The 57,671-nt window shown below is 55.8% G+C and carries 51 protein-coding genes (1 of these 51 running past the window's edge); 20 read left to right on the top strand and 31 right to left on the bottom strand.

Annotated features, from left to right (window positions below):
- The 11 genes from LEP6406_RS0209845 to LEP6406_RS0209795 all read right to left on the bottom strand — a co-directional run.
- Positions 1 to 785, bottom strand: partial view of a dihydrolipoyl dehydrogenase family protein gene (locus LEP6406_RS0209845; protein ID WP_008310050.1) — the 5' portion only. 649 nt of this gene lie to the left of the window's left edge; the window shows 785 of its 1,434 coding nt (coding positions 1–785); the start codon lies at positions 783 to 785; its stop codon lies off the left edge, out of view.
- A gap of 107 nt (positions 786 to 892) precedes the next feature.
- A complete protein-coding gene (locus tag LEP6406_RS0209840) occupies positions 893 to 1,624 on the bottom strand; it encodes a 2-phosphosulfolactate phosphatase family protein (protein WP_008310047.1) in 732 nt (243 codons plus the stop codon).
- Positions 1,625 to 1,698: 74 nt separating this feature from the next.
- Entirely contained in the window at positions 1,699 to 2,274 is a 576-nt protein-coding gene (locus LEP6406_RS0209835) for a hypothetical protein (protein ID WP_008310045.1), read from the bottom strand.
- A 513-nt stretch (positions 2,275 to 2,787) separates the two neighbouring features.
- Positions 2,788 to 3,495: a phycobilisome rod-core linker polypeptide gene (locus tag LEP6406_RS0209830; protein ID WP_317133830.1), complete on the bottom strand. Its 708-nt coding sequence runs from the start codon at positions 3,493 to 3,495 to the stop codon at positions 2,788 to 2,790.
- 294 nt (positions 3,496 to 3,789) lie between these two features.
- A complete protein-coding gene (locus tag LEP6406_RS0209825) occupies positions 3,790 to 4,386 on the bottom strand; it encodes a phycobiliprotein lyase (RefSeq protein WP_008310040.1) in 597 nt (198 codons plus the stop codon).
- 290 nt (positions 4,387 to 4,676) lie between these two features.
- Positions 4,677 to 5,474, bottom strand: coding sequence for a YdcF family protein (locus tag LEP6406_RS0209820; protein ID WP_008310037.1), 798 nt, complete (start codon positions 5,472 to 5,474; stop codon positions 4,677 to 4,679).
- Positions 5,475 to 5,485: 11 nt separating this feature from the next.
- Positions 5,486 to 6,004: a GNAT family N-acetyltransferase gene (locus LEP6406_RS27355; protein WP_008310035.1), complete on the bottom strand. Its 519-nt coding sequence runs from the start codon at positions 6,002 to 6,004 to the stop codon at positions 5,486 to 5,488.
- A gap of 25 nt (positions 6,005 to 6,029) precedes the next feature.
- Complete coding sequence (locus LEP6406_RS0209810) at positions 6,030 to 6,344, bottom strand: hypothetical protein (protein WP_008310033.1); 315 nt, start codon at positions 6,342 to 6,344, stop codon at positions 6,030 to 6,032.
- A 177-nt stretch (positions 6,345 to 6,521) separates the two neighbouring features.
- Positions 6,522 to 8,063 (bottom strand): bifunctional aminoglycoside phosphotransferase/ATP-binding protein, encoded by a 1,542-nt coding sequence (locus LEP6406_RS0209805; protein ID WP_008310030.1) that lies wholly within the window; start codon positions 8,061 to 8,063, stop codon positions 6,522 to 6,524.
- Positions 8,064 to 8,191: 128 nt separating this feature from the next.
- Positions 8,192 to 8,806 carry a 50S ribosomal protein L25/general stress protein Ctc gene (locus tag LEP6406_RS0209800; protein WP_008310028.1) on the bottom strand — a complete coding sequence of 205 codons (615 nt, stop codon included), beginning with the start codon at positions 8,804 to 8,806 and terminating at the stop codon, positions 8,192 to 8,194.
- Positions 8,807 to 8,929: 123 nt separating this feature from the next.
- A complete protein-coding gene (locus tag LEP6406_RS0209795) occupies positions 8,930 to 10,267 on the bottom strand; it encodes an adenylosuccinate synthase (protein ID WP_008310026.1) in 1,338 nt (445 codons plus the stop codon).
- A gap of 276 nt (positions 10,268 to 10,543) precedes the next feature.
- Here LEP6406_RS0209795 and LEP6406_RS0209790 point away from each other — a divergent pair, with 276 nt between their 5' ends.
- Positions 10,544 to 11,014 carry a DUF4079 domain-containing protein gene (locus tag LEP6406_RS0209790; RefSeq protein WP_008310024.1) on the top strand — a complete coding sequence of 157 codons (471 nt, stop codon included), beginning with the start codon at positions 10,544 to 10,546 and terminating at the stop codon, positions 11,012 to 11,014.
- A gap of 89 nt (positions 11,015 to 11,103) precedes the next feature.
- A complete protein-coding gene (locus tag LEP6406_RS27350) occupies positions 11,104 to 11,961 on the top strand; it encodes an acyl-CoA desaturase (protein WP_051463652.1) in 858 nt (285 codons plus the stop codon).
- Here LEP6406_RS27350 and LEP6406_RS0209780 read toward each other — a convergent pair.
- Together LEP6406_RS0209780 and purM are read right to left on the bottom strand one after the other, a co-directional pair.
- A complete protein-coding gene (locus LEP6406_RS0209780; RefSeq protein WP_008310021.1) occupies positions 11,933 to 12,772 on the bottom strand; it encodes a prohibitin family protein in 840 nt (279 codons plus the stop codon). The genes LEP6406_RS27350 and LEP6406_RS0209780 overlap by 29 nt on opposite strands.
- A 409-nt stretch (positions 12,773 to 13,181) precedes the next feature.
- Positions 13,182 to 14,288: a phosphoribosylformylglycinamidine cyclo-ligase gene (purM, locus tag LEP6406_RS27345; protein WP_008314140.1), complete on the bottom strand. Its 1,107-nt coding sequence runs from the start codon at positions 14,286 to 14,288 to the stop codon at positions 13,182 to 13,184.
- Positions 14,289 to 14,929: 641 nt separating this feature from the next.
- Here purM and LEP6406_RS34210 point away from each other — a divergent pair.
- Positions 14,930 to 15,973 carry a septal ring lytic transglycosylase RlpA family protein gene (locus LEP6406_RS34210; RefSeq protein WP_008314147.1) on the top strand — a complete coding sequence of 348 codons (1,044 nt, stop codon included), beginning with the start codon at positions 14,930 to 14,932 and terminating at the stop codon, positions 15,971 to 15,973.
- A gap of 438 nt (positions 15,974 to 16,411) precedes the next feature.
- Here LEP6406_RS34210 and LEP6406_RS0209760 read toward each other — a convergent pair whose 3' ends face one another.
- From LEP6406_RS0209760 to phoU, 3 genes are all read right to left on the bottom strand, one after another.
- On the bottom strand, positions 16,412 to 17,071 hold the full coding sequence (locus LEP6406_RS0209760) for a flavin prenyltransferase UbiX (protein WP_008314150.1): 660 nt from the start codon (positions 17,069 to 17,071) through the stop codon (positions 16,412 to 16,414).
- On the bottom strand, positions 17,058 to 19,451 hold the full coding sequence (locus LEP6406_RS0209755; RefSeq protein WP_008314154.1) for a ribonuclease R family protein: 2,394 nt from the start codon (positions 19,449 to 19,451) through the stop codon (positions 17,058 to 17,060). The genes LEP6406_RS0209760 and LEP6406_RS0209755 overlap by 14 nt, the downstream gene beginning before the upstream one ends.
- Positions 19,452 to 19,666: 215 nt before the next feature.
- Positions 19,667 to 20,335 (bottom strand): phosphate signaling complex protein PhoU, encoded by a 669-nt coding sequence (gene phoU, locus LEP6406_RS0209750; protein ID WP_008314157.1) that lies wholly within the window; start codon positions 20,333 to 20,335, stop codon positions 19,667 to 19,669.
- Positions 20,336 to 20,712: 377 nt separating this feature from the next.
- On the opposite strand from phoU, the gene psaM reads away from it, so the two are divergent.
- From psaM to LEP6406_RS0209735, 3 genes are all read left to right on the top strand, one after another.
- Positions 20,713 to 20,808, top strand: coding sequence for a photosystem I reaction center subunit XII (gene psaM, locus LEP6406_RS31080; protein WP_008314160.1), 96 nt, complete (start codon positions 20,713 to 20,715; stop codon positions 20,806 to 20,808).
- Positions 20,809 to 21,071: 263 nt separating this feature from the next.
- The gene (locus LEP6406_RS27335) at positions 21,072 to 21,533 is read left to right on the top strand and encodes a slr1601 family putative cell division protein (RefSeq protein ID WP_008314167.1); all 462 of its coding nucleotides are present in this window, start codon (positions 21,072 to 21,074) and stop codon (positions 21,531 to 21,533) included.
- Positions 21,534 to 21,572: 39 nt separating this feature from the next.
- Positions 21,573 to 21,806, top strand: coding sequence for a hypothetical protein (locus LEP6406_RS0209735; protein ID WP_008314170.1), 234 nt, complete (start codon positions 21,573 to 21,575; stop codon positions 21,804 to 21,806).
- Here LEP6406_RS0209735 and LEP6406_RS0209730 read toward each other — a convergent pair.
- From LEP6406_RS0209730 to corA, 4 genes are all read right to left on the bottom strand, one after another.
- Positions 21,795 to 22,097, bottom strand: a complete 303-nt coding sequence (locus LEP6406_RS0209730) for a hypothetical protein (protein ID WP_008314172.1) — start codon at positions 22,095 to 22,097, stop codon at positions 21,795 to 21,797. The genes LEP6406_RS0209735 and LEP6406_RS0209730 overlap by 12 nt on opposite strands.
- A gap of 100 nt (positions 22,098 to 22,197) precedes the next feature.
- Entirely contained in the window at positions 22,198 to 23,259 is a 1,062-nt protein-coding gene (locus LEP6406_RS0209725) for an ABC transporter permease (protein WP_008314174.1), read from the bottom strand.
- Positions 23,260 to 23,521: 262 nt separating this feature from the next.
- A complete protein-coding gene (locus tag LEP6406_RS0209720; protein ID WP_008314177.1) occupies positions 23,522 to 24,034 on the bottom strand; it encodes an adenine phosphoribosyltransferase in 513 nt (170 codons plus the stop codon).
- A 100-nt stretch (positions 24,035 to 24,134) separates the two neighbouring features.
- Entirely contained in the window at positions 24,135 to 25,286 is a 1,152-nt protein-coding gene (gene corA / locus LEP6406_RS0209715) for a magnesium/cobalt transporter CorA (protein ID WP_008314179.1), read from the bottom strand.
- Positions 25,287 to 25,410: 124 nt separating this feature from the next.
- Here corA and LEP6406_RS0209710 point away from each other — a divergent pair, with 124 nt between their 5' ends.
- Entirely contained in the window at positions 25,411 to 26,205 is a 795-nt protein-coding gene (locus LEP6406_RS0209710; RefSeq protein WP_008314181.1) for a sulfite exporter TauE/SafE family protein, read from the top strand.
- A gap of 38 nt (positions 26,206 to 26,243) precedes the next feature.
- Complete coding sequence (locus LEP6406_RS0209705; RefSeq protein WP_027269008.1) at positions 26,244 to 27,473, top strand: acetate/propionate family kinase; 1,230 nt, start codon at positions 26,244 to 26,246, stop codon at positions 27,471 to 27,473.
- A 134-nt stretch (positions 27,474 to 27,607) separates the two neighbouring features.
- Here the strand turns inward: LEP6406_RS0209705 and LEP6406_RS0209700 are convergent, their stop codons facing one another.
- From LEP6406_RS0209700 to LEP6406_RS0209680, 5 genes are all read right to left on the bottom strand, one after another.
- A complete protein-coding gene (locus LEP6406_RS0209700) occupies positions 27,608 to 28,417 on the bottom strand; it encodes an ABC transporter ATP-binding protein (RefSeq protein ID WP_008314185.1) in 810 nt (269 codons plus the stop codon).
- Between the two features lie 361 nt (positions 28,418 to 28,778).
- Positions 28,779 to 29,834, bottom strand: a complete 1,056-nt coding sequence (locus LEP6406_RS0209695; RefSeq protein WP_027269007.1) for an ABC transporter substrate-binding protein — start codon at positions 29,832 to 29,834, stop codon at positions 28,779 to 28,781.
- A 140-nt stretch (positions 29,835 to 29,974) separates the two neighbouring features.
- On the bottom strand, positions 29,975 to 30,628 hold the full coding sequence (gene gmk / locus LEP6406_RS0209690) for a guanylate kinase (RefSeq protein WP_008314189.1): 654 nt from the start codon (positions 30,626 to 30,628) through the stop codon (positions 29,975 to 29,977).
- 152 nt (positions 30,629 to 30,780) lie between these two features.
- Positions 30,781 to 31,536 carry a lysozyme gene (locus tag LEP6406_RS30165; RefSeq protein ID WP_008314190.1) on the bottom strand — a complete coding sequence of 252 codons (756 nt, stop codon included), beginning with the start codon at positions 31,534 to 31,536 and terminating at the stop codon, positions 30,781 to 30,783.
- Between the two features lie 401 nt (positions 31,537 to 31,937).
- The gene (locus LEP6406_RS0209680) at positions 31,938 to 32,255 is read right to left on the bottom strand and encodes a hypothetical protein (RefSeq protein ID WP_008314192.1); all 318 of its coding nucleotides are present in this window, start codon (positions 32,253 to 32,255) and stop codon (positions 31,938 to 31,940) included.
- A gap of 276 nt (positions 32,256 to 32,531) precedes the next feature.
- Here LEP6406_RS0209680 and LEP6406_RS0209675 point away from each other — a divergent pair, with 276 nt between their 5' ends.
- From LEP6406_RS0209675 to LEP6406_RS0209665, 3 genes are all read left to right on the top strand, one after another.
- A complete protein-coding gene (locus LEP6406_RS0209675; protein ID WP_008314194.1) occupies positions 32,532 to 33,242 on the top strand; it encodes a pseudouridine synthase in 711 nt (236 codons plus the stop codon).
- Positions 33,243 to 33,678: 436 nt separating this feature from the next.
- A complete protein-coding gene (locus LEP6406_RS0209670) occupies positions 33,679 to 35,769 on the top strand; it encodes a serine/threonine phosphatase (protein ID WP_008314197.1) in 2,091 nt (696 codons plus the stop codon).
- A gap of 209 nt (positions 35,770 to 35,978) precedes the next feature.
- Complete coding sequence (locus LEP6406_RS0209665; protein ID WP_051463651.1) at positions 35,979 to 37,346, top strand: adenylate/guanylate cyclase domain-containing protein; 1,368 nt, start codon at positions 35,979 to 35,981, stop codon at positions 37,344 to 37,346.
- A 203-nt stretch (positions 37,347 to 37,549) separates the two neighbouring features.
- Here the strand turns inward: LEP6406_RS0209665 and LEP6406_RS0209660 are convergent, their stop codons facing one another.
- Positions 37,550 to 38,740, bottom strand: coding sequence for a D-Ala-D-Ala carboxypeptidase family metallohydrolase (locus tag LEP6406_RS0209660; protein WP_008314201.1), 1,191 nt, complete (start codon positions 38,738 to 38,740; stop codon positions 37,550 to 37,552).
- A gap of 404 nt (positions 38,741 to 39,144) precedes the next feature.
- Here LEP6406_RS0209660 and LEP6406_RS0209655 point away from each other — a divergent pair, with 404 nt between their 5' ends.
- The 4 genes from LEP6406_RS0209655 (at position 39,145) to LEP6406_RS0209640 (ending at position 47,074) form a co-directional block, all read left to right on the top strand.
- Positions 39,145 to 40,713 carry a DUF4231 domain-containing protein gene (locus LEP6406_RS0209655; protein ID WP_008314203.1) on the top strand — a complete coding sequence of 523 codons (1,569 nt, stop codon included), beginning with the start codon at positions 39,145 to 39,147 and terminating at the stop codon, positions 40,711 to 40,713.
- The gene (locus LEP6406_RS0209650; protein WP_008314205.1) at positions 40,713 to 40,994 is read left to right on the top strand and encodes a hypothetical protein; all 282 of its coding nucleotides are present in this window, start codon (positions 40,713 to 40,715) and stop codon (positions 40,992 to 40,994) included. The genes LEP6406_RS0209655 and LEP6406_RS0209650 overlap by 1 nt, the downstream gene beginning before the upstream one ends.
- Positions 40,995 to 41,154: 160 nt before the next feature.
- Positions 41,155 to 45,345, top strand: coding sequence for a toll/interleukin-1 receptor domain-containing protein (locus LEP6406_RS27330; protein WP_008314207.1), 4,191 nt, complete (start codon positions 41,155 to 41,157; stop codon positions 45,343 to 45,345).
- 76 nt (positions 45,346 to 45,421) lie between these two features.
- Entirely contained in the window at positions 45,422 to 47,074 is a 1,653-nt protein-coding gene (locus LEP6406_RS0209640; RefSeq protein ID WP_008314209.1) for a hypothetical protein, read from the top strand.
- 657 nt (positions 47,075 to 47,731) lie between these two features.
- Here LEP6406_RS0209640 and LEP6406_RS0209635 read toward each other — a convergent pair.
- Both LEP6406_RS0209635 and LEP6406_RS27325 read right to left on the bottom strand, forming a co-directional pair.
- The gene (locus LEP6406_RS0209635) at positions 47,732 to 48,496 is read right to left on the bottom strand and encodes a hypothetical protein (RefSeq protein WP_027269004.1); all 765 of its coding nucleotides are present in this window, start codon (positions 48,494 to 48,496) and stop codon (positions 47,732 to 47,734) included.
- Positions 48,397 to 48,945, bottom strand: coding sequence for a hypothetical protein (locus tag LEP6406_RS27325; protein ID WP_008308082.1), 549 nt, complete (start codon positions 48,943 to 48,945; stop codon positions 48,397 to 48,399). Before LEP6406_RS27325 ends, LEP6406_RS0209635 begins: the two co-directional genes overlap by 100 nt.
- Positions 48,946 to 49,169: 224 nt before the next feature.
- Here LEP6406_RS27325 and LEP6406_RS0209625 point away from each other — a divergent pair, with 224 nt between their 5' ends.
- Both LEP6406_RS0209625 and LEP6406_RS0209620 read left to right on the top strand, forming a co-directional pair.
- Complete coding sequence (locus LEP6406_RS0209625; RefSeq protein WP_008308080.1) at positions 49,170 to 49,400, top strand: RHS repeat-associated core domain-containing protein; 231 nt, start codon at positions 49,170 to 49,172, stop codon at positions 49,398 to 49,400.
- A gap of 30 nt (positions 49,401 to 49,430) precedes the next feature.
- Positions 49,431 to 50,168 (top strand): Uma2 family endonuclease, encoded by a 738-nt coding sequence (locus tag LEP6406_RS0209620; protein ID WP_008308078.1) that lies wholly within the window; start codon positions 49,431 to 49,433, stop codon positions 50,166 to 50,168.
- Between the two features lie 623 nt (positions 50,169 to 50,791).
- On the opposite strand, the gene LEP6406_RS0209615 is transcribed toward LEP6406_RS0209620, so the two are convergent.
- The 3 genes from LEP6406_RS0209615 to LEP6406_RS0209605 form a co-directional block, all read right to left on the bottom strand.
- A complete protein-coding gene (locus LEP6406_RS0209615; RefSeq protein WP_008308076.1) occupies positions 50,792 to 51,367 on the bottom strand; it encodes a Uma2 family endonuclease in 576 nt (191 codons plus the stop codon).
- 71 nt (positions 51,368 to 51,438) lie between these two features.
- Complete coding sequence (locus tag LEP6406_RS0209610; RefSeq protein WP_202807521.1) at positions 51,439 to 51,837, bottom strand: type II toxin-antitoxin system VapC family toxin; 399 nt, start codon at positions 51,835 to 51,837, stop codon at positions 51,439 to 51,441.
- 8 nt (positions 51,838 to 51,845) lie between these two features.
- On the bottom strand, positions 51,846 to 52,079 hold the full coding sequence (locus tag LEP6406_RS0209605) for an antitoxin (RefSeq protein WP_008308072.1): 234 nt from the start codon (positions 52,077 to 52,079) through the stop codon (positions 51,846 to 51,848).
- Between the two features lie 410 nt (positions 52,080 to 52,489).
- Here LEP6406_RS0209605 and LEP6406_RS0209595 point away from each other — a divergent pair, with 410 nt between their 5' ends.
- The 3 genes from LEP6406_RS0209595 (at position 52,490) to LEP6406_RS27320 (ending at position 57,496) form a co-directional block, all read left to right on the top strand.
- Positions 52,490 to 54,259 carry a helicase HerA domain-containing protein gene (locus LEP6406_RS0209595; RefSeq protein WP_008308070.1) on the top strand — a complete coding sequence of 590 codons (1,770 nt, stop codon included), beginning with the start codon at positions 52,490 to 52,492 and terminating at the stop codon, positions 54,257 to 54,259.
- A gap of 376 nt (positions 54,260 to 54,635) precedes the next feature.
- Entirely contained in the window at positions 54,636 to 55,556 is a 921-nt protein-coding gene (locus tag LEP6406_RS0209590) for a CPBP family intramembrane glutamic endopeptidase (RefSeq protein ID WP_008308068.1), read from the top strand.
- Complete coding sequence (locus LEP6406_RS27320) at positions 55,553 to 57,496, top strand: serine/threonine-protein kinase (protein WP_008308067.1); 1,944 nt, start codon at positions 55,553 to 55,555, stop codon at positions 57,494 to 57,496. Before LEP6406_RS0209590 ends, LEP6406_RS27320 begins: the two co-directional genes overlap by 4 nt.
- Positions 57,497 to 57,671 lie beyond the last annotated feature (175 nt).

Genomic DNA, 57,671 nt, shown 5'->3' with positions numbered 1-57,671 from the left:
GCGGCGACGAGGATTTCATCCACCACCACTTCGCCTTGGGCAGTAAGAATCACCTTTTTCCCATCCCGAAGAAAGACTTCCTGGGCACGAGTGTTGGTGAGGATGCGTACCCCTTCGGCTGCCATATAGTCCTGTACCACTTGGGCGGCTTCGGGTTCCTCCTTGGGCATGATGCGATCGCGACTGGCGAGAATCGTGACTTCGCTGCCCAGACGAGCAAAGGCTTGCCCCAGTTCACAGCCAATGGGGCCAGCCCCAATCACCGCGAGAGCCGCAGGCTGCTCTTGAAGGGAGAATACCGTCATATTGGTCAGATACCCCGCCTCCCGAAGGCCGGGGATAGGGGGCAGGCCGGGGCGACCCCCCGTCGCGATTAGAAAGGCTCGGGCCTTGAGTTGGCGACCATTCACCGCAAAGGTCCGGTTATCGACAAACTGGCCCTCTCCGTAGATGACCTCCACGCCTAGAGCCTCAAAGCGCTCTGTTGAGTCGTGTTCCTGGATGGTGTCGATAACCCGATGCACATGGCCCAGAGCCTCCCGAATGCGGACATTGTGCAGGGTGGCATTGACGCCGTAGGGGGCGGCATGTTGAACGGTGTGGGCGACCCGACCCGCGTGGATCAGGGATTTACTCGGAACACAGCCGTAGTGGAGGCAATCTCCCCCTAAGCGAGGTTCCTTTTCAATCAGGGCCACCTTAGCCTTAAGTTGGGCACTGGCACTAGCGGCCACTAAGCCAGCAGAACCGCCACCAATCACCACCAGATCGTAGTCAACCGCCATGATTTCCCCCCCAGTAATACGTTAATTACGGCCTACCGACTCTGCTTGCAAGCATAAATCGCTTGTCTGAGTAGGGGATGAGTGGTGTCAAAGGGTGTGGTGAATAATCATCGCACCAACACGCCGGGGTGCTTTTGAATTGGGACTATATCCAGCACATCAAGTTGGGCGCAGTAGCCCAGATCTGCCTCTTGCTTGAGCCGCAGCAGCCGCTGACCGTGGGTGGCGTGGTGCAGCAAATCCAGGAGACGATCGCGCCACTGGAGATAGAGACTGACGGCGGCGATCGCAGCGTCATTCCCCACCAAATCCTTCAGATCTGACCCCTGCTGGTCTGTCAGACGATGCAAAATGGCTCCTGCGCAGACCGTATCCTCCAGAGAATAGCTACCCTCCCAGCCGGATCCTACCAGCCAGACTGTTTTCGGTCCTTGGCGGATGAGAAAATCTACCACCGCTTGTCGGGTGGTCAGGGCTGCTGTGATCACAATGGGAGCATCCTGGATCCGCTGGAGACAGCGGGTACCGTTGGTGGTGCTCATAAACAGGGTGCGGTGGGCCGACAGGGCGGCGGTATGGTCTAGGGGAGAATTGCCCAAGTCGAACCCGGCTACCTTGCCTCCCCCCCGTTCTCCGGCTAGAAGTCGGGTTTCTGGGGAATATTGTTCACTGGCGGCTCGCAGGGTATCTAGGTCACTAAACACATGGATCGCCGCAGCGCCAGCGTCTAATGCTGCCGCCATAGTCGAGGTGGCTCTTAGCACATCAATTGCGATCGCACAGTCAGGCATGGCCCCATCGGGCACTTCTTCTGGGGTGTGATAAACAGAAAGTTTCACAGGCTCTTGGGGACTAGGTCCGAGATTACGGGCGAAAGAGGAAGGCCGATCATAAGGATCAACGATTTCCCATTCTATGCGTCTAGCTCCCCAAAACTGTCCTCTGTCCCATGAAGAATAGGCATCAAATAGGCCCCCAACCCCAGACCCGCTATCCAACCAAACAGGGTCATCCGGATATTGTCGATGGGCCACCAGTCAAAGCCCTGGAGGGCTAATTCTGCTGGATACACCATACACAGGGCAAATGCGATCGCAAATCCCCACAGCCCATACTGATCAAGCCAGTAAGGCGGCTGGTCAGAATAGCCCGCTGCTGCCCGTCCGCGATGGCCCCTTCGGGTCGATCCCTGACCATCGCGGCTATAGAGCACCCGCATCACCACCAGCCCCATCAGCGTGCCATAGCAGCGCATACACACCGCCATGATGTGAGGGGGAGCGAGGACTGGTCCCAGATCGGGCTGGGGACACACCTGGATCCCCAGCCAATAGATAATGTCAGCAATTTGCTCCAGAATTGGCAGCTCCGACGCCGCCAGAAACGGGGCCGCCAAGGGACCACTAACGAGGGCTATTAACACTAGATCCGCCCACCAGCTTTTCCAAGGCCGACGTAAGGATAGACCGGAATTCAAGGGGATTTCCATGGCAAAAAGACTCAAAGGAATTGAAAGACTAGTACTCTGCGGCGTAAATACTCTGACCGTTCTATCGGGGTACACCTCGGCCCCTCACCGTTCGGCTGAGCTCACGCCGAAGCCCTAGCCCTCTCCCACGGGGAGAGGGGACCGGAAAATGTTGGGCTGGTGCGACAGAATAGCAAGCCTATTTCAGCCTAGGGGTACTAGGGGCTGTGGACAATCAAACCCAGATTCCTGATTATGGGGCGGTTACAGCCCCTCGCTTGATTCCGTAGGGCGGGCGTGGTCATGCCTACCCCCAACGGTTTCCTCATTAATTGTCCACACGCCCTAGGGCAGCGCGGGACTCTCGCCCCTGACCATATACCCCTGACTATATATAGTATGGATGCGAGTCTGGATGCCATCCTGTAAAGTGCATAAACCTGTAAAGCGCATAAAAAAGGGGATGTCCGAAGACATCCCCCATTAATTCCCTTGAAGTAATCTCGACATCAACCCCTACAGATTGCCTACTGCCTACAGTTGGCGGTACGGAACCTTAGTGGCAATGTTGATGTCAGCGGTGGTGACCCGCGCCGGAGCTGCACTTGCCGGACGGATGCTGCGAGCCATACCCAAGAACTGGGAAGGATTGCCAGCAGTAGCTTTCTGCTCTTGAGGAATAAAACGACGCACTTGGTTCTGCCAAACAATCTGGGGGAAGCCCAGAACAGAACGATAGTATTCGTCGTAGCGGGGCAGACGTAGATTTGTCGGCATTTCTCCGCCATCCCGGCTGGGCAACACCCGACGGCGCTGATAGGGAACCGTGTTGTATCCGAAGACTCCCACGTACTCCTCGCTGTCCAACAAAGCGTCTACAAAGCCCTGGATTCCCTTCGTGGCTACCACAATGGACCAGGCAATTTTTTCCCGCTCGCTGTAGACAGAACGCCCCAAGACCCGCTCAACAGAATGCTCTACAAAACGATAATTGCTGTTCTTTTCGTAAAAGCTGGTGTAGTAGGTTTCGGAAAGCAGTAGCCCCCGAATGAAATCACGCACCGTGATTTGGGCGTTGCGTAGTTGGGACTCTAGGAAGGGCTCACGATCCCACTTAAAAGCATGGAAAAAGATTTGACGGTAAGCTGCCTCGATTAGGGCGTCCGTATCAGAAGCATCAAGCAGATTGTCGGTGCTAAAGACCCGAGGCTGCTCATCCCCCGGCACGTCATACGCAGCCACACGAACATTTTGGCTGGCAGGTGAATAACTCAACAAAGGAAGAGCCACGTTTGAATCTCCAGAATCTCAGGATTTATACAATCGTTAAGGGTAATCATAGGGGAATCGCCCGATGATTCCGGGCAATTCTGAGTAAATCCTCACAGAGCTTAACATTTGCTAGGGGCTTTACAGGGAGCCACTTTCCAGGATTTTACCCGCCCCTTAACCTGGGCAATTCTGAGCATCCTAGGGCACAGCATTACCCAAACTGGCCTATCGTTACAAAACGAGATAGTTAGATCCTACGGTAGCTCACCACCCTAGGACGGAGTAGCAGAGAACCGGCCCCTCGTCTGCCACAGGGGGCGCAGTGTTACTGGGCCTATCCCCTGGCTCCTGAAGGCGGGTTTCGGCACAAAAAGAGGCGGTATTGGAAAGCCCAATCACGGTACTAGTGCGGAGACGCAGATTGGGATTGGGAAACCAGAACCGCTCCACCGAACTCATGGTGGCGTATTCCGTGGTCAACACCAGACCATCCTGATCATCCACCAGATAGCGTCCAACCACGGGACTGGTTTCAGCGTAGCCCTTTTCCCGCAGCAGACGACCTTGGCGGGGGTTATCTGCATCGGGCACAATCACCAGCACCGTAGCCCCTTCCTGACCTGCTCCCTCCTGATCCCAGGCCATAGAGCCCTGCCAGTTGACCGCTGCTCCACCGACAGCGGCGGCAGGGTCTACATCATGCATCTGACAGATGTTTACCACCTGGGGGGCATCGGCAGCCAGCACCGAAGCGGTAATTTCCAGGTTGCCCAGCTCTGTGCGCCGCATGGCGAGGTGATGGGTGGTGCGCTGAGAATACCAGCGGCCTTCACTCATCCGAAAGAAATCCATTGCTTCCATAAGCTCTCTGCCCCCAAAGGCGGGTGACTCAGTACTTAGTTATCCTAGGGAACTTAGGGGCGCTAAAAGCATTCCACGCCAAAAATTATTCCTGGGTTGGACCACAGAAATGGCTGTGACGGATTAACATTTGGGGTTCTGCTCCGCTCCAGAACAGGGATCTCTGGGAGCGTAATTTAGTCAAGACGGGATTCATGATGGAGTACGGAACTCGATATCGAGCTTTGGTGAGGATGGTTTTAGCCGCGATCGCGTAACCCTTCACACCCCCCCTTACCTTACGATCGATATTAGGCCCAACCCCGCAGGCGGTAAATCCAGAGCCCCAGGTATTCCTTCAGAGCGCGGCTGACTTGGTTGAGGTTGTCGGCATCCGGCAGCAGGCTCAAGATCACGGCGCGGAGACTACTACTGACTTCCCAGATGGACTGTTCCGAGACCCAGAAATCTGTCGGAGCCGCGATCGCAGTTATCCCCAATTTCCGAAAAATTGCCAGCGATCGCGGCATGTGGCTCGCCGATGTAACCAGCAAAATCGAGTCAATCCCGCGCCGCTCCAGAATTGCCTTCACATTCATCGCATTCTCATAGGTATTCAAAGACCGGGGTTCTTCCACAATGGCAGAGCGAGGCACCCCAAAGGCGGTGGCAATTGTCGCCATGTCCGTAGACTCTGCCTGCCCACCCCCTCGCCATGGCACCCGGCCCCCACTGAAAATCAGCATTGGAGCCCGCTCTGCCTGGTAAAGGCGAATGCCATGGAGTACCCGGTCCCCCGCCTCACTCAGGTCTACCCAGGGTCGGGGATGCAGGGCTGAACGGGTACCGCCCCCCAACACAACGATCGCTTCTGCCTGGGGCATCGGCTCAGGGGGCAGATATCGCCATTCTAGAGACTGCATGAGCCGTGTTGCCACCCAGGCATTGCTGCCGATGAGGAGCACCCCCAGCGCCAGCGCCCCGGTCGTCGCCGCCCACCAGCGCCGCCGCCCCCATATCGCTAAGGCAATAGTCACCACTATCAGGACGCAACTGAACCCCAGGGGGTAAATCAGCAGGGGCAAGAGTTTGGATAAAAAAAGAAACATGGAGAGGTGCCCTAGGCGGTGAGGTTATTCCCCTTCAGGCCATTATCAAACCAACGCAGATAAAAGCGATCGCAGGCGTGGTGTCCCGAGTTGCCTAAGGGTTGCGCCTGGGGACGAAAGCCCGACCGTTCGTAAAAGGCCATGGCTCCGGTCATGGTGCGAAAGGTTTCTAGATAGCAGCCGTGATAGCCATAGTCCCGAGCAATCGCCACCACCTGATCCATCAGCGCCCGCCCCAGTCCTTGACCCCGCCATTCCGGCAGCAGATACATTTTCTGTAGCTCACAAAGATCGGGATACTCACAGGGAAAGGGCGCTATCCCCGCTCCACCCACGACCTGATCTCCGGCGATGGCCACAAAATAGGCATACCCTGGTTTTGCATAGGCTCTAGCCAGATCCTCTAACTCCGGATCGGACCAGGCAAATCCTCCACAGTTGGCCCCAAATTCCGTGAGTACTTGGCGAATAATAGCTGCGATCGCACCATTGTCGGCGGCCTGAATTTCCCGGATCTGACAGGTCATCATCGACGAGATCACAAGTAAAAAGACATTAAGGTCGGCGGGAGCGGCTTAGGCGTTTATCTCGACGGGTAAACAGTTTAAGAAAGGGTAGGCGATTGCCAATCTGTCCCGATGATTTGAAGCGGTCGCCCCACTTACGCAGGGGATCGATGAGAGTCCCTTGGGCTTCGGTTTCCTGGGGTTCGCCACCGGGGGTCTGCCACCAAGCGTTGACGGTGCCCCCTGCAAACCCGCCAATGGCCCCAAACACAATACTGGGCACCACCTCATAACCCAACAGCAGAAAGGTAAAGAGAAACAGAAGCCACAGCCGCAGAGCGACGGGAATAATTTTATCAGGCATGGAATCAGCCTCGAATCGCAGCGGAAAACATATCCACAGCCCCTAGTGCTTAGTCAATTCGGCCCCTCACCGTTCGGCTGAGCTCACGCCGAAGCCCTAGCCCTCTCCCAAGGGGAAAGGGGACTGGAAAATGTTGGGCTGGTGCGACAATAGTGGGCTGATTTACGCCCTGCGGTACTAGTTACCCCCAATCATACTGATTAACTGGGGTTTTAGGGATTGGGTGGTGTCTACCGTAGTGACATAGGGCTCCACCTCAGGGCCAAAGGGCTCTAAGGCTTGCCGTGCCAGTACTGCCACCGTGGCATCAGCGATGTCCCCGGTGCGGGCCTGCACCCGCTGGCGAAGGACCGATTGGGGGGCTGTGCAATAGACGATGTCTAGGGGCAGATCGTGGGCTTGGGCCTGGGCAATGGCGGCATCCCGAGGCTGGGCGCGGTCGTATTTCGCATCCAAAACCACGGTGTAGCCCTGGCGGGCCAGGGTGATTCCCAGGTGCAGCAGGCGATCGTAGGTCCGCTGGGTCATGGCCGGAGTATAGAGGCCCTCGGGTCCCTGTTGGTGTAGGGGCACACCCCCAAGGTGCTTGCGCACTGCATCGGAGCGGATGTGGATGGCCCCTACCTCGCTGCTGAGGGCACGGGCTACGGTGCTTTTGCCGGCTCCCGAAAGCCCCGCCATTAGGAACAAGCGGCCCTGGCGGGGTTGGACATAGTCATGGGCCAGGGTGTAGTAGCGGGCGGCTTTGGCGGCGGCGGCCTGCTTTTCTGCTTCGGGAATAGCGGCATCCCCCAGTAAAAAGGAGGTTACCTTAGCCCTTACATAGGACTGACGACTGACGTACAGGGGTAGAACTTGCAGCCCCTCCCAATCTCCGGTGCGTTCCACATATTCGCTGACAAAGGCGGATACGAGATCGGGGCGGTCCTGAGCCGTAAAGTCCATGACCAGATAGGCAATGTCGAACATCACATCTACAAACCGGAAGGGCTTGTTGAACTCGATGCAGTCAAAGAGCCACAGGCGATTCTGCCAGTAGCAAATGTTGTTCAGGTGTAGATCACCGTGGCAGGCGCGAATCCAGTCCCCTGCTATCCGCTGCTGCAAGAGATCAGCCTGCTCGGTGAAGAAGTGGTCTGTGTAGGCTTGGGTGGCGTCAAACTGGGCTTGGGTCTGGGGACCGCCGATAAACCCGAGGGTTTGCTCGTAGTTTTCGTCAATGGATTGGCGCACCTGGGCCACGGTGCCGTAGCTGCGAATCTCGTCGTCCGTTTCGGCGGCTTGGTGGAAGTTGGCGATGGTGGTGGCGAGTTGTCGCACCAAGTCTTCCCCTAGGTCTCCCTGCTCAAACATTTGGCTGAGGAGGGCGGTTTGGGGGAACTGGCGCATCTGTACCGCATATTCCACGGGGTCGCCGTCGCCCTTGAGCTGGTAGCGATCCCCTGTTTGGGTGATGGGTAGTACCGCCAGATATAGGTCCGCTGCCGTGCGCTGGTTGAGGCGCAGTTCTTCTTGGCAAAAGTGCGATCGCAGATCCAGAGTGGAATAGTCCAAGAAGCCAAAATTCACAGGTTTCTTGACCTTGTAGGCGTAGTCCCCCGTCAGCACCACGTAGGACACATGGGTCTGAATCAGGCGCAGGGGAGCGGCAACAGGATGGGGATAGAATCCCGGCTCCAGCATCTGCTCAATTAGGGGGGGCAGGGAAGGATCAGCCATAGTACACCAAGTCACCGACACAGAGCAGACGAAAAGGATTCAGACAAAAACAGAGGGCACAGCACGGCTGTGCCCCGATTCAGACACTGGGAAAAAAAGGGCCAGGAACCCCTTCAGGCGTTTCCGGCTTAAACGACACCGACCGCTGGGGCGGCTTCGGCGGCGGGTTCATCACCGCTCTCAGCCTTGGCTCGGCCTAGCACACTTGCCACAAGCTGGTTGGTCTCCGCCACCGCCAACACCCCAGGGGGCAGAACCAGGTCAGAGATGTGGAGGCTATCCCCCACATTTAGGGCCGACACATCCACATCCAGGGTCTCGGGAATGGCATTGGGGGCGCAACGGATTGCCAGGTCATTCAGCACCGTATCTAGGACGCCGCCATCTTGGCTCACCCCATAGGGGATACCGACGTAGTGAACAGGAACCACGACTTCTACAGAATCCTGGGCCGCAATGGAGAAAAAACTAATGTGGTATACCAGCTTTTTCCAGGGATGGGCCTGAACCTCCCGCAACAGTGCCTTACCGGTCCAGGGCAAATCGGGGATGCTCAGGTTAATCAAGGTGTTGTTGATGGATGCTTTCTTCACCAAGGTTTCTGCTTCCTTGGTATTGAGGGTCAGATCCACCGAATCCGCCCCATTATGGCCGTAGAGCACGGCGGGCATCAGACCAGCTCGGCGTAGCGCCTTAGGCTTTTGGTCAGGGGTACGTTTGCTACATTCAATCGTCAATTCCATGGGACTTAACCAGTGTTGCTAGAGGATCTTAAAGAGAAAACAGAACAGGGACAGGGGCATTAGACTCCAGAGTCGAGACTCCGAGAGACCTATACCCGCTGAGGCAGGGAAACGGAAGCTGCCCTAGGCGACCTGGGAGGTAACGCCGTTTTCATAGAGCAGTGCCCGCTTGGGTCCGTGGATGGGATCTTCCACGATGATGGTCTGGTCACGGCTAGCCCCCAGCGAGACAATCGCAATAGGCACTTCCATCAACTCAGCCAAAAACTTGAGATAGTCCAGCGCTTGCCGAGGCAGGTCTTCTAGGTTACGACAATCAGCGGTGGACTGTTGCCAACCGGGCAGAGATTTGTAGACGGGCTCACACCGGGCAAAGCGACGGGCACTACTGGGAAATTCTTGGCAGATTTCTCCGTCTACCTTGTAGGCCACGCAGACGTTGATTTCCTCCATCTCATCCAGTACATCGAGCTTGGTCACCGCTAGGCAGTCAATGCCGTTGATGCGGACAGCGTAGCGGCCAATGACCGCGTCAAACCAGCCGCAGCGGCGCTGTCGTCCAGTGGTGGTGCCAAATTCTGCCCCGCGATCGCACAGCGCTGCCCCCATGCAGTCCGTCAACTCTGTGGGGAATGGCCCTTCGCCAACACGGGTGGTGTAGGCTTTGGCCACGCCGATGACACGGTCGATCATGGTGGGACCGACGCCGGAGCCGATGCAGGCTCCCCCCGCCACAGGGTTGGAGGAGGTGACGTAGGGATAGGTGCCGTGGTCTAGATCCAACAGGGTACCCTGGGCTCCCTCAAAGAGGATATTTTTGCGATCGCGCACGGCCTGGTTAATCAGTAGGGAACTGTCCACTACATGGGGGCGTAGCCGCTCTGCATACCCCTGATATTCCGCCACTACCGCTGCTGAATCCAAGGGAGCCAGACCGTAGAGCTTCTCCAGCACCACATTTTTGTACTCGATGGCCCACTCTAGACGGGCTTGGAGGGTTTCGGTTTCGATCAAATCCACCATGCGGATGCCCGTCCGCTCAGACTTGTCAGCATAGGTGGGGCCAATTCCCCGGCGGGTGGTGCCGATTTTTTGATTCCCCAGCCGTTCCTCTGACGCCTGATCAATCAGGCGATGGTAGGGCATGGTGACATGGGCCGAATCGGAAATGAATAGATTATTGGTGGAAATTCCCAGGGTCTCCAGCGTGTCTAGCTCCGCAATTAGCGCCTTGGGATCAATGACAGTGCCATTGCCAATCACACATTCCGTTTTGGGGTAGAGAATGCCGGAGGGAATCAGGTGCAGCTTAAAGGTCTGATCCTTAACGACGACGGTATGCCCTGCGTTGACCCCGCCTTGATAGCGCACGACAACATGGGCCGATCTGCTAAGCAAATCGGTAATTTTACCTTTTCCTTCGTCGCCCCACTGGGCACCGATTACAACTACGTTTGCCAAGGGATTCCGAGCCTATTATTCACACAAATTACCATTATCAGTAGAGGATTATCCCCCTGTCAAGCGCGACTGTCCCAGTCTCATCATTCATTTTCTGGTCGTGCAATTCCAAGTTTGACTCCTTAGCTTGAATCCTTAGGAGACATCTCCTATAGGCTAGGACGCATCCTCAATGGGGTAGTTTGGGATTAGCCTTTAGCGCCATCGCCCTACCCTGGGGGGCACAGTGAACCTATAATTTTTGTGAAGACACTCACTGCAAGCCCTCAAAACATCATGGATCTCGGCCCACTAGACCCGATCAAACCCTGGCTCAACTTCCTTCATCCCCTGATGATGTGGGGACTCTTGGGGTTGACCCTCTATTCCCTCTATCTGGGGACAAAAGTTCGCCGCACTCGGTCCGCAGAGGGAGATGAGAAAAAGGCCCTGATCAAGGGCAAGTTCAACATCCGCCACCATCAAATCGGGTCTGCCCTTCTAGCCTTGATGGTGTTGGGGACCATTGGTGGCATGGCGGTCACCTACATTAACAATGGCAAGCTCTTTTTGGGGCCACACCTGATCGTGGGTCTGACGATGACTGGGTTGATTGCTACCTCCGCTGCCCTCGTCCCCTTTATGCAAAAGGGCAATGATACCGCTCGCTATACCCACATCACGTTGAATATTGTGTTGGTGGGTCTATTTGGCTGGCAAGCTGTGACCGGCACCCAGATTGTCCAGCGGATCCTAGAAAACTTTTAGTACATCTAAGGCATCTTTTGACCAAGCTTTTTTCTGTACAGAAAACCCCCAGCCCGACTCTGCGTATCCTTTACCGGGGCGGGCCGATCATGCAAATCTCGATTCATCTCCTAGCGATTCTTAGTTTGGGCAGCTATGTCTGGATGGGCGGCTGGCGCGGAATAACGCCAGGGCTGCTATCCTCGGCGGTCGCCTACGGTGTGGTTTGGTACATCCTGGGGATGTTCGCGACCACCCTCTTTTACCATCGGTATCTAGCCCACGGATCCTTCAAGATGCCTCGGTTGATGCAGTGGCCCTGGGCGTTTCTGGCTGCAAGTGCCGCCATGATGGGACCGAGTTGGTGGGTGAGTCACCATCGGCACCATCATCAATATTCTGATCAGCCTCCGGATCTCCACAGTCCTAGTCGGGGGTTTTGGTGGTCTCACATGATTTGGTTATTCACGACCCAGCCCCAACGCTTACCGCTGGATATTGAACGCCAGAGGATTTTGCGGCTGTGGGATCGGCTCTATTTTGTGCCGACACTGTTGATTCTGCTGGCTTCGGTGGCCCTAGGGCCGGAATATGCGATCGCATATTTGATTTCCCTAGTCATTCTTTTCCATGCGGTGCAATGTGTTAATTCGGTGTGTCACTGTTTTGGCACCCAGCCCTTCGACAGCCGCGACAATAGTCGCTCTAATCCTTGGATTGCCCTGCTGACTCTGGGAGAAGGGTTTCACAACCCCCACCACACCTTTTCCCACTCCGCCCGCCATGGCTTTAGCCATGACGGCTATCGGGTGAGCTTGCGACCTGATCCCACATTTTGGTTAATTCAAGCCCTGGCTCAGGTGGGGTTAGCCTCCGATATCCGCCTGCCGTCCCTCGCTCAATGGCAGAGTAAAGCGCGTTTCGACAGGCGGGAGATGGCTAATTCTTATCAGAATCGGCAATGTTAAAGAGGAAGGGAACACTGCCGGAATCGCTGCCGGTGACCAGCACCCTGGGCATCTGGGCACCTCCTTCTCGCCAAGCTTCGATGGCTTCCTTTTGTAGGACGAGTTTACCGCCTTGGGCCTTGAGGGTTTCGGCGATCAGGCGCTGGGCTTCGGCCCGACCCTTGGCTCGGTTGATTTCTGCCAGGGCTTCCTGCTCTGCCTCTTGGGCCACATAAACGGCGCGGCGAGCCCGCTGCTCGGCGATTTGCTTGTCTTCTACTGACTTGGCAAATTCCTTCGAGAATTTCAGATCCACCACGCTGGTATCGAGGACAATGATGCCGTACTTCTCTAGGCGAGAACCCAGGGCAGTATCAAAGTCTTCCTTGAGGGCGGTGCGTTGGGTGATGGCTTCTTCTACCGTGCGCCGTGCCGCTGCGATTTTGAAGGATTCTTGGGTTTGGGGGGCGATTACCTTGGAGACAATATTGGCTAGGGTGCCTTGGGTCCGACGAATGGTGACCACTTCGCTGGGGTCTAGGCGGAAGTTGATGGCAAAGCTGGCGGTGAGATCCTGAAGATCCTTCGTGGAGCTTTGGGCCGGAACCTCGAATTTTTGTACCGTCACGTCATACACATCCACATTGGAGATGATGGGGGGCTTAAAGTGGACGCCTTCCATTAGGGGGCCGTCCTGGGCTTTGCCGAGGATGCTGAGGACGCCGGCCTGTCCGGGATTGACGATGACAAAGCTACTGGAGCCGACTGCCAGCACGATGAGTGCGAAAAAGGCTAGGACAATCGGCTGCCAACTGGGGACTTGGGATTTCAAGGGAAATTTCTCCTGTTTGGGGTCTAGGGGGTCGCCCCTATTCTAGGGGCTGTGGATAATCAAAGCCAGATTGCTTGTTATCGGGTGGTTGCAGCCCCTAGCTTGATTCAGTAGGGCGGGCGTGTTCATGCCTACCCCGCAAGGATGTCCTCGTTAATGGTCCCCACGCCCTAGGGGCTGTGGATAATCAAAGCCAGATTGCTTGTTATCGGGTGGTTGCAGCCCCTAGCTTGATTCAGTAGGGCGGGCGTGTTCATGCCTACCCCGCAAGGATGTCCTCGTTAATGGTCCCCACGCCCTAGGGGCTGTGGATAATCAAAGCCAGATTGCTTGTTATCGGGTGGTTGCAGCCCCTAGCTTGATTCAGTAGGGCGGGCGTGTTCATGCCTACCCCGCAAGGATGTCCTCGTTAATGGTCCCCACGCCCTAGGGGCATGGGGTCAGAGTCTCCAGAGACGTAATCTTTGCTCAAGGGGATGCCCTGCACTTGCCCATCGCCGGAGATGACTTCGCCAATGGCGTAGGCGGCTGTGCCCTGGTCAGCAAAGAAGGCAATAACGCGATCGCAACTTTCTGGCGGCACCAGCAACACAAAGCCCACCCCCATGTTGAAGGTGTCGTACAGGGCTTCGGGGGCGACCGGCCCCGCCGCTGCCAGCCAGTCAAAAATGGGCAGAATGGGCCAGCTTCCTGGCTGTAGGGCGATGGACTGGCCGGGGCCGAGACAGCGAGGGAGATTTTCCGGCAGGCCGCCCCCGGTGATATGGGCCATCGCGTGGAGGGGAAGCTGGGCTTTGAGGGCCGCGAGGACGGGTTGAACGTAGATCTGGGTTGGCGTCAGCAGGGCATCCCCCAGGGAAACCCCATGGAGCAGTGGCGGACAGTCTGCCCAGTCATAGCCGGAACTGGCTCCATCGCGGGGGGCCTCCGCCATAATCTTGCGGACAAGGCTATAGCCATTGCTGTGGATGCCGGTACTGGGTAGTGCGATCGCAACATCCCCAAGGGCTACCTGAGAACCATCCCGCAGAGCAGTTTTTTCCGCAATGCCAACACAGAATCCCGCCAAATCATATTCCCCTGGACCATAGAAACCGGGCATCTCCGCCGTTTCGCCCCCCAGCAGGGCACAGCCCGCCTGCCGACAGCCCGCCGCCACCCCCGCCACCACCCCCGCCAGTTGGTCCGGGGCCAGTTTTCCGGTGGCCAAGTAATCCAAAAAATAGAGGGGTTCGGCCCCGCTGGTAAGGACATCATTGACACACATAGCGACCAGATCAATGCCGATGGTGTCGTGGCGATTGAGGGCCTGGGCCACCTTGAGCTTGGTCCCGACCCCATCGGTGCCAGAAACCAGCACGGGTTCCTGATACCCCGTGGGGAGCTGAAAACAGCCGCCGAAGCCCCCCAATCCCCCCAGCACACCGGGGCGGTAGGTACTGGCCACCATGTCTCGAATTCGGTCCACAAAGGCCCGTCCCGCCACTACATCTACCCCCGCATCCCGGTAATCCATCGCCCTACCTCATCAGTGCGTTCCCCATTGTCTATATATATGGAGAATTTTTGTATGGGGATTTGAGGAGAAGTTTAGGTATGGCAGTGGCCATCCAGGTTAGGACAAGGGGCTTAAGCCCCTTGTTCGTTCCAGGCTTAACGATATTGGCTGCTGCTGTAGTAGCAGCCCAACTGCTCCAGAATTTCGATCCTAGACCGGGTATCGTGGCGTTTTCTCGTCTCCAGTGACTATGGGTGAAGTTGCATAGTCCAGTCAGGTTTTGATGAAAAAAGACCCCGAGATCCTGACCTGAATGATTACTTTTACGAAAGTCAAACACAAAACAGATAACAATCTCAAAACATATTTTCTCTCTTATGGTCCCGAATAAAAAATCGAGGATGCTTACCCCGTGGGATTTTGAGATTTGTAAAGGGAACTTAAATCCCTGTTTTTCGATCCCCGCCTCACCTGTTGCCCGGATCCCCAACCCAGAACCTTCGTGGTAGGGTTCTAGTCGTTCAAAAAACATTGCACAGAGTGAAGTTAAAGCGGGTATGAGAGGGCAGGTATGAGATGGCAATTGTTAATGACTTGCCAGACCGAATCGGGGACGGCCCCCACCCTCTCAGCCCGGATTGTTGAATTTGGTTACCCCTATGCATCAACGCTTGTTTCACAGTCTGACCGCTGCGGTGTTTGTATCTGCCGTCGGCGCTGCCTTGCCCAGCCATGCTCAGCAAGTTGACAGACTTGAAGAACTGCTCCACCTCAACCCTGACACCGCCGATGTGTTCCCTGACACTGCCTCACCCGATAGTGCTCTTTCCGATCTGTCTCTAGAGAATTTGTCCGAGAACGCAGGGGCTGAAACGCTCCCATCCGAGACCGCTGCAAACCCTGAAATTCGGACTCTGTCCCGTCGTTCCGCTGACCTTGTTATTGTCATTTCCCACCCCCTCGACGATCGTCAGGCCGCGACTCTTTACGTTCAGAACATTCCGGTCCTGACCTTCATTGGCTCCGAGCTAGCCACCCTCAGCGATACCAAGGCCACCGCAGCCCCAGATTTAGCCACAGACACCGCTACTGTCGATGCCGATCCAGTTGTGCAAGCCACCGCGATCGCAGCTCTGATTGAAGCCTTTCACCAAGCCGAGGGAGATGCCACCGCCATCTCCGTCCGCTGGGATGCAGACCAAGAAACCTACGTCATCGCCCTAGCTGATGATGACCTCGTCACCGTGGACGAGACAGTGATGCTGCCAGACACCACGAATAACGAGGGCATGGATGCGCTCCAAGCCACCAACCGCCTCCGCCGCCTCTTGGGGGGCGCAGATCCCCTTCAATCCGTCGAAGGCCAACCTACCGCTACAGATTCCACCTCTAACTGGAATGTGGTCTCCGTGGTCACTGGACGGGCCTCCTGGTATGGACCCGGTTTCCATGGTCGCCGCACTGCCAACGGTGAGGTCTTTAACCAAAACGCCCTCACTGCTGCCCACCGCACGCTGCCCTTTGGCACTGTGGTTCGAGTCACCAACGTCAACAACAACCGTCAAGTGGTAGTCCGCATCAATGATCGCGGCCCCTTTAGTGGCGGACGTATTCTCGATCTCTCCGCTGGTGCTGCGCGGGAAATTGGCCTAGATCGAGCTGGTGTCGGCCCTGTTCGTATAGAGGTTCTCTCCACGCCCTAAACCTATTCCCAGGTATAAAAACCCCTGTCTCTGTCCCCTTTCCCTGAGCTTGTCAAAGGGAATAGGGGCAGGGGTTCTTTACAGTCCAACTCTCCCTGAAGGGCACCGTGGGCAAGGCCACGATACGGCCCTCTGAGTTAATTGTCCACAGGCCCTAAGGGACTCGCAGGAAAATAACGTACCCGCTCCGCTGATCGCGCTTGCTCCCTGGGGGAGCCATTGCATGTTGGCGCAGCCTGTCTGAAAGACATACGACTTCGCCCAACCCTCAAACCCTTGCCGGATAAAGAGTCTTTACCTTTGTGAGTCTGCGTAGATACTGTGTTAGCGCCTCAGGGCCAAGCCTGCTGAGGCGCTAACACAGTATCTATGCCCAGTGGAACCCTTGTGTTCCCTGGAATCCCCTTGCATCCTTATGCCTTGCGGTACCAGGGGAGGTCATCCTGGAAGGTCATCTTCGGGGTTGGAACCCTGCCAGCGGCGCAGGGGCACACAGTCCAGGTGAAAGTAATCTAGGGCGCGGGCTACGACAAAGTCCACCAAGTCCAGAATCGTCTCAGGCTGGTGGTACCAGGCGGGGATGGCGGGAACAATGTGGGCTCCGGCCTCCGCCAGGGTGGTGAGATTCCGCAGGTGAATCAAGCTGAAGGGGGTTTCGCGGGGGACCAGCACCAGCGGTTGGCGCTCCTTGAGTTGCACATCTGCCGCCCGTTCCAACAGGTCTGAACTAAGGCCCGCTGCCAGCTTGCCCACGGTGCTCATGCTGCATGGCAAAATCACCATGCCCAGGGTGCGAAAGGAGCCGCTGGCAATTGTGGCTCCGACATCCCCCCAGGGATGGCAGCGGAGAGAGCCCTGTTGGGGTACCCCTGCCTGAGCCCGCCAAAACTCCGCCTGGGCATCGGGTTCCCCCGGCATCTGGAGATTTTGCTCCGCTTTCCAGACTTGGTAGGTCGCCCGAGATGCCACCAACTCCACCGGAATCTGGGCCTCTAGGAGGAATTTGAGGGCGCGCACCGCATAGATCAGGCCGGAAGCCCCAGTCACCCCCAGGGTGAGGGGCAGGGCTTTAGCGGGAACAGGCTTATTCCGATTCATCCTGGCTGTCTACATCGGGCTCGTAGTCATCCCCAGGATGGCCATTGCCGTTGAAGTCCTCATCGCCCTCATCGTCATCCTCGTCGGCTTCACTGCCCCCACCGACAGCAACTAGGTCAATCTGCTGGCGGTAGTAGTCTACGTTCTTGACTTGGACCTCAACCCGATCCCCCAGGCGGAACTGGCGACGATTCTTGCGGCCTACCAGCTTTTGCTGACGGGAACGGTACTCATACCAGTCGTCTTTGAGGGAGCTGACATGCACTAACCCTTCTACTAATAATTCTTCAATCTCCACAAAGAAGCCGTAGGACTGGACCCCGGTGATCAGACCGTGGAAGACGGAACCGGTATGGTCTCGCATGAAGGCGGCTTTCTTTAGCCCCTCTAGATCTGACTCTGCATCCTGGGCAAGACGTTCTCGCTCTGTCAGCGGCCCTGTGATGCGCTGGATGTAGTCTTCTAGCTCGTGGTGGAGATCGGGGGGGAGAACATTCCAGTTGATCTGACCATGGCAACTGCTGTGGCGCAGGTTGACCCCGTCTTTGGAGCGGGTGGATCTGCGATCGCGCCCCTTTTCAAACACAGCATGGAGTACCCGATGCACCATGAGGTCAGGGTAGCGCCGTGTCGGCGAAGAGAAATGGGCATAGCCATCCTCCAGGGCCAAGCCAAAATGTCCCCCAGCTTGGGCGGCGTAGAAGGCGGGCTTAAAGGTAGACAACAACAGATAGGTGAGGATCTTTTCCGACTGGGAAGCAGCGAACTGCTGAGTGAAGCGTTGGTAGTCAGCGGGGGTGATGGTTTCGGGATCCGCCAATTCGAGCTGGATGTCCATATTTTCCGCCAGCTTGATCAGCTCCTGCACATCCGCCACATTGGGGGGACGATGGAGGCGATAGATGGCGGGTACCCCCAACGACTGAAGATGGGAAGCGACAAGCTGATTGGCTAAGAGGGTGAATTCCGTCACTACCATGCGAGCGGGCAGGAGGGAAGACACCACCATTACTCCCAACAGTCCCTCGTCGTCGTACTGGAATTTAGGAGAAGCGTAGGAGGCTAGGGCTTCTTCTGCATCATCGGGGAACTCGTGTTCCGGCAGGTTCAGCTCAAAGGATCCTCGGGACATGCGTTGGTAGCGTGCTGCTTGACTGAGGGTGAAGAGATCCTCCAAGAGGTCATGGATGGGCTGAAAAGGTTCCAATTCCGCTGGGGTGACCCCAAGTTTTTCTAACTCCTCGGGGAATTCGCGGGCGAGAATGCCTTGAGCTTGGTTGTAGTTGAGGTGATGGTCTACCCGCAGTACGGTGGGCTGAATCTCGAAGAACAGCACCTCACCATCGGGATTCAGGGTGACCAAAACCGATAGGGTAAGGCGATCTTCCCCCGGCAGTAGGGAGCAGAGGGCTCCCGAGAGGGGGTCGGGCAGCATCGGAATGACTTCATCCCCCAGGTAGACGGAGGTGCCTCGCTTGAAGGCTTCTTGGTCAATCTGGGAATGGAGGGGGACATAGTGGCTGACATCGGAAATATGGACGCCGAGTTGCCAGTTGCCGTCGTCGTCCTTGCCTAGGGTGAGAGCATCATCAATGACTCGGGCATCGGGACCGTCGATGGTGAGGGTGAGGCGATCGCGCAGGTCCATGCGATCCTTCGCGGCTTTGCCAACCTGATCGGAGAGGGTCGCAGCCTCCGCGAGCACAGCCTCGGTAAAACTGCGGGGCAGGTCATGTTTGCAGTAAACAATATCGCGATCGGAGGAGGCTTCGGCGTCGCTGCCGAGAATCTGGGCCACTCTACCCTGGGGGGGATGTTGGCCGAGGGGATAACGCACGACCTCGACATGGGCCAGTTGATCAACGGCTTCCTTGAGCAACGCTGGTTCCCCCTCTAGGGCCAGCTCAAAGAGGAGGCGGTCGTCTAGGGGGACGGCTTGGAAGGTATCTTTCTCGGTCTTAACCCGCGCCAGCACCGAGGCGTTGGCCCGCTCTAGAATCAGATGGACCTCTCCTTCGGGACTACGGCGACGACTCCCTTCCTTGGTCACCCTCACCAAAACGCGATCGCCGTTCCAAGCCGTATTCAACTGGCTCTCACGGACGTAGATATCGTCGGCGGCTTCATCATCTTGGATGGCAAAGCAAAACCCTTTGCTAGAGCAGCGGAGCTTACCTTCTACAACCCCATCCTCCGTCACTCGCTGGTATTTACCCCGCTCCTTTGCCAAAACCCCGATACGTTCTAGGGCGTCTACGGCAATCTGTAGCTCTCGAATACTGGTTTCATCCTCACAGTGGAGCTTTTTTTGGAGGGTCTTGAGGGTAACGCTTTTGTCTTCGGTGAAATTAGCCAGCAGGGCAGCAATCGAAAAGTTCATGTAGCGAGTGATCCTTATCGGTGCAAATTGGGGCGAATTGACGGGGCAGGGGGTAGTGAACAGGCAGATCTTTAAGCTTGCAGATCTTTAACCTAAGGGTAGGCCAGTTCTATGATTCCGCTCACGTGCCACGGGTAGCAGCCCACATCCAGATAACAACCCAGCATGAATCAGCAGGCTGGGAAGCCGGAGGCCGATACCAAATATACCCTACTCTAGGTGCGCTCGCCCGTTACAACATAGGCGATGCGACGACCAATGTTGGTGGCGTGGTCTGCCACCCGCTCTAAGTAGCGGATGACGAGTACTAGTAATACAACGGTTTCTACATTCTCAATCGGGTTGTCGGGATGGACCAGTTGATCGTAGAGGGCATCGTAGTCGTCATCGACCGCATCGTCTTTTTCTTTAATATCCAACCCAATTTCGGCATTTAGATCCGATAGGGCGACGAGGCTGAGGGCTACCATGGAGCGGCAGCGGTCAAGCATCACTTGGATCGGCTGCATACAGGGATGGACGGGGTAGGGAAAGAGTTTAATCGCGACTTCGCCGATGTCCTTGGCATAGTCGCCGATGCGTTCTAGATCGCGAATCAACTGCATGAAGGCGCTGATGTGGCGCAGCCCTTGGGTGGCGGGTCGGGGCTCGGTTAACAGGTTGACGCAGTCGAGTTCGATCTGACGGTAGAACTGGTCGATGCGCTTATCGTGAACCTTGAGCTGTTGGGCGGCTTCGAGGTTGCGATCGCAGAGGGCACTGCGGGCTAGGAGACAGGAATTTTCAACTAGCGCACCCATCCGCAGGACATCGCGTTGGAGCCGCTTGAGTTGACGATCAAAGGGGGCAACTTGGGGGCTTTCAGACAGAGAGGAATCGATCACAGGGCCACGCAGGTTCAATTTAGGGGAGGAACTTAGGGGAAGAACATGATTCAGTCAGATCAGGGACTAGGGAGCAATGGCCGAGGCATGGCAAATGTCAGGGAATGCCATCAAAGCGCTGTATTGCAGGTTTACTCCATGCTAGCCCCGGCAATAGTGACGAAGATGACATTTTGAAGTTTAAGAAAAACCAGGAACAATAACAGCAGGCTCCCCCTATTTTGGCCTGCCCTCTTTCTCCCTGGGCAAAGTTACGCTGTGTAACAGTTGCCCTAGAGATAGGGCTGAAAGGTCGGGAGATAGGGAAAAATTGGACTCAGCTTCCCCAGGGAAGCCTTCAATGTCGATCAGTCGCTCAATAGAAAGGATTGATAACTATGGCGTTATCCGATACTCAGATTTTCATTGCCCTTGCGATCGCGCTAATTCCCGGCGTATTGGCATTCCGACTGTCCACTGAGCTTTACAAGTAGGGGACCAACCGGGGCCAGTCGGGCGTCCCTCTGTGGCGTTCGACAGTACATTCGATCTCAATTCAAGTTCAGTGCCGCCCCAGGGGTTTCCTCGGGGCGGCTTTTTATCGGGAGATTTTTATCGGGAGCATGGTGGGGATCGGAGGTGGGATGCAAATCCATCGCTTTTTTTCTCAATTCTTGTGGTTTTATCCCATAATTGAGGCTATTCTATGGCAGGCTCGCCCAATGTCGAGGGGTGAGTTTTCCATCTAGAGGTGCCCATGAGCTTACCCCAGCCCCTCCCAGACTTGGTACCTGTCCAGTCCCCCCAGCGGCGGCCCCGGCCTGCCCAGCCCCGAGTGAAGGCGCGATTGCCTTTGGCCGGTCGCAGACCCTCGCGCTCCGCAGCCCAAGCCCACCGAGCCTTGGCCTGGGAAATGACTATCCGCTTGACGGTGAATTTGGGCATTAGCTTAGTGGCCTTGTCTACCCTAGTTCGGTTAGTGCCCTACCACCAAGTCCAGCGCCAAACCCTCCAAAAAGTGCAGGCAGCAGTGGCTGAATCGGAAGGAACAACGGCCCAACTCCAGGCGGAATTTGACCGCTACTTTGACCCAGCCCAAGCCAGCCGCATGATGCAGGCCCAGGATGGCCAAAGATTAGGTCGCAGCATTCCGATTGTGCTCGTCGATCCCCTGGTCCCCCGCGCTACCGAGGGACCAGCGTCCCATCCCGACAATTAAGGATTAAGACCCTAAGTCATTAAGACAATCCCTCTGCCCATGGCCCTTTCCCACAGCGAATCCCAACAACTCCTGGCCCGCATGATCTTCCCCGATGGTTCAGCGGAAGAGTGGGTGCAGGATGTTTGGGGTCTGAGCCCCACCCTAGGGGAGTCGGCAGCCCGCTTGGTGGATGTGATGGCAGCGCTATCGGATTGTCTCTCAGAAGAAAAATTGGAAAATCTGGTCCACAGTCTCTATCACGACCAGTTAGAGGACCAGCTAGAGAAATAGGGCCTGACCCTGCTCTAGGAAATCGACCATGGGGGTCACGGGGTCGCGTACCAGGCCCACTCCCCTAAACCCCCAGCGCTTGAGTAAATCCTTGAGCTGGTAGGCCGAAACCGATTCCAGGGCAAAGCGATCGCGAGCCTCAGGGGCATGGGTGCTGAGGTAGGTCAACGCCTCATGGTCTGCCCCAAACAGGAGCAAAAAGGTTTGAGCCGCCCCCTCCTCTCCAGTACGAGCCGCTAGATGGCGACCATCCTGCTTGGACCGGAGGAGGTAATAGACCTGGGAATACATAGCAGAACTGGACTCGGTGACAGGGATTAAGGGGATCTCTGGAAAACGTCTTTTGTTCAGAACCCCTTGGCAATGGTGGGCAGTGCCCACCCTACATGGATTAATTCATCTCCGAAAGCTGAATCCGGGGATCCACTACGGTCAGGGCAATATCCGCCAGCAGGTTGCCAATAATCAACATGGTTGCCCCCATCATCAGACTAGCCATGACCAGGTACAGATCTTGGGCCTGCACCGCCTGCAAAATCAACCGCCCCAGTCCCGGCCAGTTGAAGTAGTTTTCGGTAATAAACGCCCCCCCCAATAGGCTGGCAAACTCAAACCCCAGCAGGGTAATCATGGGGTTGATGGCATTGCGTAGGGCATGGACATAAATCACCCGATTTTCTGGCAGACCCTTGGCGCGGGCGGTTTGAATATAGTCCTGCCGCAGGACATCCAGGAGTTGCCCCCGCATAATCCGCTGGAGACCGGCATAGCTGGTGACACTGAGGGCTAGGGTCGGCAAAATCAGGTGCCAGCCAATATCCAAAATCTGGCCAAACCAGGTGAGGTCATCGTGGTTAATACTGGTGCGTCCCCCAACAGGGAACAGGGGTGCGGTGCTCTGGGCAAAGAACAGCAGCAGCAGTCCAGTGATGATGGTGGGAATGCCCTGGCCGATGTAGCTGAAAACCCGTAGTACTCGGTCTAGCAGTTGATTTTGACGCACTGCGCCAATGATGCCCAGAGGCATGGCGATGGCCCAGGTGAGCACAATGGAGGAAAAGGACAGCAGTAGGGTATTGGGAATGCGCTCTGCCAGCACCTCTGCCACGGGGCGCTGGTAGGCAAAGCTTTGACCAAAGTTGAGATGGAGCACGATTTGCTCCAGCCAGCGGGTGTATTGCACCCAGAGGGGACGATCTAGGCCAAACTGCTGCTCTAGTTGCTCAATGGTTTCTGGGGAAACCTGAGGATTTTGACGATACAGGTCTAAAAAGTCTCCCGGTGAGAGCTGAATAATAAAAAAACTAAAGGCTGAGGCCAGCAAGAGGGTCAACAATGCCTGCATGACCCGCTTCACGATGTAGAGGCTGGTTTCACTCGTGAGCACCGCCTGGGCCAATTGCCAGACTTCAACGGGCGATCGCGTGGGTCGGGTCGTGGGGGTTGGGGTCATGCTGGGGGTTGCATCTTTACCGGCAGGCTTGTGACTATGTTAAGGCGGAAATCATCTGTGCTGGTACGTTATTGGTGCGTTATGCTTCGCTAACAGCACTCTACGGTTGCGTTATTAGGGTATCAATGTAAGCCGAGATATAAGTAAGCCGAGATAATATTGGCTCCGAGGAATTCAGGAGTTAGGAGCCAGAATCCAGGAGAGTACTGAATTCTGACTCCTCCCCAGGAGATTTGTCCCGCTTTGAGTTGATACCCCTTTATTAATACTGCACCAAGCTGACGATGGGAGCCTCTGGGAGTTTTTTCCGTCCCTCTAGAGCCAGAAGTTCAATGACGAACCCATATCCCGCTACGGTGCCGCCCGCTTGGGTAATTAGGGCGGCGGTGGCGGCAGCGGTGCCCCCGGTGGCAATCAGGTCGTCGATAATCAGCACCCGACTGCCAGTGGGGAAGGCATCCTGGTGTAGTTCTACGCGATCGCTGCCGTACTCTAAGGCATACTCGGCGCTGTAGATGGCGGCGGGCAGTTTCCCTGGTTTTCGCACGGGTGCAAATCCCACCTTCATTTGGCAGGCGAGGGGGACGCCAAACATAAATCCCCGTGATTCAATGCCGACGATGTAGTTGGCTTCAAATTCAGCACATTGGGCCGCTAATAGATCGATGGTGTGGCGTAGCGCTTCACTATCCGCCAGCAGTGGGGTAATGTCGCGAAATAAAATCCCCGGCTTGGGAAAGTCAGGGATATCGCGGATCAGACGTTTGATGTCCATGGGATAGGAAGCGATGGCGAAAAATCACCGATATCCTACCAGAGACTTGCAAGCGAGAGACGGGGACCACTGGTCCTGGGCATTCTCTTAGGGTTTCAAGTTAGGGCTTCAAGGTTGAGGATGGGGCAGCGAAGTTCTGGAACCATCCCTGTCGCCAGAAAAAGATCACTAGGACGATCGCGATCGCGGCCATACCTCCCAGACAGAAGGGATAGCCCCAGGCCCAGTTCAGTTCCGGCATATTCAACGGGGAAGATTCGGGATTGAAGTTCATGCCGTACACCCCGGCGATGAAGGTCAGGGGGATGAAAATCGTGGAAATCACCGTCAACAGTTTCATTACTTCATTCATGCGATTACTGACGGAGGAGAGATATACGTCCGTCAGGCTAGAGGAAATCTCGCGGTAGGTTTCCAAAATGTCGAGTATTTGTACCATATGGTCGTAGCAATCTTGCAGATAAATCCGCACTTCTGGGGGAATCCAATCTCCCCCATCTCGAATCAGGGTGTTAATCACCGCCCGTTGGGGCCAGATTGAACGCCGCAACACCAGAAGCCCTCGCCGTAGCTCGTGAATTTTGGTCAGGGTGTGATGGGTGGGAGCGGTTACGACCTCATCTTCTAACAGGGCAATATATTCTCCGTAGGCTTCTAGAATTGGGAAAAAGCCGTCCACAATGTTGTCAATTAGGGTGTAGGCCAGAAAGGCTACCCCTTGCTTCCGCATATCTCCAAGATCACGGCGAATGCGATCGCGGATTGGATCAAAGCAATCCCACAAACTTTCCTCCTGAAACGTCAGCAGAACCTGGGGACGGAGGACAAAACTGACCTGCTCTGTCAAAAAGTGATAGCCTTGGTCCGCAGGGCGGGCCATGTGCAAAATCAGCAATAGTTGATCGTCGTAAAACTCCACCTTGGGGCGATGGGGGACATTCACCACATCCTCCAGCACTAGGGGATGCAGATTAAACACCTGGGCCAACTGACGCAGGGTTGATTCGGTGCCCAGCCCCCGCACATCGACCCAGGCCACCCCCTCAGGCTCTAAATAGGGCAGCGCCTCAGCGGGGGTTGCTAGGAGATGGCAACTCGCTTGCTGGGGGTCATATTCGATCAAAACCACTTCCGTCGGTAGAGCATCTGCTGGAATATTGAGGGTGCCGATGGGGCTTCCCGGTAGGGAATAGTTAAAGGTCAGAGACTCTTCCAACACCGACTTTTTTTGATCCGCTTTTGGACCGGCCATAGCAAAAAACCTTTAGGGATAGGAACAGTGCTCGTTTTGAGTGTGACCTACAGTTGACTCTAATTACGGTTGTAATTGCGGTATGGTTTCACAGTAAATAATCGCCTGATGTAGGAAAACCAAGATGACCGTCATGGGCTTAGGGTATCTTCTGGTCTCAGGGCTATTGGCGGGGGTGTTGGCAGGACTCCTGGGGATTGGCGGCGGCACAGTGCTGGTGCCGATCCTGGTCACCCTGGGCTATGAACCGATTCAGGCCGTGGCCACTAGCAGCTTGGCCATTATCATTACCTCCGCCTCCGGCAGTTTCCAAAACTGGCGCATGGGTTATCTGAACTTCCAGCAAGTTGCGCTGCTGGGCTTACCCGCCATCGTCACGGCCCAATTCGGTGTGCTGATTGCCGATTATCTTCCTGCCCGCTGGCTGCTGGTGGCTTTTGCCCTACTGCTGCTGCTAAATATTTACTTGGTGGGGGTACGCAAGCGCCTCGCTCTCCAAGCCTTGACGGCGACGGCGGCAGAGCCCTCGGCCCCAATGAATCCCGTCAAGATGAATCCCACGGTGGCGGGGCTGCTGACAGGGGGCACGGCGGGTCTACTGGCGGGGATATTTGGTATTGGCGGTGGGGTGATTATGGTTCCTCTGCAAATGCTGCTGCTGGGGGAACCCATCAAGCGGGCAATTCAGACCAGTTTGGGGGTGATTGTCATAACTGCGATCGCGGCCACCACAGGTCATGCCCTACGAGGCAATGTGGTGTGGCCGGCGGGAATTGTCCTAGGTCTGGGGGGCCTCATCAGCGCCCAACTCAGCACCCGCACCCTTCCCAAGCTGCCGGACCCAGTCGTGACGTTACTGTTTCGATCCCTGCTCATGGTCCTGGTCGTCTATGTTCTTTGGCAGGCATGGCAACGGTAGGATCGGAGCGAAACAATGAGCGCACCCCCCCAAATCCCATGGCCATTCTAGTTATCAATGCTGGGTCAAGTAGCCACAAGGTCGCTTTATTTGACCTAGCCCAGGGAGCCCAACCCCTTTGGCGGGGGCAGTTAGACTGGACTGCGCCTGGGGAGCAAGTGGCCTTGACGGTGACCCTTGCCTCAGGGCAGCACCGGGAAATCCTGGCGGGATGCAATGGCCCTCTGGGCCGGTCTTTAGACCATCGCGCTACGGGATTACAACACCTGCTCAACCATCTCTGGACTGGCCCCTGTGCCGTTTTGAGTGATGCCCAGGATATTCAAGCCGTAGGGCACCGGGTGGTGCATGGGGGCGATCGTTACCAGCAGAGTGTGCAGATTACCCCCACGGTCATCGCTGCAATCCGTGACCTGATTCCCTTGGCTCCGGTCCATAACCCCGCCAATCTAGAGGGAATCGAGGTGCTGGGGACAGTGCTGCCCCACTGTCCCCAAGTGGCCGTGTTCGATACTGCCTTCCATGCCCAAATGCCCGCCGCTGCCGCCACCTACCCCGGCCCCTACCGATGGCGAGATCAGGGAATTCGCCGCTACGGCTTCCACGGCATTAGTCACCGCTATGTGGCCCAACGAGCGGCGGCGATGTTAGGGCGAGACTTAGCTGACCTGCGTCTCGTCACCTGCCACCTGGGCAACGGCTGCTCCCTAGCGGCGGTGCGGGGGGGCATTAGCGTAGATACCACTATGGGCTTTACCCCCCTAGAGGGACTAATGATGGGCAGTCGATCGGGATCGGTGGATCCCGGTTTGCTGATCTACCTGCTGCGCCAGGGGACTACGGTGGATGACTTGGATCACCTGCTCAATCATGAATCTGGCCTCAAGGGTATTTCAGGGGTTTCCAATGATCAGCGGGAGGTGCTGGCGGCGGCAGCGGCGGGCAACGCCCAGGCCCAGTTGGCCACTGAGGTCTTTATCCACAGCCTGCGCCGCCATGTTGGGGCGATGATGGCTAGTCTAGGGGGACTCGATGCCCTAGTGTTCACGGCAGGTATTGGGGAAAATAGTCCCCAGATATGGCAGGCTACCTGTGAGGGGTTGGGATTTCTGGGGGTGCGTTTGGCGCAGGAGAAGCTAGCGCGATCGCAAATCGACCAAGATATTGCCACCGCCAACTCCCCGGTACGGGTCTTAGTAATCCACACCCAAGAGGAATGGGCCATTGCCCAAGACTGTGGCCAAGTGCTGGGGCTGGCAGAAGGATGAAGGCAGAAGGATGTAGGGCTTTGCCCGTGCGTAGCAGGCAGAAGGGTCAAAAGGAATTCCTCGTGAGACGAGGGCTTCTGCCCTATCAAATAGGTGAGCTATTTATGTAGGTGAGCTATTTATGCTGTCGAGCACTAGTACAGCAAGGCAGAAGGATGAGTCTCTACTTCGGCGGCGGTGAGATGAGCTAAAATCTCCCGACAATACTCGTTAAACCGGGGGGAGGTCCGGAAGTCTTCATTGCGAGGGTGGGGTTCCTCAATGGCGACCTCCGCCACAATCTGCCCTGGATTGGCCGCCATTACTACCACCCGATTGGAGAGGTACACCGCCTCATAGATGTTGTGGGTGACGAAGACTACGGTCCACTGATACTGTTCCCAGAGGTGCAGGATATCGGCATTGAGGCGGCTGCGGGTCATTTCATCCAGCGCCCCAAAGGGTTCGTCCATAAGGAGTAGATGGGGCTGGATTACCAAGGCGCGGGCTATGGAGACCCGCATTTTCATGCCGCCCGAAAGCTGGCGGGGATAGCTGCCTTCGGTGCCCTGGAGGCCGACGAGCTGAATCACCTGTTGAATCTCACTGCGACAGGTCCGCAGAGCCTTACCCTTCAACTTCAACGGGAGATGGATATTGTCTACCACGGTGGCCCAGGGCATCAGAGCTGCATCTTGAAACACAAAGGCCAGTCGGCGCTGGCCTTTCTGGGCTTCCCCCTGACCATCACTGTCTGTCAATCCCCATTGCAAACTGCCCTGGGAGGGTTCCCCCAATCCGGCAATCAGTCGCAGTACCGTACTTTTGCCACAGCCCGATGGCCCCACTAAGCTGATAAAATCCCCCGGCTGCACGGCCAGATCTATCCCCTCTAGGGCTACAGTGCCGTTGTTATAGACCTTATGGACCTGATGAAGTGCGATCGCGGGCTGCCGTGTATACATAAGTCCTGAAACCCTTGTGGACAGGGCTTGCCCCACCCTGCGGAACGAGCAAGCTCTACATTCCCCTTTCTTGATGCCGTCAGGCTATGCCCCTGCTACGCACGTCCTACGGTCTCAGGGAGGGAGAAGGGGGACCGGAAAGTTTTATTCGGCCTCCCCCTCCCCCATTTTTGGGTGAGGGACTGTATAGCCTAAGGGCATTCGAGAAAGGCTTAGCCTGCCCGATAGGGCTTGGCGGTGAGGGCCAAGATGTGTTTACACAGTAGGCGATCGCGGGAGACGGCAACATAGGGGAGTGTTACGGGGGGAGTGTTAAGGATAGTTCATCTAATCATCTAATCAGCAACACACGGGCGTGGGGTTAGCCCTGATAGTAGTCAGCGCCCTTGTTCACAAAATCCAGGGTAAACGCTTGGGTATAGTCCGTATCGGCGCTAAAGATCCCCGCCGCTGCCATGGTATTGAAGAAGGACTGCCAGCGCTCTGCGGTCATGGCTCCAATGCCCAGGGTTTCTGCATCCCCCGACATCACAATGCCGTACTCCTTCATCTTTTCAATCCCATAGGCAATTTGGTCATCGTTCATCTCCGGGTTGGCCGCCTTGATTAAAGCATTGGCGGGACTCGGATCCCCCTCTAGGTAGCTGTACCAGCCCTTGATCGAAGCATCTACAAATCGCTGCACCAGATCGGGATCGCGCTCCACCAACTCTACTCTCGTCTCAATAGTGGTGGAGTAGGGATCGTAGCCATAGTCCGCCAGCAAGAAGACAACGGGCTCAAATCCTCCTTCCTTGGCAATGGCCAATGGTTCAGAGCTGAGGTATCCCTGCTGAGCCGAAGTTTTATCCGCCAAAAAGGGTCCAGGGTTGAAGTTGTAGGGCCGTTTCATATCCTCGGTAAAGCCATACTTAGCGGTGAGGAAGGGCCAATAGGTGACGTTGGCGGCAGCGGAAATATAAATGGGTTTGCCCTGCAAATCCTCTAGGGTTTCAATGCCCTGATCGGGGTGGGCGGCTAGAATTTGGGGATCCTTCTGGAAGATAGAGGCCACGGTGACCTTGGGAATAGACTCCTCTACGGCCTTGATGGCATCGGAGCCGTAGCCCATGAAAAAATCCACCGCTCCCCCCATCAGCAGTTGGGTGCCGTTGACCTGGGGGCCGCCCATTTGGATCGTGACCTCCAGCCCATATTCTTCATAAATACCTGTGGCCACTGCTTGGTAAAAGCCCCCGTGTTCGGCTTGGGCATACCAGTTGGTACCAAAGGTGATAGCGGTCAGTTCATCGCGGGCAGATGGGCTAGTGGTGCCCTCCTCCGTAGACGATGTACCCCCACCACAAGCTGCCAAGGCTCCTGCCCCTAAGGACAAAGCCCCGTACTGAATGAAGCGACGACGATTAACGGTAGTCATGGGTCCAATCTTTATTACTAACTGGTCATTCATTACTAGTGCTCAGTCAATTAATGATTGACGGGTGACCGAAACCCTGGCGTTTAGTTGGGGTTAAATTTTGAGGGTCTTCGACCCGTCAAAATTTTCCTGACGGAACACTAGCGGGGTAAAGTACTGCCCTGGGGCGAGGGAAATAGGATCGCTTCTAGGGTCGCAACAGCGCGATCGCAGTCGTCATTGACGATTTGCACATCAAACTCAGAAGCAGCAGCAATTTCTACCGGGGCGCGGGCAAGGCGACGTGCGATCGCGGCATCGGTATCTTGACCCCGGCCCCGAATCCGCCGCTCTAGTTCTGCCGTACTGGGGGGCGCGATAAAAATTCGCAGTGCATCGGGACAGGTTTTCGCCACCTGACGGGCTCCCTCCAGTTCAATTTCCAGGATTACCTGCTGGCCCTGGCGAATCTGTTCCTCCACGGGCTGACGGGGAGTACCGTAATAATTGCCTGCAAACTCCGCCCATTCCAGCAACTGCCCCTCGGCAATGAGACCTTCAAAGGTGGGGTGATCTAGGAAGTAATAGTCCTTGGCGTGCACTTCGCCGGGGCGGGGCGATCGGGTGGTGGCCGAAGTGGACACATAGAGATCGGGATACTTGGCCCGTAGACGGTGCAATAGAGTACCCTTGCCCACCCCACTTGGTCCCGTCAGCACGACTAGCCGCCCCGGTCCAGAATTCACCGGGCGATCTAGGATGGTCGTAGAGGTCGCCTCAGGGGCCAAGGGAGTGGACGGGGGTAAGTGGGGCATTCCCAATGTCCTTGGTTACAAATGTTATGACTTAGCTTAGATTATTCTCGCGTTTTGCCCCAAATCCAGCCCGAATCCTAGGTCAGCGGGAGGGCGATGTTCCCAGACTTCCACTGGGAACGGACGGCGACGACTCTGCCTAGAACGCGATTCTAGAGAAACTGGCTGTAGTTCTGACCCAGAAATAGGGCGCGTTCCGCATTGCGGCGGCGCACTAAGCCCTGGAGTGTTTGGCCTCCGGCCTTGACCCACCGGGGAAACTCATTGGCTGCCCCATTGTAGTCCCTGCTATTGAGCAGACGGCGCATGGTGGAGTTTTGAAAGGCTCCCAGACCCACATTGAAGGCAAAGGAGACGAGGGCCGAAAATTGGTTGCTGTCGAGGGTGACGCTAACGCGATCGCGGATACCCTGCTCAAACTTTCTCAGATCCTGCTTCAGAATCTCCTCCGCTTGCTCAGCCGTGATGGTCATATTAGGCGTGACCTCTGGTGGACCCGCCATGGAGGTATGGCCATAGCCAATGGTCCACACCTTGACGGAATCTTGATAGGCCCGCAACTCTCTGCCCTCAAAGGTTTTGATCAATTTTAGCCCTGCCGCATTAATTGCTCCTGTGGCACTGGTCTCCGTGGATGGGGTGGGCAGGGTCGTATTAGGCATGGATTGCACAGGGGTTGGGGGTGCCGGGGGTGGGGGCGGCAGGGCCGGGGGTTCTGGTCCGTTGTCATAGGCAACCGTCATCGCTTGGGGGGCATCGGAGCGGGTAAACCAGGCTTTCATCCCGGAGATATTCACCACCTTCTCCTTGGGGTTGGTCTTGGAGGGATACTTCGTAATCCGTGAGATCCAGTACCCGCCCTGCATCAGGTAGATGGCTGTGTCCGTTTCCTTGATCCAAGTCCCCATGGTGACTCTCCCTGAAAGATGACCGGAAATGCTTTATTGAATACCCAATCCTATCGGCAGCGCAACGATTCTAAGCCTATGCCTGTAAAATTCCCATTCCAGATCCGAGCCTAGACCTAGGGCCTGGGGACAATTAACGGGGAAACTCTTGCGGGGTAGGCATCACCACGACCGCCCTCCTGAAGCAAGCTAGGGTCTGTAACCGCCCTATTGCAAGGAATCTGGCTTTGATTGTCCACAGCCCCTAGCCATGCAGTTGCCGGGACAAACCCTTTATCCCCGAGTCGGAGGACATTTCAGTGGGAATAGGCTGAGCGGGGCTCAACACAACCTAGGCCGCCCCAGACATGACCTGCTCTGAAACGGCCTAGATCAAATTTATTCCAGCCCAGACAGGTTGTCTATCCAGCAGCTTGGGCGGGCTGCTGACCCACGGTGGCAGAATTAGAGGGGACGAGGGGATTCTCAGCCTGAGGATCTATGGTTTGAAACTCAATGTGATTTACCAAGGTGGTTACAAAGGCAAACAGCAAAAAGGGCAAAGACAGCACCAGCACCAACCCGACAGAAACGAGAGCATAGAGTGGCTGACGCGCCCCCATCAAGCCCATAGCCGCTGCCAGACTCAAGAACAGGACGACCAGCCACGCAATAATTTGGCCGTACACGTCGCCGAAGGTCAAGGTGCAAACAAAACGATACCGTTGTAGCTTATCCATAGGAGAAATCCTGAGTAATGATGGCCAGTTGGTGATCGATCCCGTTGGGCGACCTTATCCAGTTGGATAGTTTCCAAGAGGATGATCTATTTAGGTTAGGACCAAACTATAGTCATCAGCATATCGAGCTAGTCTACCGTCGCAGGCTTTAGCCACTAGAGTTTAAAGAGGTTGCAGTAAATAGTTACATTCCTTATCGGTAGCCTCATCTTCCTGCCTCATCCGGTCCCAGATTTGCCCCTCAATTTTCGCTGAAAATTTTGCCCAAGGCCCCCTGTGGTTGGTGATCATGCCCCCTCCAGATCCCGTCATCCCCACCGCTGTCGAGAGCCACAGCGGGCATCCCGATCTGGCCCCCGGCCTCCGGTTCCCAGTGCCTATCAGTATCTAATTTTCCACAAGCCCTACGATGTTCTTAGCCAGTTCACCGATCGTCAAGGCCATGGTCTAAAGACCGGCCCAGAGGGCCATCGCGCCACTCTTAAGGACTACATCCCCCTGCCAGGAATCTATCCCGTTGGTCGTTTAGATCGCGACAGTGAAGGGCTACTGCTGCTCACCAACCATGGCCGTCTGCAACACCGCCTCAGTGACCCTGCCTACGGCCACCCCCGCACCTATTGGGTCCAGGTGGAGGGTATCCCCACCGATGATGCCCTCAGTCACCTCACCCAAGGGGTGGTGGTTCAGGGACAGCGTACCCGCCCTGCCCAAGTGCAACGGCTTACCATTCCCCCCGATCTCCCCCCTCGCCATCCACCGATCCGGTATCGCCAGAGCATCCCCACCTATTGGCTAGAGCTGACTCTGCGGGAGGGCCGCAATCGACAAGTCCGTCGCATGACCGCTGCTGTTGGCTACCCTACGCTGCGCTTGGTACGAGTCGCTATCGGATCTCTACGGTTGGCCGAGCTGGCCCCCGGCGAATGGCGGTTCCTAACGCCAGAGGAGCGCCATTCACTAGGGGCTGTGGACAATCAAAGCTAGATTCCTTGCAATGGAGTGGTTACAGCCCCTAGTACACCTAGGCTAAAATAGGCTTACCATCCTGTCGCACCAGTCCCCTAGCAGAGTGTTAGTTTGCTTCAGTAGGGTAGTCGTGGTAATGCCTACCCCGCCAGGATTGCCCCATTAAGTGTCCACAGGCCCTAATGCCCTGGGAACAACCGCGATCGCAAGGTTTGTAAAGTTTGTGCGAAATTCCCTGGGATTTCCTGAAACCTTTGATCTGATACTGCCCTAGAAATTAAGCAGGATTGGGCAGTCCTTAGAATTTCGATATATCTTTATTGAATTGTTGAAACCTGTGGGGCCATAGATTTCAGTTATTGTCCCATTTCTAGTTTCTGCTTTCTCGGGTGCGATAAGGTAATGGCACCGCTGAAAATGACTGCCTAGATTCAATGTCTCTAGGTCTCTGGTTATGCTCGTCTGTCCCCAGTGTCAGTTTGAGAACCCCTCCTCCAATCGATTTTGCCAAAGCTGTGGCAGTCCTCTCAAACCTCTCCAAGCGGTCCTGATTCCAGTACCTTCGCATCCCCATACCGTTGACGAGGGAGAAGGCGCTGCTGAAGGCTTGGGTCAAAAGGTGGCCGTCCAGTCCTTACAACTCAAGGACTGGCTCACGGGTGATCGCTACCTAGACATTGACCATCGCTACCAACTCCAACGCTCGGTCGATGCCCATCAGATCCTCGACCAAGAAATCGTTGTGGGGGTGATTGACTGTCAACCGGGGATGGCATCACCCTTGGCCCAGGCCCAAGCGGCGTTGGAGGATACCGATTTCCCCGCTGCTACTGCCGCCCTCTTAAGGGATTTGCCCCCCCTAGCCGCACCCTATCTAGAACTGCAAAGCCGCCTGTTCTCAGCAATTCCAGACCTCCACGCCGCTTGGCAGCAGGACAACCATACCATTCTGATTTTAGAAGATCGCTCCACCTGGCGCTCCCTGGCCGATCCATGGGATGGGGACGAGCTGGAACCCCTAGAGGTGGTGCACTGGCTCTATGAGATGACAGAGCTGTGGCAGGCCCTAACGCCCTGGGGTGGACAAGTCAGCCTCCTCCAGCCTGAAAACCTGTGCATTGATGACGACCAGATTCTCTGTTTGCAGCGGATCTCCTATACGCCGGAAAATGCCGCCCCTACCCTAGAGGCCCTGGGCCACTGTTGGCAAACCCTATTGTCCACAACAACCCACGCCGCCGCCGATGCCTTGGCCCCAGTGTTGGTGGTGGCTGCGGATCTGGCCAGTGGCAACCTGAGCCAAATTAAGCGGGTGCAGGAGGCCCTAGCAGAGATCGCCGATCAACTCCAGTCCGGGGAAGGGCTTTCCCCTGAGATTGTCAATCCCAATGACTATCCGCAGACGGACCCTCCCTATGGCATGGTCGAGGCTGTGGATCAGCCAGACCTACCAGACCTGCCAAACTTGGACAGTGGTGACCTAGAAACCCAGGAACCACCAGAGGATGATCTAGATCCGCTAGATCTGGATCCGGGGGATCTGGATCTAGCGGATCTAGACTCCGACGCAGATGGGATGTTCTCTGCCGACATGATCTCCGACGAAGATCTGATGGCAAACTTTCCCGATACCAATGTCTCCGGCGAAGACGTTGACGACACCACCCAAGGGGAAGACGCGGGCTTCGCCGATCTACCCACCATGGCTCTGCCCATGAAGCTCTTTAAGCTAGATGAGGCCGGTCGGACCCATGTGGGTCGCCAGCGAGATCACAACGAAGATACCTTCTTTGCCCAAACCTGGTTGGAAAAAACCAACCTACCTACAGGCCCTACCCTCAAGGCACGGGGGCTCTACATCCTATGCGATGGCATGGGGGGCCACGCTGGGGGCGAGGTGGCCAGCGCCCTAGCCGTTTCCACCCTAGAAGCCTACTTTAACCAGCATTGGCAGGAGACTCTGCCTGCGGAGTCAGCCCTGCGGGATGCAATCGCTCAGGCTAATCAGGTTATTTTTGACAAGAACGAATTGGAGGGAAAAGTCGGCAGTGGCCGCATGGGTACTACCTTGGTGCTGGTGTTGCTTCAGGACAACCGAGTCTCTATTGCCCATGTTGGCGATAGCCGCCTCTATCGCTGGACCCGCCGCCAGGGCCTCCAGCAGGTTACGGTAGATCATGAGGTAGGTCAGCGAGAAATCCAGCGGGGGGTGGAACCCGCCATTGCCTATGCCCGCCCCGATGCCTACCAGCTAACCCAGGCTCTGGGTCCCCGAGACAGTCGGGATGTGGTTCCTAGCATCACTACCCTAGAGGTCATGGAGGATATGCTGCTAATCCTCTGCTCCGATGGTCTTAGCGACAATGATCTCCTAGAGCACCATGTCAATACCCATGTGGAGCCCCTACTGCGATCGCGCCATGACCTAGAAGAAGGGGTTTCCCAACTCATTGATCTTGCCAACGAGCACAATGGCCACGATAACATTACGACGGTAATCGTCCGCCTTAAGGTCCGGCCCAACCTGGAGGCGCTGCGGACCTAGAGCATTCCTAGATAACCCTCTGCCCTAACTCAGAATGACGGCTGTCCGGATAAGTCGTCGTGATTGTCGTAAGGTTTGACAGCAGATCAGGGAGATCGCCCTTGCCCACTGGAATTGAGAGCATATTTTCCAGTGCGGTCAATGTAACGGACCTAACTATTATTTCCCGTTACCGATCAACCCTGGGCATACTTGGGGGGCATGAAACCATGGCACATTTTGGGACGCATCTACCGACTGTCAATTTTCAGCGGTCTCTGGAGCAAGCCGACGGGACAGCAGATCCTCGCTGCCTGACCTTCTCGCGAGAGAAGGATCGGGGCGTGACAGCCTTCGCCTCTAGCGCTACAACTTCTATGTCTTGTTCCACCGTCGATGGTCCGACGGGTACTTTGCTCATCATTGATGCCCATCAGGAGACATATGCCGTTTTACTGCCCCAGTTAGCCGCTATCGGCCACCAGGTGCAGCAGGTAAAATCCGGACAGGAGGCCCTAGCCCTGCTGTCCAGTTTTAAACCCGATGTGGTGGTGCTAGCAACTCAGCTACCAGGTATGAGTGGCTTTGACCTGTGCCTACAAATCAGAAAGCTGAGCCACCTGAGTCGGATACCTGTGTTATTTACCGGAGCAGGTGATTGCAGCGCAGACCGCCTCCGAGCCTTTGCCGTAGGTGGTGTTGATTTTGTCGCCCACCCCTTCTTGGTAGAGGAAATGGTGGCCCGCATCCAGAGTCATTTAACCACTGCGCGCCTCCACCATCGTTTTCAGTATCAGACCCAGCGCGCCTTGTCCGCTGGGGGCCAGATTCCTCTGCTCGCTAGCTTGCAGCGCACGCTTCACCAGCAGGCCCAGAAGCTCCAGGACCAAAACCAGAAACTCCAGGCCGAAGTCTGGGAACGGCAGCAGATGGAAAAGGCTTTGCGTTTGGAACAGCAAAAGTCGGAGCAACTGCTACTCAATATCCTGCCGCGTGCCATTGTGGATCAGCTCAAGCAGTTTCAAGGATCTCTGGCGGAGCGATTTGAGGAGGCTACGGTGCTATTTGCTGACATTGTCAACTTTACCCCCCTGGCGGCGGCGGTGAGCCCGTTGGAATTGGTGAACTTGCTGAATCAAATCTTTTCTGCCTTTGATCTTCTGGCGGAAAAATATGGCCTGGAAAAGATCAAGACCATTGGTGACGCCTACATGGTAGTTGGAGGATTACCCCTACCCCAGCCTGACCATGCCCAAGCCGTGGTGCAGATGGCCCTGGAAATGCAGATGGTAATTCAGCAGTTTTCTCGCCATGATGGTCAGCCCTTGCAACTGCGTATCGGCATCAATACCGGTGATGTGGTGGCGGGGGTGATCGGTATCAAGAAGTTCAGCTATGACCTCTGGGGGGACACGGTGAATGTGGCCAGTCGTATGGAGGCTCAGGGTACTCCAGGCAAGATTCAGGTGACGGGGGCCACCTATGAACGGCTGAAGGAGGATTTTGATTTTGAGCCCTGGGGAGAACTGTTGGTGAAGGGTAAGGGCTATATGCCCATCTACCATCTAGTCGGGGCAAAGACATCTGCCGCACGCTAGGCATGGTTGATTTTGCAGATCCGGGCAGCCAGCAAGGGGACTGCCGCCAAGTAGAGCGACCCTCACGAGCCTTTTCTATCTGGGCGGACGTCAAGCGCAGAATTGGTCGAATCTTTGTTTCAGTTAATGCGTATTTCCCTGCTGGTGCCCGACCACAGTACCGTTTTTACTGACCACTCCAACCCTCGCTTACCCGCTGTTTTTTAGAAGCCGTAGCGCCAGCGCGCCCGGTACCCGCGTGCGTCAATGTGGGTAAAGCTACTGGCACTAGCCAGTCCACCCCGATTGCTCCACCAGGACTCTAGGCGGCGGTTCACCTCTGGGGGGGCAATTCCTTGGACGACAAAGTCCACTGCATCGCCATACATGTGGCGAGAGTCCTTGGCTCCACCCACTTTGCGGTTGCTGGCTGGATCCCGATACCAGGAATTGATGGTGATTGGACGCCCGCCGAGGAAGTCCCGTACCTCCTCCATGACTTCCGCAATTTTGAGAATGCCATTGACCACCTTCTCATCCACTGGGATGCGGCTGCCGTTTTTCGTCGCCTCGGCCCAACTAAAGTGGCCGTTGGGGAGGATGGGCTCCCCTAAGTAGACGGTTCCCAACTTGGGCACGGTAATGGGGCGACCGCGATCAGGTTGGGCAATTTTAGTTTCTGGTTCAACGGGGGGATCCTGGGGCTTGTTGTCGGGAGTCGTCCCCTCTAGCTGAATGTGCTCCCTAAACACGTACCACTCATAGCGGTTCTGTTGCCCCATCAATACCCCATCGGGAATTCGGAATTTAACATGGCCACTCTCGGCGGGAGCGTCCTGAAGTACCTGGAGCCGGGTACCCGCCGCCACCAACAGTTTGTCGCTCTCCGGCAAGCGGAAACTCTGATCAGGCTTGATCTTGAATAGGGTGTCGGTCAGGACCAACAGATCAATGGCTTTTTTAGGGGCAATATCAACAACATTTTGGTTTTGTAGGTGAACGAGGAGGGTGGCCGCCCCGAGTTGCTCCGTAGCCTGCTCTAGGACGTTGGAACCGCCCCAAACCCACCGGGAGGCGCTGCCAGCACCATCCCGAAAGCCATTCCACAGGTCAAATCCCCACAGATAGGCTCCTAGGGTCCGGGTTTTGGCCTGGTGATACTTCTTAGCCATCAGCACCTCGATCACCTGGCGCTCAAATAGGGCGGGCTCCTGAAAGTTCCACTCTCGGTAGTGGAGAATGCCTGCAAACCACCAGGGAATGCCAGTGGCTTGCTCTACGGCTTCGTAGTGCGATCGCAAAGCCACTAAGCGATCGGCCACCTCCTTCACCAATGTCTCGACTTCCTGACGAATGGTACAGGTCTCAAAGGTCTTGGCGTACTCTGACTGAAGGGTTTTAAGGGTCAAGTCCATAGGATTAAGTCCGGCAAGAAGAAACTGAATCAGGCGGGATTAAACAAAACCATTGCTTTGGCCATTTTGGCCAAAGCAATTAAAATCGTTGCCTTCTCAAATCAAGAAAACAAGCTTTGGAGGCAACGACAATCCAACAAAAAATTTATGCTTCCCCCTATTGCCAAAATACCATCTTTAAGGATATACACTGATATGAGTTCAAAATAAATATACATGCTTAAGGAGCTGGTTGCCTTAGGTGCCGGCGCTTTTTAATGCAGAAACCATGCCATTTTTAAGGCATTTAAACCTTGTGTTCGGTGCAAGTCTAGGAATCCTGTCAGGGAAAGCTCACAGGTTTCAAGTTGGAGCGCACACAAGAGTTTTTGCTACCACACAATCAGGGTGACAGGCAGTTTCAGATGGCAAAGAAGAATAGCTATGCGCAATACCTCAAGCAAACCTTGGGGGGACTTGTCGATCGGTTGACATTGTCGGAGTTGCACAAGGATTTCATTAAGAATCGCTGGCTAGACCAGGTTCTATGGCTCGAAGGTCGAGCTACAAAGGAGCGCAATCAGCACTACTTTCTACGGATGGTGACCATTATTGGGGGAGTCTTAGTCCCTGCCATGGTAGGATTCCGCAGTCCCGATCGTCCCAGGTTCCAAGAAGCCATCACTTGGGTCGCCTTCGGAGTCAGTCAGACGGTCGCGATTTCGGCAGCGGTGGAGGAATTTTTTAGTCACGGGGAAAAGTATCGCCACTATCGTAATACGGCTGAAGCGCTCAAGATTGAGGGATGGCAGTACATGCAGCTCACCGGTCCCTACCGTGAATATCCCACCGCTGAAGATGCCTACCCAATTTTTGCGGAGCGGGTGGAATACTTTATTCAACAGGATCTGGAAAGCTTTGTAGAGCGGTTAGAGAAGAAGCAGGACGATGGCAAAAAGGACGCCCAAACAGCGGTTGAGAATACCGAGAAAGCGCTATCTCGCCTCAATCAAGAGCTGGAGTTGCGGGCGCAGCGATTAGAGGCCATTGAAAAGCGGCTGGCCGAAGAATCCGCCGCCAAACAGCAGGCGGCGGCAGAGATGGCCACAGAGGCGGTAGTGGCCCAGACACTGGCCGCAACTCCAGTCCAAGCCCTGGTCTCAGCAAATGGCGGAACTTCGTTCCCCCCTGAGGGGGAAACCAGTTTCCCAGTCACCACCCATGCTGATGGTCAGGAGGCCACTACCGCCCTAGTCCAATCCGCCCCACCTGCAACTGCTACCGCCACCCTAGCGGTAGCAGCGGCAGATTTGCCCCCCCTGGGGGCAGCAGCCTTGGACTGGGAAGAAACCGTTGATATTGAGGCTCTCAAGGCCATTTTGGCCAGCCAAATCACCGCCACAAAAAGCAGCAGCCCCTCCGTGGGTAATGGAGCCAGTACTGCGCCCTCTGGTCCCGTTCCCCAACTGATTCAACCGGAGGACGTAGCCCACATCCTGGAATGTCCCCTAGGGGATTGCCAGACCTACCTACCGGGTATTCTGGCCGCCATGCACAAGTACGACATTCTAGACAAGCAAACCCTGGTGGGCTTATTGGCCACCGTGCGAGTGGAAACCGGCGGCTTCAAGCCAGTCCATGAATGGGGGGGCGCAAGTTACTGGAAGCGCTACGAAGGCCGCAAGGATCTGGGCAATGTTCATCCCGGCGACGGGGTGAAATACCATGGGCGGGGCTATGTGCAATTAACCGGTCGGGCCAATTACAAAACCTATGGCCAAAAGTTGGGGGTGGATTTGGAAAACAACCCCGATTTAGCCATGGATCCCAACGTTTCTGCCTTGGTTTTAGCCTGCTATTTCAAAGAGCGGGGGGTGTCCACAGCGGCCCGTTCTGGCGACTGGCGACGGGTCCGCAAGCTCGTCAATGGCGGTTATCACGGCTGGGATGTGTTTGACAAGTATGTTCAGCGTGCAAAAAAGAGGATGGTCTGATGGAAACCGCAATTGACACTGGCATTGAATCAACGATAGACGTGGCCCCCGAGCCCCAACTCGCGCCTACCCCTGACCCCCTCGTTCAAGAATTGACGGCGCTGAGGTCAGAGGTCAGAGAACTGCGTCTCTTTGCCGAACGACAACAGGATTCAATTACCTCCATGATTGCCCTATCCCAGCAACACACATCCATTATTGAGCAGCAGCATTTGTTGATTCAGCGCCTTGCCACCGTGGGCATGGCAGCCCCCACCAATAGCAATTCCTTTAGCCAGTAAGGGAATGGTGTACCAGGTTGTAGGATGCTGTTAGGCGGAGCCGTAACGCATCATTCCACGAGGATTTGATGCGTTCGCTGACGCTTTAGCGTAGCTATGCCGTAGGCTATACGCATCCTACAGATACTGATGTTTTGTCAGTTAACCAAGTAGGGGTGTCATGGCGGTATTTCAGGATGCATTCATTTCCTATGGGCGGGCCGATAGCAAGGCTTTTGCCGCTAAACTCTATCAGCATTTAATTGAGCGCGATCGCAAGGTCTGGTTTGACTTTGAAGATATTCCCCTGGGGGTGGATTTTCAAAATCAAATTGATGCGGGGATCGAAGCATCGGATAACTTCCTTTTTATTATTGCTCCCCACTCTGTGAACTCTCCCTACTGTGGCAAGGAGGTGGAGCTGGCCCTGAAATGCCGCAAGCGCATCATTCCTCTACTCCATGTTGAGCAGATTAGCCGCGAGATCTGGCAGCAGCGCAATCCCCACGGGAGCGATGGGGATTGGGACGCCTATACAGCCAAGGGGTTGCATTCTAGCTTTGCGAATATGCACCCGGAGATTGGCAAGATCAACTGGGTCTATTTCCGGGAGGGGATGGACGATTTTGATCAGGCGCTGACGGGTTTGCTGGGGTTGATGGAGCGCCATCATGCCTATGTGCATCAGCACACCTATTTGCTAGATCGGGCGCTGACCTGGAAGCGGGGTCAAAAACAGTCGCGCTATCTGCTCATCGGTGAGGAGCGGCAACAGGGAGAAGCTTGGCTCACGACTCGATTTCAGGAGGAACAACCCCCCTGTTTTCCGACGGATTTGCACTGTGAGTACATCACGGAAAGCATCAAACAGGCCAACAGCCTGATGACTCAGGTATTCCTGTCCTATGCCCAAGAGAATCAGGCGGTGATGCAGAAAATCCGCAATAGCCTCAGGCGGGAGGGGTTTACCGTTTGGACCAATACCACCGATATCCAAACGGGTGAAGCCTTTGAGAAAGCGATTCTGCGGGGGATTGAGCAGGCGGATAATCTGGTGTATCTGCTGTCTCCGGACTCTTTGCAGTCTTCCTTTTGCCAGCAGGAGCTTAACTATGCCCTGTCTCTCAATAAGCGGGTGATTCCAGTATTGGTGACGGCCACGGATCCCGAGGTGGTGCCGACGGTTTTGCGGGAGCTGCACTACATTGACCTGACGGACAATGTAGAGGAGCAGGACTATTGGCTGGATGAAAGTCAGTTGGTCAAAATTCTGCGTCAGGATGCTGACTACTACAGCCAGCATAAGGGGTTGTTGATCCGAGCCCTGAAATGGCAACAGCAGAACGATAATGCCAGTCTGCTGCTACGGGGATACGACCTGCGCAGGGCGGAGGCTTGGCTGAAGGTGGCGAGGCAACGAACCCAGAATCTGCCTACCCCCCTGACTGAAGCGTACATTGCAGAAAGCCTGCGTCAGCCCCCGGCAACGTCGCTGGATGTCTTTATTGCCTACTCGCCGACGGATGTAGACTTTGCCCGTCAGCTTAATGATGCCTTGCAAACCCAGGGCAAGACAACCTGGTTTGATCAGGAGAGCATTACGGCCAGTGAGGACTTGCAGCCGGAGATTGATCGCGGCATTGAGATGTCGGACAACATTGTGGTTGTCCTATCGCCTCGGGCGGTGCAGGCTAACGGTTGTCTGGATCAGGTGGACTATGCGGCCCAGCTCAACAAGCGGGTGGTGACGGTGCTGTGGCAGGGGATCGATGGGGCAGCCCTCCCCCCAGAATTGGCCCAGGTGCCCTGGATTGATTTCCGACCGGATAGTACTGAGTTCCTGAGTACCTTCAGTGAGTTGATCCGGACACTGGACACCGATCGCGACCATGTCCATGGTCACACCAAGTGGTCCCAGCGATCGCTGGAATGGCAGGCCCAAGCACAAACTGAGGATCTGCTTCTGCGGGGAACGGAGTTGGTGATTGCCCAAGACTGGTTCCAGATGGCCGAGGAGCGGGCTAAGCAACCTGCACCCACGGCGCTGCAAAAGGCGTTTATCACCACCAGTCAAGCCCTCAGCGATCGCCTGCAACAGGAGGCGGAAGCCCGTCGCCAACGGGAACTAGAGCAGGCCCAGCAGTTGGCTGAGGCCGCCGAAGCCCAGCGACAGGCGGAGGCGGAGGCCCGTCGGCAGGCGGAGCAACGGGCGGAGCAAGAAGCCAAGGCCCGCCGTGTTTCCCAGCGCCTGACCTTGATGACAGCGATTGGGGCACCGCTGATCTCGGTACTGGTATTGGTGGCCGGAATTGAGTGGCGGGCTACCCAGGTCCATGCGATTCAGTCCTTGGCCATTGAGGCCGAAGCTAATTTGCGGGATAACCAGCCTTTTGAGGCACTGGTGGCCAGCTCCTTGGCGGGGCTCAAACTTCAGCAGATGTGGCTTTTTCCTCCCCAATATTTGCAGAGTCAGATCTCTGGGGTGTTGCGACAGGCGGAGCAAGAGGTTCAGGAACACAATCGCATCGAAGGGGAGGCTCCTATCTATGCCATCGATCTGAGCCCCGATGAACGCTATCTGGCCATCGGGAACCGGAACGGTACTGTCGAGGTTTGGGATATGGTCTCTCAGAGCCGGATCAGGACGTTTTCCATCTCTGAGGAGCAGGTTTTTCAAGTCCAGTTCAGTGCCGATGGTCAGACTCTTCTCACCGCAGCCGAGGGCCAGCCCGTTCAGGCTTGGACCTTGGCGGGCGAGGGAATCGCGGATTTTGACATCCCTGGGGAGTGGATGGTTCGGGTGGGGGTGAGTTCGGGTGGACAGCACATCGTGACGGCTTCTGGAACGGGCAACGTCTACCTGTGGTCAACGGAGGGTGAGCGACTGCAAACCCTATCCACCCAGGGCGGGGTAATCAATGATGTCCAGATCAGTGCCGATGGACAGCATGTGATTGCAACAGATTATGGCGACGATGGTCTGGCCCATCTCTGGAATTTGCAGGAGCAACGCTACCGCCAATTGCCCCATGGGGAAGGAGAAGTATTGGCGGCCCATTTTAGCCCCGATGCGACCTCTGTATTTACGGCTGCCTGGGACCAGACGCTACGGGAATGGGACTTGCAGGGCAACGAATTACGGCAATGGCCTCTAGATGGCTATGTAATGGATATTGATCTAGCGGCTACGGGGCAGACCATGGCCATTGCCTACGATGATGGCCGAGTGGTGGCCTGGAACTTAGACGAGTCTGAACCCCTGGCGTTGATTGGCCACCAGGCTCAGGTGTATCGGGTGCGGATGAGTGCTGACGAGGAGCGCCTGATCAGCGGTTCTGACGATCGCACAGTACGGCTTTGGGATCTGTCTCGGGAAACCCGGGCGACGCTAGAGATACCTGAGGATGCCCAGATTCGGGATATGCGCTTGCAGGGGGAGGCGGGCTACGTTCTGGCTGAGCACGGCGATGGCAGTGTCAAGCTGTGGGATCGGGAGGCTCAATTAATAGCGACCTTGCCGTCTGAAGCTGGGGCGAGGGGAGCGGTATTGAGCCCGACAACGGATCTCCTGGCTACGGGCACTTGGGATGGCACGGTATCCCTGTGGAATTTGCAGGGGCAGTTGGTGGAGCAGTTTCAAGCCCATGGCGGCAATTACCTTGCCGCCTTGCAATTTAGCCCCGATGGCGCTGAACTGGCGACTAGTGCTGCGGATGGGACAGCCAAGCTCTGGACATTGCAGGGTAAGGCTCTAGCCAGCTTTGAGGGGCATTCCGGTTGGGTGGGCCATATCAGCTTTAGTCCCGATGGCCAAACCCTGGCCACCAGTTCCACAGACCAGACGGTCAGGGTTTGGTCCAGAGATGGCCGCCTTCAGCAGGTGCTCAAGGGCCATCTGGATTGGGTCGAAGCCTCAGCCTTTAGTCATGATGGGGCGCTGTTGGCAACGGCCTCTAAGGATCGCACGGTGAAAATCTGGGATGTGAGCACTGGTAAGCAAATGGGGGAACTGGAAGGGCATCGGGGGGATGTGACCAGTGTGGTTTTTGTCAGTGGGACAGACCGTTTGGTCACCACTTCTCGGGATGGTTCAGCGCGTCTGTGGAACCTGAAGGGGCAGGAGCTGAGTCAGTATCAGCTCTATAATGCCGCCATTATCTCGGCCAAGGTGAGTGCCGATGGTCAAGTCCTGACCACGATTGCAGACAATGGCACCGCCCGTCACTGGCCGATTGATTCCCTGGATACGGTGCTGACCCGAGCTTGTGAGCGGATTCAGCCCTATTTGCGCCAGAGTCCCAAGATTACTCAGGGCGATCGCCGTCGTTGCGATCGCAAAATCCGCCCCTCCCAACCGGCTGAATCCAGCTAGACCACACCCCCCAAGGTGGCAAGCGGCTGAAGATCAGCTTCACGTTCTTGATTCTTATAAAGGTTTAGGTTTACCGATGACTCAGTATGGTTATGTCCAGGGTGCGATTTTAGGCGGGTTGATGTGGGGGGGATTCGCCCTTGCTGCCCAAGCCGACGAGTACCAAGTGCCAGTTTCCAACCTCTCTGGCCAAGACTTGCAGTACCTGTATATCGCCCCCAGCACCAGTGATACCTGGGGAGAAGATCTCCTCTATCAGGTTATTCCCGATCAGGAAGAGATGTTCGTTGCAGTCCCACGCAATGGAGAGGATTGTCTCTACGATGTCTTGGGGCTGTTTGCCCCCGCCGGTGGTGATGGGACACTGACAAGTCAGGCCATCTTGCCGCCGATTGATCTATGCCTTCTGGAGGCAGAAGCGGAGGTTGTCTTTTTGCCCGAAACTCTCGCCACCTTCGAAGAGACCTTCGCGTATCAAGTGCCCGTCGTTAACTTTTCCGGCCAAGATTTGCAGTTTCTGTATATCGCCCCCAGCACCAGCGATACCTGGGGAGAAAATCTCCTCTATCAGGCCATTCCTGATCAGGAAGTCGTTGACGTTGCGGTTCCTTTCTCTGCGGACGACTGTAACTATGATGTCTTGGGACTGTTTGCCCCTACCGGTGGTGATGGGACACTGACAAGTCAGGCCATCTTGTCGCCGATTGATCTATGCCTTCTGGAGGCAGAAGCGGAGGCAGTTGTCTTTCTGTCCGAAACTCTCGACACCTTAGAAGAGACCTTCGCGTATCAGGTACCCGTCTTTAACTTTTCCGGCCAAAACTTGCTGTCTCTGTATATCTCCCCCAGCGCCAGTGATACCTGGGGAGAAGATTTCCTTTATCAACCCATTCCTGATCAGGAAGTAGTTGACGTTGCGGTTCCTTACTCTGGGGACGACTGTATCTATGATGTCGCGGGGCTGTTTGCTCCTGCCGGTGACGATGGGACACTAACAAGACAGGCGACATTCTGGCTCATGGATCTATGCCTTCTGGAGGCAGAAGAGGACGCTATTGTCTTTCTGCCTAACGATCTCTACCATCCAGAAGACAGCTTCATTCGGGTCATTAACACCAACAACTCTACGGTGTTGGCATTAGTAGTGGCTCCGGCAGGTGAGCCTACAACAGTAGAGAACCAGATTGATTTACTGGGACAAGTCTATCTCGGCCCCTATGAGCATTTTCAGTTTCCCCTATCTTTAGTCAGCCCTGATCTGAGTCAATGTGATTTTGATATAACCGGATTTTTTCTTGCAGAAGGGGTGGATATTAGTGGGGAACTGACCGAGAGGGACGTTTATCAAGGAACAGTGACAACAGTAGATCTCTGCAATACTGAACAAATCCCCATTGGCAACGGACCGACCCAACGAGTGACGATACAAAACACCACAGATATGTTTTTGTCTGAGTTGTATATTAGTCCCTCTGAATCAGAGACTTGGGGGCTGGATCAGCTCATGTTTGATCTTGGCCCTAGTGAAGATTTTGTTGTTTTAATTCCGATTAGCGCCACTGCCTCAGGCGACTGTGCGACCTATGATGTGCTAGGGATTTTCTATACCGATAGCGACTCTCCCTCAGCCCTCTCCTATGATGACAGGGGAATTAACTGGTGCCATACCGACGACGCTATCCTGAACTTCGCAAATCCTGATGGATTGAACATAGAAATTACGAATTAATTCAGATCTCTTTCTCAGATATATTCCTCGGAGCTGCCTCAGTTATGCAACCCTCGACTATGAAGATCATCAAGATGAAACTCCGTCCCTGGGCGACTGCACCCATTACCCTGATGCTATTGGGTGGTAGCCTGATCGCGCCTACTTGGCTCCCGGTCCAAGCTGCTCCCCTCCCAACCCTGGAGGAGAATCAGGACAAGTGCCCACCCCCCATCAATGTGCCGGGACAACCGCCCAAATGCCCTCAAGCCTCCCGCCCTCAATCCACGACCTCCTCTCGCTCTCAAGCTTCCCCTTCTAAACCAACATCCACGTCCCGGACTCAATCCCCCCCCCGGAATCACCCCTCCCGCCCTAAGCGTTGACAGACAACAGAGTTATGGGGTGTTCTAAGCTTCGGCAATGAAATCAAAAATATTTGATTATTTGGCGGTTTGGGTAGAACGCAGTGGAATCCAACACCCACATGCGGGCTATAGCGGCTCCCTCATGTATGGGGTATACCTCAACTGAATGACACTTCGGCGAACAAGGGGCTTAAGCCCCTTGCCTGTACTTAACCCGAGGGAGAACCGCTATAAAGTCGGCCTTACTACGAATTGGGTGCTCCCACAATCGGCGCTGCCAACCGCCCCTCAACTGCAAGTTGCCAAGGCTCTAATCCACCAATCGGGGGATCTCGGCGGGTGGCGAGAGACCTGCGATCGCGAACCAATCGGGGGTCTGCCAGTGATGGTGCCAATCATGGCGGCTACCGTCGCGCCACACCTGGGGCAAGCCATTCTGGAGATGCCGATTTAGGGCGATTTCATGGCCCTGGGAGTCGCGATAGGTGAGCCGTGTCCCGCTCAGGCTGAGGGCGGCGCGATCCACCACAGCGGTTTGAAAAGCAGCAAAACTGCCGTGGCTTTGCGGTTCCCCCACCTCCAGGGCAAACCCATCGGCCAAGGGATGAATTGCCAGCCAGGTGTTACCGACCGCGAGGAATGTGATCCCCTGCCGCTCAACCCGTTCCCCTGGGGGCAGATTTAGGGTGGGGGCGGCTTGCCCCTGCCAGAGCACAAGGTTGCGAAATTGTGCGATCGCGTGGGGGCCATCGGTAGTCACCGTCACCGTCGCCACACCTGCATCGGTGGCCATGGCCAGATGGAAGCCTTCCCAGTCGCCCCCTGTGCCCCGTGCTAAGGTGCCCAACTGAAAGGTGTGGCCGAAGTACAGGGTTTCCCAAAAGGCGGGGCCATACTGGTCGGGGAGCCAGTTTTCGTAGTGGGGATGGGTGCGGCGAATTTCGGCGGGGCGGGGAAATCGGCGCTGGGCCAGGGCTACGATCGCCGCTGGCGGGCGGTAGTCACTACCCGTGTTTCGGCCATCAGATAGACGGCGGTTTCCCGCATGGCCCGCAGGTTGTCGGTGTTGCGACAATCGATGCGGGTGGTGCAATCGTCGCGGGAGTTTTCCCAGAATTTGCGGGGTTCTTCAGCTTCGGTGGCTAGGGGATCGGTGCGGGTGAGTAGATCCATGGCAGCATACATGCGATCGCGATAGGCCGGAGCCAACGCCTCCCCAAAGGCAAAATATTTCCGCATTTGCCCCTTGAGGACAAAGCTGGAATACAGGTCGATTTCCAGGGTCTCGGTGGCCTCGGGGTCGGGCTGCTGGAGAAAAGCGATCGCCTGTTCAGCGTCGGGGGTGTCGGCCCACACATCCGCCAGAGCCAGGGGGTAGGAATTTTTTTCGTACTCGTAGGCGATGTTGCCATAGTTGATGGGCTGGGTCAGCAGGTACAGCGCCCACAGCGATCGCACCGCCCAGGCGATGCCCACAAATGATTCCACCATCACCTTGTCACCTGCCCCAGTCGTTTCCCCCATCCTAGGAAAATCCTTGAAGGGGTGACAGGGGTGCCCCCATCGGTGGGAGTTTTCGGCAGTTTGCGGGGGCGGGACTGTATGGGGAGGCAGATTGTGTGGGGAAGGGTAGATGTGGGGGAGATAGAGCTGGGTGGTGGGCAATGCCCACCACCCAGCTCTATCTCCACGGACCACAAATCGACCAGGTCCTAGCGACAGAAACCGCCGCCTGAGACACCCACCGTATGCTCACGGACCATCAGGGTTCGGTGCGGGATGTGATTGATGACAGCGGTGCGGTGCTGAATCACCTGGTCTACGACAGCTTTGGCTATACGGGCCGGGAGCTGGATGCGGAGACAGGACTGCTGTACTACCGCGCTCGGTATTTTGCCCCAGCGGCGGGGATTGTATGGGTGAGGACCTGTTGGGATACCTTCCTTAGCAGTAGGCGCAGATATTGTTCTGCACTATGATCAAGCCACGCTCACACTGGGTTAAACGCCATGGTTTACGTTGATCGCCACATCCTACCCAACAGTGACGAACTGCCCTGTTGCGACGATACACCCGTGGATAATGAGGATCAGAATTTCCTGCCCAACTACCTGCTCTTCCTACTTGAGTTGATCTGGCAACAGCGTAACGATTGGTACTTTGGTGTGGATATGGGCATTTACCACACCACTGGTGTCACCCCTAAAGTGCCCGTGGTTCCCGATGGCTTTCTCAGTCTCGGCGTCCCCCGTCGCAAACCCGGCAATAAATCCCGCAAAAGTTATGTGGTGTGGGAAGAAGACAATACGGTACCGATCTGGGTACTGGAAATGGTCTCTTGGACACCAGGTAATGAGTACGACAACAAGCTAGAGATTTATCAAAAGCTAGGGGTTCTCTACTACGTCATTTACAACCCCGAGTACTGGCAAAGGGATCGGCATCAACCTTTCGAGGTGTATAAACTTATTGACGGTCACTACCAGTTACAACTGGGCGAGCCCTACTGGATGCCAGAGATTGGTCTAGCCATTGGCCGCAGCCAGGGCAAGGTAGGGGGCATCGACCGCGAAGTTCTCTCTTGGTTTAACCCGCAAGGACAGCGCTACCTCTCTGCAGAAGAGCAAGCTCAGCGGGCTCAGCAGCAAGCTCAGCAGGCTCAGCAGCAAGCTCAGCAGGCTCAGCAGCAAGCCCAAAGATTAGCAAACCGTCTGAGAGAAATGGGTGTGGATCCCGATACGCTCTAAGCCACACAATACACCCACGGCGATCGCACCCTCCACCAAAGTGCGATCGCCCCTCGTTGTAGTCGTGTGTCCAGTCTAATTTGTTGAGTGAAGTGGGCACTGTCCACGCTAAATCGGCATTCGAGCGATCGCTTTACCCAATATTTTAGGCTTACCACGCCAGTAGGTTAGATTGCCGTCAGAAAACCCAACACCCAAATGTTCAACCACGCCACCATCTGTCAATCCTAACGATCCGAATCAAGCGGCCATCAACAGCCAGGTAGGGTGGGCAGTGCCCACCACTAACCCTCAACTATCTTCTGATCTCCAAAGGAGTGATGAATGGCCGGAAGCCTCCATTTCAAATGCTTTGAGCCATTTTCAGGGAAATCCTATAAGTGCCTTGCCGGCTAAGGCTTTTCAGGCTCCATCACCCTTTAATAGTCCAGTGTCCCTGCTTGCCCTTGCGACCTGACTCAGAATCAACGTAGGTGTGATAGCCCCCAATCCATGCGATCGCATCGCACAGCTTATAGAACTGGAGTAGTGGGTTGCCAGTCTCCTAATTCGTGGCTCTGGCAACGTGTGACGTTTACTGGCAAGGGGCCAAGTATCGGCTGAGCGGCGGTAGGGCCGGAAACCTACCAAAAGTCATGCAGCTTCAGAACGAATCCCGGCAATAGGGGCTCACCAGTCAACTGCTCAGGCTGGGCCACCACTTGCCTAGCTTGCTCCGCTGAGTAGATCTCGACCTGTTTGCCTTTGCGGTTAAATAGCCACGCCAGTTGCACACCGTTGTCGAGGTAGGCCCGCATTTTGGCCTGGGCTTCGACCAGATTGTCGGTGGGTGACATGAGTTCCAGAACAAAGTCAGGGGCCAAGGGCGGAAATTTTTCCCGTTGCTGGGGCGTCAGGGCATCCCAACGGGCTTGCCTGACCCAGGCCACATCAGGGGAGCGATCGCTGCCATCGGGCAAGTGAAACCCGGTGGAGGAGTCAAACACGACACCGAGTTGGGCTTGTTCATTCCACAGACCGACTCGAATCAGGAGATTGGCGTTGCGAGCGCCGGTTTCGCCTCCGGTCGGTGCCATGACCACTAAATCCCCTGACGCGGTTCTTTCCAATTTCCAGTCTGGATTGGCCCGACACAGATCATAAAACTGGTCAGAGGTGAGGGGCGCTGTAGCGGGCATCCGGAGAATGGATTGCGTCATAACCGCATCCGATGGAACTTAGCTGCATTCTAGCCGCAGTAAGCGTAGGGTACGTTCCTAAGGCAATGGATCTAAGGGTTCTCCACCCAATTCTCCAAAGCGACATCTGGATAAATCCGAAAATCATCCAGGTTGTTCGTCACAAGAACAAGATCTAAGCTCCTGGCATGACTGGCAATGAGCTTGTCTAAGGCATCGCGGCGGCGTTCTGGCGCAGCTGCCCGTACTTCTGCATAAACAGTTGCAGCAGGGCGACCAAATGCCACCGCCGGAATCATCTCCACCAAAGCATCTAGCGCCTGACGATTCTGCTGGCGACTGTCTTCACGACTGGCCCGAACGCCATATTCCAGCTCAGCCAGGGTAATCGCCGATATCACCACATCCCCCTGACGGCATTCAGCAAATCTTTTTGCCACAGAGGGGGGCTGATGCTTCATCAGGTAAATGCAGATGTTGGTGTCAAGCATATATTTCTTCATAGGCTTTCCCGGTCCTGCATTCCTGGGTCGGGGCGTCCTTCAGCCATAAAATCAGCCGAAAAGGCAGCAAATCGTTCTAGTACGTTCACCAGCGGGGCACCCACCGGGCGGATAATCAGCACATCCCCCTGGCGCTCGATCTCATATTCCACATCCAAGCGCTCAAACTGCATCTCTTTGGGGATGCGAACCGCCTGGGAATTGCCGCTTTGAAAAACACGGGTACGCATGGATATTGTCCTAAACAGCGGACGTATCTACAAGTATATACATGTTTTTATGGGGTATTCAGTGCGATCGCGTTCTGGTTGCGCGATTGCCTGCTGCTACTGAATGCTGTCCTCAGAGGGGGAAAGGTGAGGTTTGAGTGGTTGGTGGTCATCAATCGCTAGGTCAAACCGGGCGCGGGTATAAACCTCATTCAAGCGAGGCTGCCCCACCCCATCGAATGACCTGAACCTCAACCCCAAGATCGGCCTTAGCCCATACTTTATCTGCGGTTACCACTAAGCACTGGGTTTGCAAACCCAAAGCCAAACAGGCCCGATCGCCCGAAGTGCAAATGATCTTTCGGACAAATGTACTGAAAAGTCCCTGATCGGGGCTACCATGGCAGTCAAGTCGTGCAGGTAGCAGCGCCATGGAACCAGCCGCCCCCCTGGGTTCAGTCATTGAGGGCTCCCTGAGTCAGGGGCTAGAGGTGCGTCTCCACCCCAATGTGTCGGTAGAAGATATGCGGGTGGGAAAATTTGTCGTCGTGCAAGGATTGCGATCGCGCTTTTTTTGTATGCTCACCGACGTTGCCCTAGGCACCGCCAGCGCCCGCATACTAGCCAACCCCCCCGAACCCTCCAACATGTTTCTGCAAGAGGTGCTATCGGGAACCGGCACCTACGGCACCCTGAACCTAACCCCCATGTTGATGTTTACCCCTAAAGCCGTAGAGGAATGGGCAAGCAGGGGAGATGGAAAACGAGGTGAAAACTCAAAACTCAAAATTTCTCCTCCGGAGACGCTTCGCGAACAAAACTCAAAACTATCGTCAGCGTCTTACCAAGTTCAGAGCAGCGCCGAAGTAGAACTGCTGCCCGTCAAGACCATCCCTGGCCACTTCAGCCAGGTGTATGACGCCGCCGAGAGAGACTTTCGCATTGTCTTCGGCTGGGAAGATGACCCCCACCGCCGCAATTTCGTCATTGGCCAGCCCATCGATATGGCTGTCCCTATTTGCCTGGATTTGGATCGCTTTGTCGAACGCAGCAACGGCATTTTTGGTAAATCCGGCACAGGCAAATCCTTCCTCACCCGCGTCCTCCTCTGCGGCACGATTCAGCGGCAGGCCGCAGTGAACCTCATCTTTGACATGCACTCGGAATATGGCTGGGAAGCCGTCAACGAAGGCAAACACTTCAGCACAGTTAAGGGATTGCGCCAGCTCTTTCCCGGTCAGGTGCAGATTTTCACCCTAGACCCCGAAGCGACCAAGCGCCGGGGCGTGCGGGATGCCCAGGATCTCTACATCAGCTTCGACCAGATCGATGTGGAAGATCTGACCCTAGTCCGGGGAGAGTTGAACCTGTCGGAGGCCAGCTTAGAAAACGCCATTATTCTCCGCAACGAGTTTGGCAAGGGCTGGATCAGCCGCCTTTTGACCATGAGCAATGAAGAGATTCAAGAGTTCTGCGAAACCAAGCTGGGCAGCAAATCCTCGATCATGGCGCTGCAACGAAAACTCACCCGACTGGCGGACTTGAAGTACATCCGCGCCGCCTGCCCCCACAACTACGTCACCCAAATCCTGGAGGCTCTAGATGGGGGCCAGCATGTGGTGGTGGAGTTTGGCTCCCAGTCCAATATGCTCTCCTATATGTTGGCGACGAACGTGATCGCTCGCCGCATCCATGCCAGCTATGTGCGGAAGGCGGATCGCTTTTTGCAGACCAAGAATCCCTGCGATCGCCCCCGCCAACTGATGATCACCATCGAGGAGGCCCACCGCTTTCTAGACCCCGCCACTGCGCGCCAGACCATCTTTGGCACCATCGCCCGCGAGATGCGGAAATACTTCGTCACCCTGCTGGTGGTAGATCAACGCCCCTCCGGCATCGACAACGAAGTCATGTCCCAGATCGGCACCCGGATCACGGCGCTGCTGAATGACGAGAAGGACATTGACGCCATTTTCACCGGGGTTTCAGGAGCCCAGGGGCTACGCTCGGTCTTGGCCAAGCTGGACTCAAAACAACAAGCTCTCATCCTGGGTCACGCCACACCCATGCCGGTGGTGGTCCGCACCCGTGCCTACGATGCTCAGTTCTATAGCGATATCGGAGCCACTGCTTGGGAAGATATGGCCGATGCTCCCCTTTTTAAGGCTGCCGAAGCGGCCAAAGCAGAACTCGGTTTATAGGCTCTCGGTTTATAGGCTACTGTGCACACCCATCTTGTCTGGGAGTATCGAAGATGGGTATACACGGTAGGCCAGAGAGAGAGACCTTGAATCTAGCTCCCCTTTTCCGGCCAATTCAGCCAATCACCGGATCAACGGGCTTTACCTTATATAGGGTATATAGGGCTGGCGCTGCCGACCCTACAGGGCTTTGCTAAAGTTCTTGAGAAAGGGTTGGAACACGCTGAGTTTGGTAAATAAACCTTGCCCAAGTCCAGAAGTGGCGTTTTCCCGGTGGGGAAACCTCAGGTTTCGAGCTGGACTTGGTATCGCTTCCAGCTACCAGAGTTAATCGACAATGACCAGATAGAGATGATCGAGACCTTAGGTAATGCCCATGTCTAGCCCTAATCCCTTTAGCAAACCCCAAATTCGCTGGCTGCTGGGGGTATTAGTTCTGATCTGGCTGGTGACTACGATGCTGTTGGCTGTCCTCATTGCCGTAGGTGGGGTGGTCATTTCCGCAGAGAACCCAGTTTTAGAGGATCCGATTTTGATCCCCGTGGTGTATTTGCTCCTGTTTGGTGGCGGCAGTCTGTGGCTTCTGGGAAACTATCGCCAGCGGGGAGTCGATGTGCGATCGCTGTTAGGCCCCATTCCTGCCCCCGCCGTATGGGGAGTGGCCCTAGCCCTGTGGTTCACCGTGTTTATTTTCTCCCTCGGGGCATTTCAGGTTTCCTACGTCCTGTTATCCCTACTGGTGCCCAGCTATGTCGAGGCCACCCTAGGGCAATCGATCTTCCTTGGCCAGGGCGAGACCATTCTGCCGGGACTCTACAATACGTTGATGCTGGGGCTATTGGTGATTGCGGCCCCTGTGCTAGAGGAGTTCCTGTTTCGAGGAGCCCTCATCCATCGCTGGGGAAGTCGCTGGAATGGCGCTGCCGCCGTGATCCTATCTTCCTTAATCTTTGGCCTGCTCCATGCCAATCTTCTGGGGTTGACCTGCTTTGGGCTGGTGATGGCGCTACTGTACTTGCAAACCCGGAGCCTATGGCTGGTGATCGGTATCCATGCCATTAATAATGCGATCGCGGCCATCCTAGAGCGCATTACAGCCTGGATGGCTCCAGAGGCAACCTTGACCCTGGCAGAGTTTCAACAAGGTTGGTGGGTTGGACTGCTGCTGATGGTGGTGGCCACCCCCGTTTTGGCGCAATTTATTCGCCGCCAGTGGCATCTAACAGCCCAACCCCTGCCCTACTTTGTCAATCAGGATGGGGAAAATCAGGATGGGAATCAGGAGGCATTGAGATGACCGGCAGGCCAATGGGGAGTCTAACAGAGTTGCTGGGAGGACGTTATCGCCTGCTGCGCGACTTGGGACGGGGCAGCTTTGGCCAAACCTATCTAGCAGAAGACACCAACCGCTTCAATGAACTCTGCGTCCTGAAGGAATTTCTGCCCCAGGTAAAGGATCCGGCCTTTTTGCTGAAGGCCAAGCAACTCTTTGAGCGAGAAGCCGGGGTTTTGGCCCAGCTCAACCACCCTCAGATTCCTCGGTTTCGCGAACTACTGCGGGTACAGATGCCCGAGGGGGGGCGACTGTTTCTAGTGCAGGACTACGTAGAAGGCCCCACCTTCCAAGACCTGCTAGAGACCCGGCTGCGTAGTGGTAATACCTTCTCCGAGGCCGAGGTGATTCAACTGCTGATGCAGATTCTCCCGGTTCTGGACTATCTCCATGGTGTAGGGGTAATCCACCGGGATATTGCCCCCGACAACCTCATTTTGCGCAATGCAGACGGGCTCCCCGTGCTGATCGACTTTGGGGGAGTCAAGCGCGTGGCCACCCTGGTGCAGCAGCAGATCGGTCCCCCGGTCAACCCCACCCGGCTGGGAAAAGAGGGGTATGCTCCCGAAGAGCAGATGGAATTGGGGCAGGTGACTCCCAGTGCCGACCTCTATGCCCTAGCGGTGACAGCCCTAGTGCTGTTGACGGGGGAAGCCCCCCAGAATCTCTACGACGCCCACCATCAAACCTGGCACTGGCAGGAGCGCGTTACCCTGAATCCTCGATTTGAAGCGGTGCTCCGGCAGATGTTAGCGACCCGGCCAGGGGATCGCTACAGTTCCGCCGCTGCCGTTATGGAGGTGCTCCAGACGCCCCAGCCCTACAGCACCCCGTCCCCTAGCCCGACTCTCGCCGTCGCGCCAGGGCGAGGGTATGACGCCACGATATTGCCCGTTGCTGGCGGCCCCCCCGTCCGTAAAAAGCGCGGGCCGACCCATGGCTGTTGGTCCGCATTACTAGGGTTGCTGCTCCTGCTGGGGGCCGTGGGGCTGGTTTGGTGGGTGGCGGGGCGTTGGGATCCTACTGGGGGCAGTTTGACCCCCAATGCCGATAATAGTGCGGGGAATAGTTCGCAAGAAAATGCCGCCTTTTCTAGCGCTGAACAGGCCCGTAAGGCAGCCCTGCAACAGCGGCGAGAGAATCTGGGCGTAGAGGGTAGCATTCTGGTGGGCATAACCGATCAGATTTTCTACGACCGCTATCCCCAGATGCAGGGTCAGGCCCTCAGCGATCGCGCTGAAGATGCCGATCTGCGCGCCCAGTGGGACGGTATTGCCGGGGAAGTTTTAGACATTCTGGAGCGGGACTTGAGTGCTGCGGCCCGTGCCTCCCTGGGGCAGTATAGCGGTGGCGACCTAGACCGTTGGACCCAGAGCCTCCTAGAGCGCAACGTGGGGCGGGCAGCCTTGGTGGATTTGAGCAGGGCTAAATTTGCCGATCTATTTCCTAACTGGGCTGGGGGAGAGGTCCTGGAGCAACCCATAGGCCAAATTTGGTATGGCCTTGCCGATGATCGCTTCAGAGCTTTGCAGTCGGGCGATCGCCTAGAGGAAATTCGTTTTGCGGAGGGAACCTATCGCCAATCGGTGCGCGATCGCCTAGAGCCGGGATCGGGGCGAGTCTATCTGCTGAACTTACGAGAAGGTCAATTCATGCGCCTCAATCTCCAAGCCCCTGCTGGGGCTACTCGCCTTTCTCTCTACCTGCCCAGCCCCACCGCTGAGCAGCCCTATCTGCTGACGGCAGCTCCGGAGACGAGCTGGTCGGGGCAATTAACCCAGTCTGGCTACTACGAGATTGTTGTGGTTTCTGCAGGGAGTAATGCCTTTGACTACGCCCTAGACGTGGCGGTTGATAATGTCTCCGCTAGCCCCACTCCCCCGCCAGAGGAGGAGGAGAACTAGCAGCAACCCTCACACCTTAACGGGTGACAAGGGCACTCAACGTCATACGGTACAGGGTTTTGAGATAATGGAGGGGACAAAAAAAAGGGAGCCTCAGTACAGCTCCCCCAACCAAATATGTTCCCTACATTCTACCAAACTACCCTTCTCACCCATCTCAATGAAAAACAGTACT

Origin of the sequence: Leptolyngbya sp. PCC 6406 (genome assembly GCF_000332095.2) — a bacterium.
In the GTDB taxonomy this organism is placed as follows: domain Bacteria; phylum Cyanobacteriota; class Cyanobacteriia; order Phormidesmidales; family Phormidesmidaceae; genus PCC-6406.
Note: the sequence above shows the minus strand (reverse complement) of the source record. Positions and strands in the feature narration are given on the sequence as shown.

Coding starts and splice junctions, on each gene's coding strand:
- LEP6406_RS0209835 (WP_008310045.1), bottom strand. CDS start 2,274: ATGGAAATCCCCTTGAATTCCGGTCTATCCTTACGTCGGCCTTGGAAA.
- LEP6406_RS0209825 (WP_008310040.1), bottom strand. CDS start 4,386: ATGGAAGCAATGGATTTCTTTCGGATGAGTGAAGGCCGCTGGTATTCT.
- LEP6406_RS0209820 (WP_008310037.1), bottom strand. CDS start 5,474: ATGTTTCTTTTTTTATCCAAACTCTTGCCCCTGCTGATTTACCCCCTG.
- LEP6406_RS27355 (WP_008310035.1), bottom strand. CDS start 6,004: ATGATGACCTGTCAGATCCGGGAAATTCAGGCCGCCGACAATGGTGCG.
- LEP6406_RS0209810 (WP_008310033.1), bottom strand. CDS start 6,344: ATGCCTGATAAAATTATTCCCGTCGCTCTGCGGCTGTGGCTTCTGTTT.
- LEP6406_RS0209805 (WP_008310030.1), bottom strand. CDS start 8,063: ATGGCTGATCCTTCCCTGCCCCCCCTAATTGAGCAGATGCTGGAGCCG.
- LEP6406_RS0209800 (WP_008310028.1), bottom strand. CDS start 8,806: ATGGAATTGACGATTGAATGTAGCAAACGTACCCCTGACCAAAAGCCT.
- LEP6406_RS0209790 (WP_008310024.1), top strand. CDS start 10,544: ATGGATCTCGGCCCACTAGACCCGATCAAACCCTGGCTCAACTTCCTT.
- LEP6406_RS27350 (WP_051463652.1), top strand. CDS start 11,104: ATGCAAATCTCGATTCATCTCCTAGCGATTCTTAGTTTGGGCAGCTAT.
- purM (WP_008314140.1), bottom strand. CDS start 14,288: ATGGATTACCGGGATGCGGGGGTAGATGTAGTGGCGGGACGGGCCTTT.
- LEP6406_RS34210 (WP_008314147.1), top strand. CDS start 14,930: ATGCATCAACGCTTGTTTCACAGTCTGACCGCTGCGGTGTTTGTATCT.
- LEP6406_RS0209760 (WP_008314150.1), bottom strand. CDS start 17,071: ATGAATCGGAATAAGCCTGTTCCCGCTAAAGCCCTGCCCCTCACCCTG.
- LEP6406_RS0209755 (WP_008314154.1), bottom strand. CDS start 19,451: ATGAACTTTTCGATTGCTGCCCTGCTGGCTAATTTCACCGAAGACAAA.
- psaM (WP_008314160.1), top strand. CDS start 20,713: ATGGCGTTATCCGATACTCAGATTTTCATTGCCCTTGCGATCGCGCTA.
- LEP6406_RS27335 (WP_008314167.1), top strand. CDS start 21,072: ATGAGCTTACCCCAGCCCCTCCCAGACTTGGTACCTGTCCAGTCCCCC.
- LEP6406_RS0209735 (WP_008314170.1), top strand. CDS start 21,573: ATGGCCCTTTCCCACAGCGAATCCCAACAACTCCTGGCCCGCATGATC.
- LEP6406_RS0209730 (WP_008314172.1), bottom strand. CDS start 22,097: ATGTATTCCCAGGTCTATTACCTCCTCCGGTCCAAGCAGGATGGTCGC.
- LEP6406_RS0209725 (WP_008314174.1), bottom strand. CDS start 23,259: ATGACCCCAACCCCCACGACCCGACCCACGCGATCGCCCGTTGAAGTC.
- LEP6406_RS0209720 (WP_008314177.1), bottom strand. CDS start 24,034: ATGGACATCAAACGTCTGATCCGCGATATCCCTGACTTTCCCAAGCCG.
- corA (WP_008314179.1), bottom strand. CDS start 25,286: ATGGCCGGTCCAAAAGCGGATCAAAAAAAGTCGGTGTTGGAAGAGTCT.
- LEP6406_RS0209710 (WP_008314181.1), top strand. CDS start 25,411: ATGACCGTCATGGGCTTAGGGTATCTTCTGGTCTCAGGGCTATTGGCG.
- LEP6406_RS0209705 (WP_027269008.1), top strand. CDS start 26,244: ATGGCCATTCTAGTTATCAATGCTGGGTCAAGTAGCCACAAGGTCGCT.
- LEP6406_RS0209700 (WP_008314185.1), bottom strand. CDS start 28,417: ATGTATACACGGCAGCCCGCGATCGCACTTCATCAGGTCCATAAGGTC.
- LEP6406_RS0209695 (WP_027269007.1), bottom strand. CDS start 29,834: ATGACTACCGTTAATCGTCGTCGCTTCATTCAGTACGGGGCTTTGTCC.
- gmk (WP_008314189.1), bottom strand. CDS start 30,628: ATGCCCCACTTACCCCCGTCCACTCCCTTGGCCCCTGAGGCGACCTCT.
- LEP6406_RS30165 (WP_008314190.1), bottom strand. CDS start 31,536: ATGGGGACTTGGATCAAGGAAACGGACACAGCCATCTACCTGATGCAG.
- LEP6406_RS0209680 (WP_008314192.1), bottom strand. CDS start 32,255: ATGGATAAGCTACAACGGTATCGTTTTGTTTGCACCTTGACCTTCGGC.
- LEP6406_RS0209670 (WP_008314197.1), top strand. CDS start 33,679: ATGCTCGTCTGTCCCCAGTGTCAGTTTGAGAACCCCTCCTCCAATCGA.
- LEP6406_RS0209665 (WP_051463651.1), top strand. CDS start 35,979: ATGGCACATTTTGGGACGCATCTACCGACTGTCAATTTTCAGCGGTCT.
- LEP6406_RS0209660 (WP_008314201.1), bottom strand. CDS start 38,740: ATGGACTTGACCCTTAAAACCCTTCAGTCAGAGTACGCCAAGACCTTT.
- LEP6406_RS0209655 (WP_008314203.1), top strand. CDS start 39,145: ATGGCAAAGAAGAATAGCTATGCGCAATACCTCAAGCAAACCTTGGGG.
- LEP6406_RS0209650 (WP_008314205.1), top strand. CDS start 40,713: ATGGAAACCGCAATTGACACTGGCATTGAATCAACGATAGACGTGGCC.
- LEP6406_RS27330 (WP_008314207.1), top strand. CDS start 41,155: ATGGCGGTATTTCAGGATGCATTCATTTCCTATGGGCGGGCCGATAGC.
- LEP6406_RS0209640 (WP_008314209.1), top strand. CDS start 45,422: ATGACTCAGTATGGTTATGTCCAGGGTGCGATTTTAGGCGGGTTGATG.
- LEP6406_RS27325 (WP_008308082.1), bottom strand. CDS start 48,945: ATGGGGGAAACGACTGGGGCAGGTGACAAGGTGATGGTGGAATCATTT.
- LEP6406_RS0209625 (WP_008308080.1), top strand. CDS start 49,170: ATGCTCACGGACCATCAGGGTTCGGTGCGGGATGTGATTGATGACAGC.
- LEP6406_RS0209620 (WP_008308078.1), top strand. CDS start 49,431: ATGGTTTACGTTGATCGCCACATCCTACCCAACAGTGACGAACTGCCC.
- LEP6406_RS0209615 (WP_008308076.1), bottom strand. CDS start 51,367: ATGACGCAATCCATTCTCCGGATGCCCGCTACAGCGCCCCTCACCTCT.
- LEP6406_RS0209610 (WP_202807521.1), bottom strand. CDS start 51,837: ATGCTTGACACCAACATCTGCATTTACCTGATGAAGCATCAGCCCCCC.
- LEP6406_RS0209605 (WP_008308072.1), bottom strand. CDS start 52,079: ATGCGTACCCGTGTTTTTCAAAGCGGCAATTCCCAGGCGGTTCGCATC.
- LEP6406_RS0209595 (WP_008308070.1), top strand. CDS start 52,490: ATGGAACCAGCCGCCCCCCTGGGTTCAGTCATTGAGGGCTCCCTGAGT.
- LEP6406_RS0209590 (WP_008308068.1), top strand. CDS start 54,636: ATGTCTAGCCCTAATCCCTTTAGCAAACCCCAAATTCGCTGGCTGCTG.
- LEP6406_RS27320 (WP_008308067.1), top strand. CDS start 55,553: ATGACCGGCAGGCCAATGGGGAGTCTAACAGAGTTGCTGGGAGGACGT.